This is a genomic window from Paenibacillus sp. F4 (genome assembly GCF_002894905.1).
GTDB classification, from domain to species: Bacteria; Bacillota; Bacilli; order Paenibacillales; family Paenibacillaceae; genus Paenibacillus; species Paenibacillus polymyxa_B.
Genome location: NZ_POVS01000019.1, coordinates 1 through 57671, shown reverse-complemented (window position 1 = coordinate 57671; position 57671 = coordinate 1). Strand labels below are relative to the sequence as shown.

Below are 57671 nucleotides of genomic sequence, written 5' to 3'. Positions count from 1 at the left end.
ACGCCGCTTCAAGCCGGCATTAGTCTAATGACGATAACAGCCCATGACGGCAAGGGAGGCACAGCCTCGCTTCAGTTTGCTGCTATGGTGAATGCGCCTCTGCCTGATCCGCAGCCTGAGAATCACATACCTGTGGCTTTGCCTCATTTACCTATCGTAGTTGCTAATGTGTTGCAGGACAAGCTGATGCTGTATCCGGGTTCGTTATTTATGGATCAGGATGGCGACACCTTGACGTATACCATCACTTCTTCCAATCCCCAAGTAGGCAGTGTGGTGGAGAACGGAGAAGATTCCTTTGTAACACTGCATAATGCTGGTATTACGATGATTGGAATTACGGCGAATGATGGCCGTGGGGGCGTTTCTTTCACTTCATTTATGCTGCAAGTTGAAGCTCCTCAACCAGTAAATCATCGTCCGGTAGTGACCCGTGTGCCTGAACCTCAATATTTGGACCCGGGAGATGGTCAGCAAATATTGCAGCTGAATGATATGTTCTCTGATGAGGATGGAGACACGCTGACCTATACTGTGGTGTCTTCTGATCCATTGGTGGCAGGAGGGCAGGTAGAAGGGAATGCACTTTTCATACAACCGTTGCGTAATGGTATGACGTTCCTTACGATTACGGCAAATGATAATCGTGGTGAAACGACATCTTTTACGATTCCAGTGATTGTTGAGAAAAGAGACTTGTTCATTTCCGAAGTCGTGTGGCAAGGCGAACCGGATTATCTGGACCAGGCGATTGAATTGTATAACCCTACAAACAGACCGTTGGAGAAAAATAGAATATGGATTGAGCGATCCGACCAACCAGACCCGATTATCATAAATGCCAATGACGGGGATGTGATTATGCCTGGGCAAACATTTGTTATTGCGGATGATCTGAGTTCGTTCGTATCGGAGGATTGGTATTTTACCTTCCTGCAGTTACAAAGTAACAATTCCGAACCTGTAACGCTTAAGCTGTACTACAACAACACGCTCATAGATATCGCAGTCATTGGTCAAGGGCAGGCTTTGGGACGGAACAGTGGTACGGTCATTGGTAATACAGAACCATATCAAGCTAGTGAATGGAATGTTGAGGGGACGAACTACCCTGTTAATTTAGGAGATTTTATCGGTCGTCCTCGGCCGTAAAACATACGTATCCTAAGATTTTGAATACATGATTACATTTATCGGTGGGGAGAGAATTGCACCATGAAAAATAAGAAGTTAACCGCTCAGCTGGCAGCTGCTTTGCTGCTGCTGACCCCCTCGTTTCCTGCCGGAGCAGAGCAAGCTACCGTGATAGATACGGCTTCCGTATCCAAGGGGTCCACAGGGAACAATACTGCCACCTGGACGGATGTACAGAAGCTTACAGCAGAGCAATTGGAACAACTACAAAAAGCCCGTGAACTCGGGATCATCCAAGGCGATCCCGCCGGAACGCTCAGACCTGAGCAGAAGCTCACACGTCAGGAGCTAGCCGTGCTGCTGGTCAAAGCGTTGCAGCTTCCGACAGGCAACTTGGACGGCGCTGCCTCCTTCACGGACGTGCCCGCCGATAGCTGGGGGCGCCCGGCTATAGAGGCAGCCCGTAAGGCCGGGCTGATGCAGGGCGACGCCGACGGACACTTCCGTCCGAATGACTTGATCAGCGCCCAAGAACTGGTCGCGCTGTTGGTCAGGTCCGCTGGGACGGGTACGTCTGCGGGCACGCCCGCCAGCACAACCGACTCGTCGTCGGCGCAGGAGCTGCCGACGGCGTGGAAGGACGCCAGCCCGTGGGCGACCCCGATGATTCGGGCGGCGCTGAATGACGGGCTGATGAGTGAATTTGGCGGAAATCTACAAGCCAAAGACTCGGTAAGCCGCGTAGATGCAGCCAGCCTGCTCGTATCTGCTTTGTTTCCACAGGAGCGTGCTTCGCAGCTCCAAGAAATGGACGGCAAGCAGATACGGATCAATGGCATCGCGTATGACGTGGCAGAGCCGCTGCGCGGCATTTTTCACGCGGATAATCAGACCGCGCTGCGCAACGCGGGCATTCGTTTCCATGCCACAGGCCGGACGGTGGACAAGGTCACTTGGTTGGAGCTTCGCAGCAGCGGGACTTCGGCTCGTGACGGCGAAGCGGAGTTCAGCGGCAACGTTGTGCTGGACGGACACGGCTCCACGCTGAACGGAGATTTGGTGATCGCCGGGGATTTTACATCGGTACTGCATTTGAAAGTGGAACAGCAGTTAACGGTAGATGCCCGGGTTCAGCAGGATTTTTATGCACAGGATGTGCAGGTGCAGGGACAGACCCACATTAACGGCGGAGATAACAATACAGTCGTATTTGATAGCTCAACGTTGACGCAAATAGATGTCACAAAGCCTGAAGTTCACGTTGTATTCAGTGGTACCGCAAGCGCGACAGTCATGAACGTGCAATCCAGTGCAAGCATTGAGGTTAGCGCGGATGCTTCCTTGCCGCAGCTGAATGTTAATGAAGGGGCGGACAAAGTCAATCTTCAGGGAACGGTTCAGACCGTTCAGATAACTGGCAGCCAGTCCGTCGAGATGTCAGGTAATAGCACGATCCAGCAGCTGACCGTCACAGGGACGGGTGCCTTGGAATTGAAAACGATAGGTAGTATTGAAAATATTCAAGTCAGCAACCCGGCAGCTAGGGTAAATGTGAGTGGAAATGTACAGGTATCTACGGTCACACTGGGTACCGGAATCGCTTCCAACGCTGTGTCGGGTCTAGCAGCGGCAAGTGCAACAGGGTCGTCTTCATCTTCTGGAAGCTCATCCGGTTCATCCAGCAGCGCGAACCGTTCACCGGAAGTCGTGAATACTTCTGTAGAGCGTGTCATTACTGAAGGCGCTGGTGAACAGTTGTATGATTTGCGCCAATTCTTTACCGATCCTGATGGGGATACCTTGACCTTTTCGGCAGCTTCTCTTCAATCCGGCATCGTACGGGCGTCTGTATCTGGCAATACCTTAAAGCTTACGCCAGTCAGTGTCGGAAAAGCATCCATCAGTGTATCGGCTAATGATGGACGGGGAAAAAGAGTATCGTCGACCTTTAAAATTATCGTAAACGGCCAGCCAGTATCTGCAGGTATACCCGATCAGGCGCTTACTGTGGGACAGCCCGACTTGGTACTGCATTTGAATGATTATGTTCAGGACCCGGAAAATGCTAGCTTAACGTATCAGGTTACTGTTGATGATCCTGCTGTAGCTTCGATGGTGCTTGCGGGAGATGAATTGCGTCTGAGTCCGCTTCGAGCGGGCAGTACGATCGTTCATGTCACTGCCAATGACGGACAGCAAGGAGAAGATGGCAGCACAGGCCAAAAGCAGATTGAATTCAAGCTAACGGTTCAAGGCGCTCCTAACCATGCCCCGCATGGACAAGCTCCTCAGCCATTAACCGTCACATTGGGTCAGCCGAATATGACACTGGATCTTTCAACGATATTTACGGATGCGGATGGCGACCCGCTGGTGTTCACAGCAACCAGTTCGGATACTTCCAGCGTGCAGACTGTCATAACGAGTGATCAGCTTTCTTTGCAGCCACTGCAAGCGGGGAGCGCAAGTATTATCTTGACGGCAGACGATAGCAAGGGTGGAACAGATACAGTTACCTTGATTGTAACGGTTTTGCCTATACCGAACAGTAGCCCGGTGGTAACCCGTGCACCAGACGCGGTACATCTGATTTTAGGCAAGGCTGACGGAACCGTGGATCTGTCCGCCATCTTTGCTGACCCGGATCATGATCCGATTCGTTATGAAATCAGTTCGTCTGATCCAGCCGTGGCAGATGCTACAGTTCAAAATGAACAGCTTGTCATTCATGGGCTGACTAGCGGCAATACCGTGATTACCATCACGGCTAAAGACGATAGAGGCGGAGAGATTAGCACAGACCTACAGGTTCATCTATTGGAAAATGCAGTTATTACAGCAATTCCTGAGCAGTTGCTTCAATGGGGAGATGCTGCATCAGAACTGGATCTCTCACCGTTCCTGTTGAACTGGGATCTAGCATCCCTGTCAGTGACAGCAGACACGTATGATCCAGGAATTGCTACGGCCCATATAAATGGTCAGAAACTACAGCTAAACCCAGTGAGTGTAGGGACCGCAAGTGTAACACTCAGTGTGTATGATCAGTACGGACGTGCAGAGGGAGCGACGTTCCCGGTTACCGTCAGCATGCCTCAGCTAAATCAAGCTCCTCAAGTCATAGCGGCTATAAACGAGCAGGTATTGACTCCCGGAGTTACACAGCAAAGAGATTATGATTTGCAGCAGCTGTTCAGCGATGAGGATGGAGATGTGCTTCAGTTTACGGTCAGCTCCAGTGATCCGACATTGGTGAGTGCATCAATTAATGGCAGTATCTTAACGGTGGCTTCTGGAACAGGTAGCGGTCTTGCCGCTGTTACCATTACAGCCACGGATGGTCGGGGAGGTTCTGTGCAATACACGTTGAATACACGCAATGCCGAACTGGTTTCCGGCGGGATCACTCCGATAGGGGTTAAATACGGCTTGCCGCACAGAAACGTGGATCTGTCCAGTTATTTCCCAGGACAATCTAAATTCCTGGTATATAGAGGAACGCCATCATCGACATTCCTCGGTCCTGTAGAACTCATGAGCACCTCCATTCCCCTTTCCCCCGAACCTTTACTGGTATGGGTGGTAGGAGCGGATGGAAGAGCTGTCGTATTTCAGGTCCAACAGGAACCACAGCAAGCGCCTGCTGTATATTTCTCGCAATATGTGGATGGTGGAGATGGAAGAATTGTTTTGCAATTGCATTATAACGGGAATGGAGATCCTTCCCATCGGGCAGACGGTTACTCACTGGAGTTTCATCAATGGATGAAGAAAACAAACCAAATGAAAGTTACCACTCTACCGATTAATCCGGTTTATCCTGCCATGCCATATATAATCATCGACACTATCTTTTATGATTTCATGGATATTACGAATGCTTGGTATTTCAATGATGAGGGCGATTTCTACAACCCGAACGAATTTAACACTGTTGCATACGTTTTAAAATACCAAGGACAAGTGGTGGATGTATTAGGAAATCCAAATTCACATGAACAGTTTACTCCACAAGGAGGAACGTTCGTCCGCAAACCAGGAATATCCTACGGATCGTCTGCCTATAATCAGCTAGATGAGTGGAATGTGTTTCCTAAAGGGACCTATCAATATGTCGGCATTTATACACCATAAACGGTATGCTTTGCAGCATCAAGGAGACTCCTGTCCCCTCGAGAATTTTTGACTTTTTAAGAGTCCAGCTTCAGTAGGTCGTAGGAGTTGCTGGCAGAGCGACTATATTTCAGGTTCATCAGGAACCACAGGAGGCATTTCTTTTGTTTTTTTCACAATATGTCGATGGTGGAGACGGTCGCATCGTGCTGCAATTGTTTTACAACCGAGAATGTGACTTCTCTCATAAAATAGAAGGATATGAGCTGGAGGTTCACCAATTCATGAAAAACACGAACCGCATGAACGTATCCAGCATAGCGCTATATCCGGTTAATCCAGTAATTCCGTATCTGATCATAAACAGCATCTTTTACGATTTCATGGATGTCACGAATGTTGCCTATTTTAATCAAGAGGGTCATTTCTATAACCCAAGTGAATTTAATACGGTCGCATATGTACTGAAATATCATGAAACTGTGGTAGATGTGATTGGAGAGCCTCATTCGCAGAATCAATTGTTTCCTCAAGGTGGGACATTTGTTCGTAGACAAGGTATATCATGTGGCTCGCCCATTTTTAATCAGCGGGATGAGTGGATTGCATACCCGAAAGGTACTTATCAATATGTAGGCAGGCATATACCTTAATCGGTATGTTTGTCCGCGATCGCTGTCTGTTGAAGACAGGTCATAAATTCTTATAAAGGTGTAACCCAACAACTATGGAGGGTTACACCTTTTTGTATACTGAGCATTTTGTATTCATCCAAGCCTTTACTGTACAAGGAGATTTTCAACATGAAACTAGAGGCATGGGGAGTTCTTCCACAGCAGTATCAATATGCTTGAACAATGTACTCAACTGAATTACAATACAATTGATAATGATTTTTAATATCAATTAGGATGAGAAGGGGGAGTTGGACTACATGTTTGGATTGACAAAAAAGCTACATATTTATATAGCACTTATTCTGATGATATCGGTGCTGGCTGGTTGTGCCTCGGGTGGAACTACAGGGACAACAGACCCTTCAAGCAAGTCTGCAAGTGGTAATGAGAGCAATGCAGCAGGCAGTGGTGCGGACGAGCAGACCAGAGTTATCAAACATGCCATGGGTGAAACGACAGTTAAGGGAACTCCGAAAAGGATTGTAACCTTGTTCCAGGGTGCCAATGATGTTGTTGTTGCACTTGGTGTTAAGCCAACGGGTGTTGTGGAATCCTGGGTTCAGCAACCCGTATATAAATATTTGAGAGATGATCTGGATGGCGTGACGCAAGTAGGTCAGGAATCACAGCCGAATCTGGAAGAGATCAACAAGTTGAAGCCGGATCTAATCATTGCCACCAAAACAAGACATGAGGATATCTATGATCAACTGTCCCAGATTGCCCCAACGGTAGTTACCGAGACGTTGTTTGACTGGAAAGAGACGGTAAAGACGGCTGGTGAAGCGATGAATATGAAGGAACAGTCGGACAAGTTGCTTGCCAATTGGGATGCAAGGGTAGCGGATTTCAAAGACAAAATGGGTGACCGTCTTCCCATTGAAGCGACTATTACGAATTTCAGAGCCGATCAGGTTCGCATTTTCTATATGGGATACGCCGGGAAAATTTTGAAAGAGCTTGGATTTACCAGACCGCCTGGACATGATGAAGATACCTGGGGTGTGGAGCTGACTTCGAAAGAGAACATCCCAGATATGAACGCAGATATGATCTTCAACTTCAATTCAGGTACGGAAACAGAAGCTATTGAGAAAAATTATAAGGATTGGACCAGCAGTCCGCTCTGGAAAAATCTCGATGCAGTGAGGAATAACCAGCTGGTACAGGTTGATGAAGTGGCCTGGAACATGGGGGGCGGATACACATCGGCCAACATGATGCTGGACGACCTATACAAGCAGTTCAATCTGAATTAATGGGAGCAAGACCTGCCATGCACCAGGACATTCGTATACGAAGTGTATGGGCAGGCAGGTCTTTTTGCATTTCACGAATGAAAGAGTGAGAATATGTTTCCCCTTTTTACGAAGGCAAGTACGAAGATGTATGGACTATCCGGCTTATTCATTTTACTATTACTCGCCTGTGTAGCCAGCATGATACTGGGACGTACACACATAACATTTCAAATAGCAGTGGATGCTCTACAACACTATGACGAAAGCTCAGTGGAGCATGTCGTACTTCTGACGGAACGTTTGCCACGCACAATTATAGCCGCTGTTGTTGGTGCAAGTTTGGCGGTGGCGGGAGGACTCATGCAAGCGCTAACTCGTAATCCGCTCGCTTCACCAAGTGTGTTTGGGATCAATGCGGGCGCCATCTTTTTTATTGTTATTGCCATCGTGGCGCTGTCGGTGTCCTCGCTTAGTACGATGATGTGGTTTGGTTTTGCCGGGGCAACCATTGCAACAGTGATTGTGTACGCGCTTGGGTCCATCGGTCGTGATGGTCTGACTCCCATCAAGATTGTGCTGGCGGGTACCGCTATCTCTGCACTTTTTGCTTCGTTCACACAGGCAATCCTGGTGCTGGATGGAACGGGATTACAGGACGTGTTGTTCTGGCTTGCAGGTTCAGTGAGCGGTCGAACACTCGACATGCTGTATCCTGTACTGCCATATATGACGGTTGCCGCTGTGATATCCCTGTTTATGGGCCGGGCGATCAATCTGCTCTTGACCGGTGATGATATCGCCAAGGGCATGGGACAGAACGTGCTACTGGTCAAGGTACTTATGGGAGCCGTTACAGTATTGCTGGCCGGTGGTTCTGTTGCGGTGGCCGGTTCGATTGGTCTGGTAGGATTAGTCGTACCACATATCATGCGGGTGTTTGTTGGCAACGACTACCGCTGGCTTGTTCCCTACTGTATTTTGGGCGGCGCTATTTTGTTATTGGCGGCGGATGTCGTTGCACGACTGATCATCATGCCGCAGGAGGTTCCGCTTGGCGTTATGACAGCGCTCATTGGTGGTCCCTTCTTCGTCTATATTGCCCGCAAGGGGGGGACGAAGATATGAGGAAGATGATTACTTTTCGCAATAAAAAAGATACGTTATCCTTGCAAATGGAGCGCAAATCGCTGCTCATTATCGGAATCTGTATGGTTTTGATATTGATTGCATCCATTGCAGGAACCAGTGTGGGTAATGATTTCATATCTCCGCTGAATGTGCTACAGACGATTTTCGGTCTGGGCGCAGGTGATCATGACTTTGTCGTGTTGACGCTAAGGCTGCCGCGTGTGCTGTTATCGTTGCTTGTTGGTGCAGCACTAGGCATGTCCGGTGCCCTCTTGCAGGGGATTATCCGTAATCCGCTCGCTTCACCGGATGTGATCGGGATAACGGGAGGAGCTGCCGTTGCCGCTGTAGGTTTTGTCACCCTGCTGGGTGGAACCATCAGTATCAAGCTGTTGCCGTTGTTTGCCATTATGGGGGCGATGATTACCGCAATCATCATTTATCTTCTTGCCTGGAAAAAAGGAGTTAGCCCGATTCGACTGGTGTTGATCGGAATCGGAGTGTCAGCCATTACGGGGGCCGGGACGACCTTCATGCTGATCCTTAGTCCATTCTATACGGCTGGTCAGGCGTATATCTGGCTGACGGGGAGTGTGTATGGCGCATCGTGGACCGATGTTAGAACGATCATCCCGGTGATTGTAATCGTGCTTCCGTTGGCGATCTGGTTTGCCCGCAGTCTGAACGCACAGGAATTCGGGGATGATCTGGCCACCGGGCTTGGGGTCACTGTACAGCGTCATCGTTCGGTACTGCTACTGTGCAGTGTATTGCTGGCAGGGGGAGCTGTTGCTGTCGCAGGGACGATTGGTTTTGTCGGTCTGATTGCGCCGCATATTGCCCGGAAGCTGGTAGGGCGCATGTTTGGCAGTATGCTCATTGTTTCGGGACTGGTCGGTGCCCTGCTTGTATTTGCTGCTGATCTGATTGCCCGTACGGTATTTCTGCCGCTCGATGTTCCGGCAGGGGTATTTACCGCCGGGGTAGGAGCACCGTTTTTCCTGTATCTGTTGTTCAAGAATCGAAATCAGTTTTGAGGAGGAGAATGCTGTGAGTATTCTGGAAGCCAAGGACCTTACGATCGCCTATGGCGCAGAGCCTATTATTGAGAATCTGAACCTGACTATTCCCAAGGGGAAAACTACTGTCCTGATTGGCAGCAACGGTTGCGGGAAGTCCACCTTGCTGCGAACGATGGCGCGACTGCTGAAGTCCAGTTCAGGCTCGGTGCTGCTGGATGGCGAGGAGATTGCGAAGTTGCCTACCAAGGAAATTTCAAGACGTATGTCCATTCTGCCGCAAGGTCCTTCTGCTCCAGAGGGACTGACGGTAAACCAACTGGTTCGGCAAGGGCGGTACCCACACCAGACATGGCTGAAACAGTGGTCCTGTGAGGACGAACGCATGGTCAGGCTCGCGCTGGAATCCACACATCTGACTGCTCTGGCTGATCGGCCCGTGGACGCATTATCTGGCGGACAACGCCAGCGCGCCTGGATTGCGATGACACTCGCACAGGGAACAGAAACCCTGCTGCTGGATGAACCAACGACTTATCTGGATATGACCCATCAGATTGATATTCTGGATCTGCTGTTCGATTTGAATGAACAGGAGGGGCGCACCATAGTGATGGTGCTTCATGATCTGAATCTTGCGTGTCGCTATGCTCACCATATTGTGGCTGTCCACAACAAGTCCATCTACGCGGAAGGAAAACCGGAAGATATTGTTACGCAGGACATGGTCCGCGCGGTCTTCCAGATGGAGTGCGACATTGCGGTTGATCCGCTGTTTGGCACACCAATGTGCATTCCACACGGGAAGGGAAGGAAGTTAAATGAAACCACACGCTACAGCCACTTGGCTTGATGATCAAGAGATGCAGGCCTTGGCTGCCGAATACCGTCTGACCTGGGAGCCTTCGACAGATCGCACATTTTCGATGCCATTTACGGACTTGCTGGACCCGTCCAAAAGCCTGAACTATTTGCAAGGGGTGAGTGGCATCTTTGAGACGGACTCCGAAACGGCTACTGTATCTCTCTTTGCTAAACGGTATGCTTACTTGATCACAGCTTCGGGTCTCTATGCCATGTCACGCTTCAACAAAGGCCTGAATTATGAGATTGCCAACGGCACGATTGAATCCAGTTATCAGGGAGAGGCATGGCTTCCCAAGGCTCGTCTGACCGATTGGCAGACGACCTCACCAGAGGCGGATCAGCGTGGCGTATGGAGAGATCAGGTGATTGAACAGATGTTCGCCGGCAATCTGGCCAAGGTATGGCAATCGCTGTCCAAGGCAACCCGGATTTCCCGTTCAGTCCTGTGGGAGAACACGGCCATTTACGTATACTGGCTCTATGAGAACAAGTTTGCCGAAGGAGCCACGCCTGAAGAAAAGCAGCGTGTCGAAGAGGACTTCCATTATCTAATTCGTGATGCACCTGCGCATCTCTTTGGTGAATCCCGTAACCCGCTCAAGCAGTTTAACACGCCCAAGCGGGCAACAGCTGTCTCAGATACACCTATTCGTGTACGCAAAACTTGTTGTTTCTATTATCTCGCCGCAGATGATCCAGAAGATTACTGCCCAACCTGCCCCAAATTAAAGCATTAATACCGATGATTATCATCCACATCCCCAGCCTATACTTCATTGCATCTCAATACAGCGAATAGCACAGGCAAGCTTATGATATAACGAAATTCAGAGCTTGCCTTATTTGTTGTGCCCATTGTTCCATGAACATTCCTTCATTTGGGGATTCTCTCTCTGCAAAAAACATCTTATTTTTCCTTAAAAGCTTATTATTGACAAGGTTACTGAAATTGCCATAAAATAGATTTTGTTTGAAACTGATAATCATTATCAATATTGTTTCCATCAAATCAATCCGATGAAAGCACAACCAGGAGCGAACGCCTTCATTCGGTCGGGGAGGATTTCCATTGTTTCCGAAAGGAATTCATAATCTGCAAAACCGACTCATCATAAGCAAAGCAAGAGAAATGGGAATAACCTGCGAGCCACTTCTCGCAGAATGTGAAGATTTTCTGGAATTGTCCTATGGGGACAAGCGCAGAGTCATTAATAAAACCAGATCGCATCGTCTGCCCTTGATCGCTGGACTGCTCGCCAAGAACAAGCAGGTATGTAATATGCTACTGCATGAGCGGGGAATGCCTGTGCCGCCGTTTATCGTTATCGAGGCAATGGGTGACAAGGCAACGCAGTTTCTGAAACTGCATCGTTCCGTTGTAGTGAAGCCGCTGGACGCAAGCGGCAGTGTAGGTGTGACACTGGACGTTCGAACAAACGAGGAACTGGAAGTGGCTATTGCCCGGGCGGGTCTCCATAGTAACAGCATCATGCTGCAGCAATTCGTAACGGGTGTGGATTACAGGGTACTGGTCATTAACGGGGAAGTGGCGGCAGTAAATGAGTATCGACCTGTCTATGCAGAAGGAGACGGCACCTCAACCATCCGGGCGTTGATTCGAATGTTGAATCAGCAGCGAATCCAGCAGACCAGTATAGGGGAGTTTGCGGCCTTTCCCAAGATTGATGAAGACGCAGAGCCTTTGCGAGAGGTTCTGCTAGGACAGGGAGTCACGCTGGAGGAGGTACCTGCGGCAGGAAGAGAAATTGAGCTATATGATCTTCGCAATTCGGCCGCCGGAAACATCAGTGAGTTTTATGTGGACTGTACGGAAGCGATTTTTCCTGACAATGCACAAATGGCAATTAAAGCCGCAGGAGCTCTCCAAATTGATGTGGCTGGCATTGATATTCGTTGTGAGGATATCCGCCAGCCGCTGACAGCAGATCAGGGAGGCATTCTGGAAGTCAACGCATTGCCGGACCTGACACACCATGTCTTTCCCTTTGGGGGGACCACACGTGATGTCGTCCGATTGTACCTGGAGTATCTTTTTCAGATGGAACATCATTTCGAAAAGTCAATTGCAGAATAAGGGCAATTCATTGCCTGTTGTGGCTCAATGTCCCGCTTACTTTGTTCTCCCTCCTATGGTGTGGTCGGTATATACGGATGTGCGTGCCCACCCACCACAAGCGGTGGCATCCATCCAGCATTCTGCTGCTGGTCAGCAGTGTAGGTACTCTGGATGATTAGTCTGCTAATGGTTCAACGGGTCAGAACACCAGCAGATACGGCCAGATGGGCGGCACTGAAAGAGATTAGTATGGGTCTCGGCTGTGCCATCCTGTTGACCTTGTCCCTCGTTTTATTTATAACCCGAAAGAAGGTTGGCAACATTGTTCGAGATGGAAAACAGGCTCATGTCTGAAGCAGAGCAGCAGGCGAATATACACTCTTGCAAACTGCTGCTCAATTGTTATATCCGGGAGCTTGCGGTGGAGAAGGAGGGCGACATTCAGATTGATCCGAATGCGATGACGTACGCAGTTGCTTTTCAGGCCAGCGGGGTGATGATAACCGGACAATTAGCGTATTACTCGGCTATGGGTGAGCATGAGTACCGAAGCATACAACAGCGCGGGCAAGCGGTGCATTATCAGGACCTGGTTCGCTGGATCACACGGGAGCTGAGTGAAGACACGGCGTATAGAAACAGCCGGCATGAGCAAGGCAGATTGACCCATGCGGCTGATGTGCGTGATTTTGCGGAAAAGGTAGATAACAGCGTGAATAATCTTGCGCTGTATATCGAGCAGGCTGCTGGACTTGGCATATATGATTACTGTACTTCCGAACAGTCTCTGGTATATGGGCATCCCTTTCACCCGTTTCCGAAAAACTCCAAAGGCTTCACCGAACACGACGTACGGATGTACAGCCCAGAACTGCGTACCTCGTTCCAACTCTGTTACGTTGCTGTGAGGAAGGATGTGTACATGCAGGAATGGGTGGATGATCACACTAGGATCAATCTGCATGCCAGCCTGCACGGGCATGTGGAACAAGCTTGGGAAGCAGAGTGCGGTGAGCATGGGGATGAGTATGAACTACTGCCTATCCATCCCTGGCAGTATGCGTACGTGTTGGGCTTGTCCGAGGTCCAGCAGTATATTCTGGACAAGAAACTCATTCCGATGGGCAGCGGCGGGCCGAAGGCCTACCCGACCTCCTCGGTACGCACCGTCTATATTCCAGAGCTGAATTGCAATATCAAGCTGTCGCTGAACATGCAGATTACCAACATGATTCGCACCAATAGTGCGGAGCAGATGCGAAGGACGCTGGACGCCTCCAGGTACGTCAGGCAGCAGAATTGCTTCGGTGCAGATCAGCATACGCAGATTGCCTATGAGACAGGTGTAGCCACTTGTGACTTTCAGGAGGGAGAATTAACGAGTCTGTTTACCGTCGCATACAGACCGATTGAGTTTGACCCGGAATGTACATATGTCCTGTCGAGTCTGGTAGAAGCCCCCTTGCCGGGAATGCGATCACGACTTATGACGATGCTGGGTGGCGTACATGCTGAAGCCGAACGCTGGTTTGCACGTTATCTGACCTTGTCTTTGCTGCCCATTGTACGAGCGGCCGGAGAGCGCGGCATTCACTTTGAAGCTCACTTGCAAAATACTCTCGTGACGCTAAGGGACGGAATGCCTGAGGCATTTATCGTGCGTGACTTGGAAGGAGTCAGTGTCGATGCGGAGTTGATCCATGAGGAGGATACCGATCCCTCCAGATTGCTGTTTTATCCACGGGACAAGGCTTGGGCGAGGACATCCTATTACTTTATCATCAATCATCTGGGTTCCCTCATTCATGCGATGGCAAGGGATGTGAACGTACCGGAGGAGCATTTCTGGGCAGAGGTCCGTGAGGTGCTGGTGAAGGAACTAGATCGAACTGGAAACGTGTATGTGCAGCATTTGCTGACCGCGGACAGTTTTCTGGCGAAACAAAATCTGGTGAGCTGTCTCAGGGGGATCAGTCAGACCCCGGCGTATGTGCCGGTGAGCAATATAATGAACCGAATAGGGAGTGAAGTGGCGTGGGGTTCATAGGGTACAGGGCTGAGAAAGGTCACAAGACGGCAGTATACACGGATGTACAGGAACGGATCATGCGGCAAACGCTGGAAGCCATGTGGTTCGAGGGTATCCTTGACTGTAAGGTGGATGGGAACGAATGGCGCGCTGTGGGGCGGAATACGTCAGGGCAGGCTGTGACATACAGCTGTGAGGCGGAGCAGAAATTTTCATTTGGCCGAGTGAAGGTGGCGAAGGGCTCGATTCGAAGAGAGGGCGTGCCCTGCACCGATCTGGATCTGTTTCTGGAGGAAATGGTACTGAACCTTCTGGAGGGTGTGAATGTGACGGCCTTCATTCAGGAATTGCTGGAGACGATGGCGAAGGACAGCCAGTGCCGGGCTTTGCTGCCTGAGAAGATTCCGGATAAAGACCGGCACTATGATGCCCTCGAAAGCCATATGAGCGATGGTCATCTTTACCATCCAAGCTACAAGTCGAGGCTTGGCTTCACCCTAAAAGACAATCTTGCCTATGGTCCAGAGTTTAACTCGGATGTGACCGTATTCTGGATTGCCGTGAAAGAAGGACTTGTGCAAACGGCTCTCTCCACAGGCTACACGTCAGAACAGTTGGTGAGACAACATCTCACAGAGGCGGATATCAGCCGGTTTAATCGGATGCTTCAGTCGGAAGACACGGAGGGTAATCGCTATATATTCATTCCTGTTCATCCATGGCAATGGGAACACCAGCTGGAATCGGTGTTTGCCCGGCAACGAATGGACAGAGATATCGTTTTTCTAGGCCCTTCGGCATCAGCTTATCGCGCCCAGCAGTCCATTCGTTCCCTGTCGAACCGAATGAATCCAGAAGCGTCTTATCTCAAGCTGGCACTGAGTATTACCAATACGTCCAGTACACGTATTCTCGCACAACACACGACCCAGAATGCACCGCTAATCAGCGACTGGCTGGAAGCACTCATTCGAGAGGATGAGTTGTTGCAACGGGAAGAGTTTGCCATTCTGAAAGAGATCATGGGACTCTCGCTCCGGTACGAGAATTTGCCTGCAATCCAGTATGGACGGGCGTATGGCACAATAGGGGCGATCTGGCGTGAAAATGTATCTGTTCATCTGCAAGAAGGCGAGACAGCCTGGCCCTTAAATGCACTTATGCTGGTACAGTCGAACGGGGTACCGTTTATCCAGGGTGCGGTTGAGCATCATGGTATTCAGAAGTGGAGTGAAGCCCTCGTTCGAACGGTATCGCTGCCCATTATTCATCTGCTCTATGCACACGGCATCGCGCTGGAATCGCATGCCCAGAATATCATCCTGGTGCTGGAAAATGATCTGCCGAAACGGATCATCATCAAGGACCTTCATGATGGTGTCCGCTATGTACCCGAGAAGCTGCTGAATCCAGAACGAGCCCCGAAGCTGCACCCCGAACCGGAGACCCATCGCAAATTCAATCGGTATTCCTTTATCTACGCGGGTGATGTGTCGGAAGTCCGGGACTACACGTATGATGCGTTCTTTTTTATCTGCATGACGGATATTGCGCTGACGCTGGAGAATTTCGGTCTGACGGAAGAAGCGTTCTGGCAGCTGTGCGCGGCCACGATTGTGGACTATCAGCAGGAGCACCCGGAGTACGAGGAGCGGTTCGACTGGTTTGATCTTTTTGCCGAGGATGCGCTGATTGAAGAGATGACCAAGCGCCGCCTGTATGGGGATGGGGAGCTGTATTTCCGTAAGGTCAGCAATCCGCTGAAGTTGGCGAAGGATGTTCTCGGATGAGAACCAACACGCTGAAGGAGAAAATTGAACGTAAACAGCCGGTGTTTGGTCTTTTTGTCTCCATTCCGCATCCGGTCATCATCGAGATGATTGGACATGCGGAGTATGATTTTGTAATTATCGACCTGGAACATGCCGCAACGAATATGGAATCGGTGGAAGAGCTGGTTCGTGCTGCGGAGCTGGCAGGGATGACCCCGCTGGTACGCATCTCGAAGGTAGAGCGAGCAGAGATTCTAAAGGTATTGGACTGCGGCGCACAAGGCATCGTCATACCTCATGTGGAACAGCGGGAGCAGGTGGAGGAAGCGGTTCGTCATGCGTATTATCATCCGCTTGGCATGCGGAGTCTGAACAGTGGGCGTCCGGGGGTATTCGGCAAGTATCCACTCACCGGGTATATTCAGGAAGCGAATGAACAGGTGATGGTTGTACCGATGATCGAAAGTGTGGAGGGCGTCCGGCAAAGTGCGAGTATTCTGTCTCATCCCCAGGTGAGCTGGGTACTAGAGGGGGCGGCAGACCTGTCGCAATCACTTGGCGTACCGTGGCAGACGGAACATCCAGACGTGCAGCGTGCGCTAGGCGCATTATACGAAGCCGCGAAGCAGTGCCAGGTACCGTATGCAACGGTGACCAGAAGCAAGGAAGGCATGGCGTTGTGGGCCGAACGGGGGGTATACATATACGTGTTGGGCGATGACCGGAATACGGCTTTTCGGGCGTACGAACAGAAACGGAATGACTATGGAAATGCGGGTGGACTGATATGAAATCAAGCGTATGGAATATGATTCATGAACTGCAAAGGGATAGTGAAGACCCGGTATGTGCTTATGTCTACGATCTGGCTGGTATTCAGAAGCAGGTCCGTCACATGCTGCACACGCTGTCCAGTGGCACGCGGCTATTCTATGCCATAAAGGCCAATCCAGATCCCCGAATTATTGAGGCTTTGCTACCCTGGGTTCACGGGTTCGAGGTAGCTTCCATTGGTGAGTTGCTCAAGGTGAGGAGTGTAAGTAGCGAGGTTCCAATCCTGTTTGGCGGTCCGGGGAAAAAGGAGAATGAGTTGAAGCAGGCTATCGAGCATCAGGTGAGTTTTATTCATGTGGAGAGTCTGCTGGAACTGCGGCGTGTCATCGCCATTGCTACAAGAAGAGAGAAGGAAGTCCGCATTCTGCTGCGGATCAATCTGAGAAGCAGCACATTGCCACGGACCCGGATTGTAATGGGCGGTGGTCCGAGTCCATTCGGCATGGATGAGGAGAGCGTGGAGGAAGCAGTCCGGGTCATTCGTGAGGAAGGCGCGGGTTCGGTGCATTTATGCGGATTTCATTTTCACTCGTTATCGAACAATGTGGACGCAAGACTGCATGCCGAGATGATCGAGCTGTATTTGCAAAAGGTGGAGATGTGGCAGCAGGCATATGACCTGCATCTTGAAGTAATTAACGCTGGAGGCGGGTTTGGTGTCACATATGATGGTAGCCCCGGGTTCGACTGGTCCCTGTTCACATCCCTGATTGAGCGAAGTGAAGCTAGAGGGCACCTTGCTTCACGCGGCATACAGTTGTATTTCGAGCCGGGTCGCATGCTTGTCGCTGACCACGGTTATTATGCGGCAGAGGTTACGGATATCAAAACATCGCATGGTCAGCATTTTGCCGTGTTGAGAGGAGGCACACATCATAATCGTTTGCCCGCATCATGGGGACACAACCATCCGTTTCACATTATGTCTACGGACCGTTGGGGGCATTCGTTTGCAAGACCAGAGGTACGGGACAACAAAGTTCACGTGGTCGGAGAACTGTGCACACCCAAGGATCGTATGCATTCAGATGCGGAAGTAGAGCGGCTACGTGTAGGCGATATTGTTGTGTTCGAGAAGTCGGGAGCCTATTGCTGGACCATCTCGCATCATGATTTTCTGGGTCATCCGCACCCTGTATTCTATTATTTGACGGAGGACAACAACTATGTCAACAGTGATGAAGCGTGCCAGTCTGCAAGACGCTGAGCGCCGGATTATGGAGGATCTGATCAATGCATTTCTGGCCGAGCAATTGCTTCCGCTGGAAGGGCATCCGTTCATTGAACTCTCTACTTCCCCAGAACCGTTCCGCCGAATGTTTCTGGGGGATGAGAATGGAACAGGTAGGCATAGTGGACAGCTTATGCTGCATCTGAAAGGGATTTTGTTTCTGGTGGAAGCAGGCAAAAGGCAGGGATATCAATGGGTACAAGGTTCACCTGTCTATGGAGAGACACCGGATGGAGGCTGGAAGCTTCTTGAATCTCCAGCAGTCGTAGGACAGGCTGTGCTTCGGATGACGCTTTCCGATGAAGCATATGCGCATCCCGGGGTTGCGGAATTCTTGGCAGGCGTGGAAATAGCCACCGAGCAATTGACACTGGGACTCCAGCAGGTGCAAGGACTGGGAGAACAAGTTCCGTTCAATGCATACGATTGGTTTATCAAGGGAGAGCAGGTTGCAGCGCTGCGAGATCGTCCATTTCACCCCAGCTCCAAGGCCAAGGTGGGATTCACGGAAGCGGATGTGACCCGGTATGCAGCGGAATTCAGGAAGGAGATTCCGCTGCGATGGGTGGCGGTGCGTTGGGATGCCGTACAACAGGGATGTGAGGAAGGACTGTCCACACTGGATATACTGGATGAAGAACAGCGGAGCAGGCTGGAAGCAGAATTGGCCCGGAAGGGCCTGAATCTGCAAGAATACATGCCCATGCCAGTACATCCGTGGCAGATGGAGCATATCATCTTGCCGCGTTTTACCGGAGAGATCGCGGACGGTACCATCGTTGTACTGGATATTGAATTGGGAGAGGTTCAGGCGACATCGTCCCTGCGCTCGATGGCCCCGATGGAGGAATCCACACAGATGCTCAAGCTTCCGGTCAGTGTGTTGTCTCTCGGGGCCGCCCGCTATCTCCCGGTGGTGAAGCTGCTAAATGGTCTGGCTGGGGAGAAGATGTTACGACAGGCGGTGGCCTGCGATGAATCGCTCACAGCTAAAGTGTGGCTCTGCGAGGAACGGAACTGGTGGGGATACATGCCTGAATCCATGGGATTGTTCGATGATCATCCTCGCCATTTGGCCGCCCAGATTCGCATCTATCCGCCAAAGTTGCTGGAAGAAGGTGTGCAGGTCATTCCCATGGCTGCGCTTGGGGTGACGCTGGAAGGTCGCCATATGTTATCCGACCTGCTGGGCAGAGAGTTAACCAGTGAAGAGGTTATAGGATTCTACACCGATCTGACGGCGTTATTCTATGATGTGGTGATGCGGCTGTTCAAGGTAGGCGTTGTACCCGAAATTCACGGTCAGAACTGCTGCGTGGTCCTGCAGGACGGACAGGTGAACGGCCTGTTATTCCGTGACCACGACTCCGTACGTTTGCATCAGCCGTATCTGGACAAACACGGCATTGCAGACCCGGGTTATCATATCCGGCCAGGATACTCGAACAGCTTGTATAATGAGACGATCCGCAAGCTGATCTTCTACGTGCAGTCGCTGGGCACGCAGGTGAACCTAGCTGCGATTATGGAAGCGCTAAGCGAGGTGTATCCTATCCCTGAAGCGAAGTTATGGGATATCACCGAGCAGGCGTGGAAGGAAGCGCTACGGGTGGTGCCGCTTCCCGAAGCTGACCGGGCCGAGCTGCTCCAAGCGGTATTCGAGAGCAGGGATTGGCCGGTGAAGCTCATTGTCCGTCCGCTGCTTGAAGCGGACGGGGTGCCTGGGGCGATGCCATCGGGCAAAGGCACAGGTCATAATCCTTTTTACAAAGGATAGAAGTTGTGACTAGAATGTTGGTTTAGATAAGATGAGAGATGACGGAGGTGACCCGGTGTAATCGGGTTGCCTTTTTATGTAAGAGTTCATTGATAGCAGTGAGTGCAGTCACATAGACACATACGAAAACATGACTATAATGAACACATAGTTAAAATTTAGTCTTTATGGAGCTGACGGCTCCAAACATCTCACTTACAAAGGAGAGAATTCATCTCATGAGCATACATTTAGAATTGGATTCCTTGTCCGTTGAAAGGCTGGAATTGGCCCTTTCAGGACGACCAGGAATGTTCAAGTTGTTTTATGACACCGAGGATTGTGGATGCAATGGCGTACTCGTCATCTTGGTTGTCACTACACCGAATGCAACTGATAAAGTAGTTCAGTCTGAGCCTTATTCTTTTTGGGTAGATCAGCAGCAGGAGCAGCAGTTCGATAGCAGAATGCGGCTTGAGGCAGACCCTAGTTACCCGTCATTCAAGCTAAGTAGTGATGCCGGTATATTTAGTAGCAACATTAGAATTAAAGATGTCCGCATAAAATCGTCTGAGGAGTGATATGGAATGGAAAAGGATAATAGCGATGGGTAAACCATCCATTCAGAACTAGTACCAAACTCTAAAAGACGAACCTGATCCAGCCCAATTGGAAGAGGTTCGTTTTTTGCGTTATATTCACTTCGTTCTTCCAAAAAACGAAGTTTAGTGGCCTGCTCTGAAGTGGTACAATAACCTTTATGATAATCGGAGAAGGACGTTGAGAAGATGAAAAACTTGCTCGTTTCGGGCTATCGTGCCCATGAGCTGAATATTTTCAGTCAGAAGCACGAAGGCATTCCATACATTAAAAAGGCGATTGCAGGCAGGCTTATTCCCCTGATCGAAGAAGGGCTGGAATGGGTGATTACCCCCGGTCAATACGGGGTGGACTTGTGGGCCTGTGAGGTCGTTACTGCACTAAAACAGCAATATCCCCACCTAAAATGCTCTATTATGATGGCTTATCAAAATATGGAAGAAAAATGGAAAGAGAACAAAAAGGAATATTTTCAGCAGATTTGTGCCGAAGTTGACTATGTGGGAGTAGTCAGCCGCCAGCCTTATCAGGGAATATGGCAACTCAAGGCACGGGATGAACTTCTTTTCCGCAAAACAGACGGTTTATTACTTGTTTACGATGAGGATGCGGGAGAGGGCAGCCCACGTTTTATGAAGGAACTTGCATTGAAAAAACAACAGGCAGAGGGCTATCAGTATATCAGCATCAGTTCGGAGGATATCCAGGGCATTGCGGATGAAGAACGATTATTCATGGACCTCTGATTTTTAAAGCATTAGCCCGGATTTTTGAACAAAAAGGACGTATTCGTCCCTTTACATTAATGTAAGCGCTATCATAAAATTTAAACAACAATAACTTATCAGTCACATAAAATAAATTTATTGAAAATACAAACCATGAAAGGAGCTAATGATTCAGATGAACAAAAGGTTTCGGTATACTGCGTTGCTCTGTCTCGGTGTAATGTTGAGTGGAGTGGTCACCCCGATGGATAGTCAGGTCTCTGCTGCCTCTACGAGGCAAATGGAAAAGCTGAACCGGGGAGCCGTCGCCGTTAAGGTGCCTGAGGGTGTACTGGTGAGCTGGCGCTTGCTGGGCACGGAAGCGGATTCGGTCGGCTTTAATTTGTACAGAGGGACAAGCAAGGTGAACGATGCGCCGATTACATCGAGAACCAACTTTTTGGACAAGGCAGGTACGACCTCATCTTCGTATACCGTTCGTGCCGTGGTCAATGGAGCGGAGCAGGCCGCTTCTCCTGCGGTGAAGGTATGGAACAACAACTACCTGGATGTTCCGATCCAGCAGCCCGCGGGAGACACAACTCCGGATAATGTGAATTACACGTACCATGCCAATGATGCCAGCGTAGGGGATCTCGATGGAGATGGCGAGTATGAGATTGTGTTAAAATGGGACCCTTCCAATGCCAAGGATAATTCGCAATCCGGTTATACGGGAAATGTATTTTTGGATGGCTACGAGCTGGATGGAACACGCAAATGGCGGATCGACCTGGGACGGAACATACGGGCTGGAGCCCACTACACGCAATTTCTCGTCTACGATTTTGATGGAGATGGCAAAGCAGAGATCGTATGTAAAACAGCAGACGGCACGGTAGATGGTGCAGGTGTAAAGATTGGGGACGCTTCGGCTGATCATCGAAACACGAGCGGATATATTTTGCAAGGTCCCGAGTTTTTAACTGTGTTCTCAGGTGATACAGGCAAGGCTCTTAGTACGATTGACTATGTGCCACCGCGCGGAACGGTATCGAGCTGGGGAGATAATTATGGTAACCGTGTGGATCGTTTTCTCGCCGGGGTTGCTTATCTGGATGGCGTGAGACCCAGCATTGTGATGGCACGTGGTTATTACACCCGTTCCGTTCTGGTCGCATATGATTGGCGGAACGGGAACCTGAGCCGACGCTGGACCTTTGACAGCAACAGCTCCACCAATGCTGGAACGGCTGGACAGGGGAACCACAGTTTGAGCGTGGCGGATGTGGATGGAGATGATAAGGATGAGATCGTGTATGGCTCGCTGGTTGTAGACGATAACGGAGCGAAGCTGGCTAACACGGGGATGGGACATGGAGATGCACTTCATGTTGGCGATCTGGACCCCGACCGTTCAGGTTATGAAGTGTTCAAGGTGAACGAGGACAAAAATGCTACCTACGGAGCTGCCATGTACGACCCGCGTAATGGAAATATTTTATGGGGCGTAAATACAGGCAAGGATACCGGAAGAGGCATGTCAGCAGACATTGACCCGCGGACCAAAGGGAACGAGCAGTGGGCACCGGGTATTGGGTTGCGTTCAGCCAAGGGACAGCTCATCACCAACACGCTACCGTCTTCCATTAATTTTGGCATCTGGTGGGATGGGGATCTCCTCCGTGAACTGCTGGATCATACCTCATCAAGCGCTGGAAAGATAGACAAGTGGAACTATACGAACTCGACTACTTCCAACTTGCTTACGGCAACAGGAACGAGTTCCAATAACGGAACCAAAGGAACGCCGTCCTTGCAGGTCGATCTGTTCGGTGACTGGCGTGAGGAAGTCATTTGGCGTAAAAGTGATAATTCGGCGCTGCGTATCTACACAACACCATACGAGTCAGAACATCGATTCTATACGCTTATGCATGATCCAGTGTATCGCCTGAGTGTTGCCTGGCAGAACGTAGCTTATAATCAGCCGCCGCACACCGGGTTTTATCTCGGAGAAGGGATGTCCAAGCCCCAGCAGCCGAATATATATACTCCTTGAGATGTCGTTCGACAGTAGTCTGAAAGCAGGTAGAATGAACAAAAACAGAGAGGGCTCCTGGCTAATTGGAGCTCTTTTTGTCATGAGAGCCCAAAAGATAACGTATGATTTTCATAAAAATGGGAACATTAGTTCTTATTGATGGAACATATGTATGAAAAAGGAGGCGGAATCTGTGAGTTCTTTAACGACTGAAGGCATGATCGAGCTCGTAACTAATGTCGGATTCCCTGCTGCATTAAGTCTGATTCTGTTAAAATACATCCTCTTCACTTTGAGTCGCAGATTGGAGGAGCTGGACCGATCTGTTAAGCAACTGTCGCTATCCTTGGAAGAGATGGAGGCAAAGCAGTTGAAACAGTCAGAACAACCGTCCCCGGCAAATACGGACAAACTTCGTGCAGAATGAATAAAAAAAGGCAAATAGAAACAATTTAGCAACCCAATCGAGAAGCGAAATTCTTATAATAGAAACGTGTGCAGTTTATGCAGACATATGATTATGGAGGTGTATATAAGTATGAAAATAAATACGAAGCTATCCGCACTGTGCATTGCGGCCACACTTATGAGCGTGGCACAGGCCGCTGCAGCCGCGCCCGCTGTGACCGCTCCAGCGGAAGCGACGCAACCGAGCGTTGCCAATCCGGCTGCATCCGCTCCGGCCCAGGTGCCAGCACCAGCAGCGTCTGCACCGGCTGCGATGCCAGCCCCGGCGCAAGCGCCGTCGGTTCCAGCAGCCTCGACCCCGGCTGCAGCTGCAGGTTCTGCCAAAGCCGCTACACCAGTAGCTCCGTCTGCACCAGCACAGCGTCCATCTACATCGGTAGCACCAGCGGCTGCTCCGTCCGTACCGTCGACTGTGAAGCCGTCTAAGCCACAACAGCCGTCCACTTCGGCGCCAGCAGCCGCGGCTACCAGTGTGAAACCGACGCAGCTGGACAAGCTGAACCACGAGAGTGCGGTTCCGCTTGTGCTGGAGGCGCAGTCTCGCTATCAATATGCGATCAGTGGAGGCAGCCCGGTGGGTGAGGCGTTCCAGTTGAATGGTAAAAGCTACCGCTATCTGTCCGAGGACATCGGCACGAAGACCAAGCTGATCAGCTATCTAACGCAGGCCTACACAAAGCAAGCGAGTGAGCAATTTGTCGGTAAATTTTTCGTTGAAGTTAACGGCAGATTAGCTCAGTTGAACGCAGATGGTGGCAATTTGCTCGAGTTCAGCCGGGCTACGGCGAAAATGGTAACCATGACTCCGGTGAAGCGCAGCTACCTGCTGACCGTGCCTTATCCGGCAGAAACCAAGCAGGCGAATGCGAAAATCACCGTGAACTTTGAAAAGGTCGGTAGCTACTGGAAAATTAGCTCCGCGCCGCATGTCATTTTCTAAATTAAGATTTTGCAACAGGCTTCATATGGGGTAAAGTGATGTTAAGGCTTGTTTTGTAAGCCCCAATTCAATGCAGGGAGTGCTATGCAATGATGACACCCATCAAGGTAAAAGACGTTAAGGATATTGAAAAAATCAATCAAATCGTTTCGAATTATACCTATGATATCTGGATTCATGGCAAAAGCGGCATGGCAGATGCCAAATCCATTTTAGGCATGTATGTGCTGAAGCTGGATGAGCCGCTAACTCTGGTTGTACCTGACAATGTTAATCCCAAGAAGCTGTTCAAGGAGTTGGAGGAGTTTATCCATTTTCCTGCTCAAGAAGGATAAAAGGCAAGAAACTTGTAAACACTGGATGATCTATTACTAAAATAACGCAAAGAAGCCGTGGAACCTAAGTTCCACGGCTTCTTTTTTTAGTGTTCTTTCTCGTCCAAAAACGGGAGATTCACCGAATAGTACATAACCCCCATAAGCAGCACGCCACCAACCAGATTTCCGAGCGTAACCGGAACGAGATTATGGATCACGCCGGCGACAGAAACCGTACCCGGATGGTCCAGCACGAGCGCAATGGCGAAAGTACACATATTAGCCACACTATGCTCATATCCCGAAATGAAAAAGCAGAACACAAACAGCATCATGGCAAACATCTTTGCACCATTTTCCTTCATAAACATGGGAACAAAAAAGGCAAGACAGACCAGCCAATTACACAAAATAGCACGGAAGAATAGCTGCATTGCAGGCGCTTCCATTTTATGCTCAACCACGCTCAGTAGAAAGCTGTTCACGCTGGAGGAGTCAAACAGCCCGGTCAAGTAAATAAGGAGTGCAAATATCCCCGCACCCAGCAAATTACCGCCATAGCTGGCAGCCCATAATCGAAGCACCTGCCCCCAGCGTAGCTTTTTACGGAGCGCAGCATAAGTGTAATAGAAGGTGTTACCTGTAAACAAATCCCCGCCGCCGTAAGCGATCAGAATGATGGCAGCTCCGAACGTAAGTGCCGCCATGGGATAAGTGAATGGAGAATGCTCCATGTAAAAAAAGTTGCCCGTCTTGAAGGCTACAATAACGCCGAACCCGATGAACATACTCGCCAGCATGGAACGTGCCAAATACCGGAGTAGGCTCTGCTTGTAAATTTTGTACTTCTTCATGGCTAGCTGTTCGACATTGCGTAAGCCTTCCGTCTCCATATTTAAGGACAACCTCCTATTTTCTCATATGTAAGTCTTTAAACAGACTTTATTTTTCCCGAAACATGTCCAGTCTATCAGCAATTCTGTTAGCTTAACAAACCAAGCTTTTGCAGTCCGTACAAAATACCGTCTTCATCTGCGCGTTTTGTGACCATTTTAGCTGCGGCTTTGGCTTCATCACAGCCGTTGCCCATCGCGACGCTGTTATGTATAGCTGTCAGCATCTCCACATCATTTAAGCCATCGCCAAAGGCGTATTGATTTTCATCAGCAATGCCCAGTCTGGACGTAATTTCGCGGATGCCCTTCGCTTTGGAGCCAGCATGAGGAACAACGTCCACAGAACTCGGATGCCAGCGCACAAAGTCAAACGCCTTGAATACCGCTTCATAGAAAGGCTCTTCTTCTGCTGTACACATCAACAGCGTCTGATAAATATCTCTTCCCTGGAAATAGAGCGGATCGTATCCAACTGAAATCTTGGCCTTAAGCGTTTGGACCGATTTCTCCACAAGCTCATCGTTAGGAATATTGGCCTTCATGTCCATATGATCCATATAGACGAGAGCATGATTATGTGTGAGGGCCAGATCGGTCATCGCTTGCAAGGCTTCTCTGTTCAACGGATTGGTAGCGACCACTTCCCCGCGAAGCACGACATATTGCCCATTAAAGCTGACGTAGGAGTCAATTTCCAACTGCTCGCGGATATCTTTGAACATAAAAGGCGCACGGCCTGTTGCGATGGCCACCTCATGTCCCAGCTCTTTCAAAGCAAAGACGGCCTTTTCTGCCGTTAACGGCATTTTCTTGTCATCGTCCAGTAACGTACCGTCGATATCAAAAAAGATAATTTTTTTGTCTGACATGTCCATACACCTGACTTTCAATAATGTATTGTCGAAATGAACTCATATGGATTCATTATATCAAAGGAACTGCTTCTGAATACACAAATACGTATAAATCCTCATGAATGTCCGACCTCTATAGCTTACAATATGAAATAAGGATTACTGTAAAATATAATTTCTATCTCCTATTTTCTTAGATGGGATGTGATCACCATGACAAAAATCCAAGTCACACCGGAGCAGCTGGACAGCGTGGCCTCCCAATTTGCCCATGCCCACGGCACACTGTATAACCAGTTAAACGGCCTGGATAGCACAATGAACAGCCTTCACAGCCAGTGGGATGGTATGGAGAGGAACCGTTTTTATAATGACTATCGTACGGCTAAATATACACTTTCTTCTGTATTAAATAAGGTTCAATCCATTGAAATTGAGCTGAAAAGCATCGCTTCGAAGTTTAGAAATGCGGATGGTGAAAGCACACGTGGCTTCTGGACAGCCCTAGCAGCGGCAATGAACGCTAGCGCAGCGCTGGCAGGCAGTGGAGAGGCTAGAGATGCTGGTGGAGAAATTGCCAAGCAGCCCAAAAACATAGACGAATGGGATCAGGCAGACGCGGATAAATATCATCAATATGAGGAGCTACTGAAAAACGCCGAGGCCATCGGCGACAAGCAGGTTATGCAGAAAATTCACGACCAGATGAATGTCCTGCGTCTGCAATATGAGGACTCAGTTCCCCGTACAGATTACAATACAGGAGAGACCTCCAAGATCACGTCCGATTCCCTTGTCGCCGTCACCGAACTGACAGGTAAAGACGGAAGCAAAACGGATATATCTATCGATAAAAAAGGGAATGTTGTGAGTTATGAGCAAAATACGGATAAATACGATTACTGGGTCCAAAAGCATACCCAATCAGCCGGAGAACACGCTCTAGGTAAAACGGCCCAGACCGTCACCGGATATGGAATAGGTCTTATTTTGTCGCGCGGGGCTGGAGTTAGTGGGGCAGGTTCGGGCATCGGTTCTGGCGCAGCCTCCGGGTGGGGGGAACACGTCGTCGGCATTGGCGGCGGCATGCTCAGTGACAAAGTACTCTTCTCTGTACCCGATGAGGGCGAAACCCGTACCATGATCTACCGAACGAATAAAGAAACCGGACATATTGAAAATATGATTATCGTCACCAAAGGTGAGAATGAAATGGAGTATCGCTATTGGGAGGATTATAATTAGGTCTTGAGCTGTGAACGATAATAACGTGAATAAGGAGTATCTATAAAATCTACAGTCTTTTTTCTGAAACAGGTGAGCGGCAGGTGGAAACTGTAAACTCGCTAGCTGGAGAAGTCTGTAGATTTTTTTGTTTACCATTTTTTTCTGAATTCCGATATATTAAATAGATAGAATACATATCCAAGGTAATTTAATTGAATATTCGAAAAAGATTAAAGTACTAGTTTTAGAGGGAGAAATAGTAAATGAAAAAAATCAGAGTCGGCATAATGGGAATAGCTAGTTTAATAATGCTTGCAGGGTGTAACGTACCATCTCAAATTGATATTAATATTAATGACACTAAGGAGCAGTCGAAGCCAAATAAGGTACAAGAAGTCCCCAATTCAGCCCCTTCAGCTTCTGACAATCAAAGTATTACTGGCAGTGCAGCTGCATCTAAGGTTAAAACGACAACTGACAGTACAACTATCACCTCAGAAACATTACAAAAGAAATCAGTAAAATCCAGTTATCCAGTTAAGGAAAACGCGATTGAAGAAGATACGTGGTATTGGCGTATAACAGAGGCACAGGTGAATCTCCGAAAAGGACCCGACATTCACTCTCAATCAATGGCAGTACTTGAGCGTGACGAGGAGCTTGAATATCTTCACCACAAGTACATAGATCCTAATGATGAACGTATCTGGTATGAGGTGCAGACATGGGAAGGAAAAATTGGCTGGGTGAGCAGTCGGGTTATTATCAAGTCTGATGGACGATATTACAGTGGTTATGCGGATACGGAGGAGATCGATTACTGGCAGGTGACCGTGAACCAGGCTAATTTACGAGCAGAGCCATCCATTAGTAGCAAATCTGTTGGTATTGTTCACAATCAAGACTATTTAGAATTTCTACAAGATACAGTGTTGGACCCTAGTGACGGGCGAACTTGGTATCGTGTTGAAACTTCTGATGGTCTAATAGGTTGGATTAGTAGTCGTGTTGTTTTGAGAGGGTAGGGAGAGGAGTTACTATATGCAACAATCAGAGACATTACTGTACAAGTACAGGCTAACATTGAAAGATATCATGTTATTTAATTTTTGTTTGAAGTATCAGAAGTCTACTGGGCTTAAGTTGATGGCATCAATCCAGTTTCTGTTGGTCATTATGGCTACATACAAGCTTATAGTAGATAATGAAGTAGATCCTAATACGATAGCGATGTTCTTCTTTCCATTCTTAGTTTTTGTAATTATTCCTTTCTTTACTATTAAAGAAGTGAAAGCTAACTACCTAAATCATCCACAATGGCCTATTGAGAAAGATTATGAGTTTTCAAAGGAGGGTCTTCATTTTACGTACTCTGCGGGTTACAACTGGGATGAAGTAAAGGGGGTAATTAATACTCTGACTGCCTTTTATATATTGTTGCCTGATCATAAGTTTATATTGATTCCCAAACGGGTTTTTTCTAGTAGACTGGAGGGCCGACAATTCAAAGAAATGTTGAAAACCCAGATCGGATCAGAGAGATGGGATTATAAATTTATAGACAAAATGAGCAAATTAAATAGAAAATGATTGTATTTCTAGTAAATTTAATTGATGCCTAATACGGTTGTTAAAAGGAGGAACTCATATGTATCTTCTATTTTGTAGCGATCCTCTGAATTCTAAAAATGTGGATATGGATTACCGTGAAGAGTGCGAGGTTGCACGGAGTCTTGGTTTTGATACAGGGTTGGTCAATTTCGATAATCTGATTGAGGATGAACGGGAAGAATCAGGGTCTAACCCATATATTGTTTCTAAGAATATACGAGAGTATGTTGCTAAACAGGGAAACGAGTACGTGAACGCGCTATACCGAGGATGGATGTTAAGGCCCAAAGTGTATGATGCTTGGACTGTAGCCTTGGAGGCCGATCGAATCAGGATGCTGACAAGTGCTGAGAGTTATAGGAACTGTCATTATTTTCCTGATTCATACTCGTTAATTCAAAACTTTACGCCTCGAAGTGTATGGCTGGAGCGGGACCAATTGGATGCGGAGTATATTCGAAAGGCGGTCATGCCTTTTGGAAAGACAGCAATAATGGTCAAGGATTTCGTTAAATCACGGAAACATGATTGGCTGGACGCTTGTTATATCCCAGATGCGTCAGATCAGGTGCATGTGGAACGTGTGATTCGTCGTTTTGTTGAACTTCAGGGAAAGGAATTGAATGGAGGAATTGTGTTAAGGGAGTTCGTACCTTTAGAATTTCTTACCCTTCATCCCAAAAGTGGTATGCCCTTGTCTAAAGAATATCGTCTTTTCTTTATGTTCGGAGAGCCTGTTTTTACGGTTAATTACTGGGATGAGGCCGCATATGAGACAGTTCCTACAGATCTGAATGAATTTATTCAGATTGCACGTCAAATCCAAAGTCCGTTTTTCACAATGGATATTGCTCGTACACAAGCAGGGCAATGGATTATTATAGAATTAGGAGATGGACAAGTTTCGGGGCTACCTGAGCACACCGATCTTGAAGCGTTCTATACAAATTTAAAAAAAGCGGTGGTGAACCGTGGATTATGGTAAAAGGCACAGTGCTTCTGTTGAATTGGAAGGCTGTGCCTTTCTATCAACTCTACCATTTCACAGACTTGCAATTGGGGTACCAAATGATGGATGATAGAAGAGGGGCTTTTATGTAGAAAATAGGGCTAAAGATAGAGAGGATACCAATAATAAATAGATCGTATTTACCGTATTTTTGTATATTATTGTAGAAAAAGATCGTAATTCAGGTTATAGTAAAGGAAGAAATTAACTAGGATGCATTTTACTCAAATACGTAATTGTGGAGGTAACCATGAGTACATTTAAAAATTGGTTGAATACAACTAAAAAAGGACTTGGAGACCAAGTTAAGAAGTTTAAGAATAAAGATTTTATGGAAGCTGTTGTTGCAGGCTGTGCATTAGTAGCATTTGCTGACGGTACGATTAGTCCGGATGAGAAAACAAAAATGGCCGGATACATAAATATTAGTGAAGAATTGAAAGTGTTTGATATGGGTGAGGTCATTAACCGTTTCAATCACTATGTAGCGAACTTTGAATTTTCACCTCAAATCGGTAAACAGGAAGCACTGAAGGCGATTGGTAAATTGAATGGCAAGCCCGAAGTAGGCCGACTCGTCGTTGGCGTATGTAGTGCCATTGGTGCAGCTGACGGTGACTTTGATGCCAATGAACAGCGAATTGTGGCTGAAATTTGTGGCGCGCTTGGTTTGAATCCGTCTGAATTTAGTCTGTAAATTTTACGGAAGGGAGGTGTGTTAATCAGTGGCTGTAATTAATCTGGTCAAGGGCCAGAAAATTGATTTGACCAAAGGCAACACAGGACTAACCAAGGTTATAGCTGGATTGGGATGGGACCCAGTGCAGTCCAAAGGATTTTTTGGCATCAAGAAGCAACCGAACATTGATTGTGATGCTTCTGCCATTTTGCTGGACGCAAACGGGAAACTGACTCAGTCGGACAATGTAGTATGTTTCCATAATAAAAAAAGCCCATGCGGCTCAGTCGTTCATTCCGGTGATAATCTGACCGGACAAGGCGACGGTGATGATGAACAAATTGCGATTGACCTGGCACGTATTCCTGCCAATGTCGACAAAGTGCTTGTTGTTGTGAATATATATGATTGCGTAAACCGGAAACAGGATTTCGGCATGATCGAGAAGGCGTATATCCGCATTCTGGACGGTGCTAATTCCAAGGAGCTGGTGACGTTTAATTTATCTGATAATTATGAAGGGCTGACCGCACTGGTATGTGGAGAACTCTATCGTCATAACAACGAATGGAAGTTTGCTGCAATCGGTGAAGGAACCCATGCCGTACATATTGATGTGCTGGCTCAGCGTTATATGTAATTTTAGTTACTCATACAAAACTTAATGTGAAAAGGGGTTCTTACTCATGGCAATTAACTTATCCAAAGGTCAAAAAATTGATTTGACGAAAACAAATCCAGGTTTGTCCAAAATTATGGTTGGTCTCGGTTGGGACACAAACAAATACGATGGCGGTAAAGATTTTGACCTGGACGTATCCGTATTTTTGGCTAATGCGGAAGGTAAAGTAGAATCCGATAAGAACTTTGTCTTTTTTAATAACCCACAAAATGAGAACGGTTCTGTCGTTCATACAGGGGATAACCGCACAGGTGATGGCGACGGAGATGACGAGCAAATTAAAATTGATCTGGGCAGCGTGCCAGCTAACGTTGAAAAGATCGCTTTTACGATTACAATCTATGAAGCACAAGAACGCAGCCAAAACTTTGGACAAGTGTCCCGTGCTTATGCTCGTATCGTAAACGAAGCAAATAATGAAGAATTGGTCCGCTTTGATCTGGGAGAAGATTTCTCGATCGAAACAGGCGTTGTTGTAGGCGAACTGTATCGTCATAGCGGTGAGTGGAAGTTCAATGCCATTGGTAGCGGCTACCAAGATGGTCTTGCAGGACTGACACGCGATTACGGTTTGGCGTAAAAAATCTATACAAAGAAAGCGGGTATGCGGAATGACCATTAGCCTTTCCAAAGGACAACGTATTGATCTGACCAAAACGAACCCTGGCTTGACTCGTGTCGTCGTAGGTCTTGGATGGGATACGAATAAATATAGTGGTGGCGCAGACTTTGACCTGGATGCTTCGGCTTTCCTACTTTATGAAGACGGTAAAGCCAAAGCAGCGGATGATTTTGTATTTTACAACAACCCGACAGGCGGAGCAGGATCGGTTACTCATACGGGCGATAACCGCACAGGTGAGGGCGATGGGGATGACGAGCAAATCATCGTTGATTTCTCGAAGATTCCTGCGAACATCCACCGTATCGGGATCACGGTTACCATTTATGATTACGAGGCACGCGCGCAAAACTTTGGGCAAGTATCCAATGCTTTTGTACGTGTGGTAGATGCGGCAACAGATCGTGAAGTGCTACGCTACGATTTGGGAGAAGATTTCTCCACCGAAACGGCCGTCGTATTCTGTGAATTTTACCGTCAGAATGCGGACTGGAAATTCCAGGCTATCGGTAGTGGCTTTGCTGGTGGATTGGGTGCGCTCGCTAAAAACTATGGCTTGGACGCTCAATAATATCCACTTGGGGTGGTGTCCATAGGGCGCTGCCCTTTCTTTTTAAGCTATTACATTAGCGTACGCTGACACATGACAAACGGACAGAAAGGTGACACAATCATGGCTGTTATCGTAGTAAAGGGACAGAAGGCGGATTTGACGAAAACAAATCCGGGCCTGACCCATGTCAACGTAGGGATTGGCTGGGAGTCCCCAGCGTCTCTGGAGCTGGATACTTCGGCATTTTTGCTGGGTCCTGGAGGAAAAGTATCGGGCGATGAGGACTTAATTTTTTATAACAATCCGACCACGCCCTTTATCACCTATTCAGACGGACAACAGTCCGGTGACAAAAAGCAATTTGCCCTTGATCTGACACGAATTCCTGCAAACATCGAGAAGATTGCGTTTACGCTGACGATTTATGATGCGGATCAGAAACGGCAAAATTTTGGACAGGTTCAAGGTGGGTTCATTCGTTTTGCTCATCCGGTTAGCGGAGAGGTTTTGCGGTTTAATTTGGACAGTGGATTTACAGTGGAAACGGCGATTGTCATTGGTGAGCTGTACCGCCATAACGGGGAATGGAAATTCAATGCGATTGGCGCAGGCTTTTCCGGTGGATTGGATGCGTTGTGCGTTAATTTTGGGATTGAAGTGGAAAATAATCCGGCTCCTCCCACGCCAGTGCCTACACCACCACCAGCGCCTCGACCAGCACCAACACCACCACCAGTACCACCTGCTCCGAAGCCAGAGCCATCTGCAACACCGGTGAATCTGAATCTGCGGAAAATTGAGCTGAAGAAGAAGGGCGACACTATCAACCTGAAAAAAGGCTCAGGCGGATTGGGTGAAATCCTGATCAATCTAAACTGGAATCAGGTGCAGCAAAGCAAGGGCTTTTTCAATCGCGGTTCCAAGGGTGTCGATCTGGATCTGGGCTGCTTGTATGAGATGAAGAACGGAGATAAAGGCGTTGTGCAGGCGCTCGGGGAAGTTTTCGGTTCTCTAAATCGCTTCCCGTACATTGCTCTGGATGGCGACGATCGTACAGGCTCTGTGAAAACAGGAGAAAATCTTCGCATTAATGGTGCTAAAATTTCTGAAATTAAGCGAATTTTGGTGTTCACCTTCATCTATGAAGGAGTCACGAACTGGTCACAAGCGGACGGGGTAGTCACGCTGTACCAGAAGGATGGGCCTGACATTATCGTTCACATGAATGAACATGACAATCGCAAAGGGATGTGTGCGATTGCTATGATCCAAAATGTAAACGATGAAACGTTCAGCATTGAAAGACTCGTGCAGTTCTATGGCGGTCATCGTGAGTTGGATCGGGCCTATAACTGGGGCATGCGCTGGTCGCAGGGTAGCAAATAAATTGAATTATCGGAGGCACTCTTTTCATGTTGAATGATTTGTTTAAAAATATCAGCGAAAACTACGGCCATTTCTTTTCATGGAGTGATGTTGTAGCTACGCTTACTGATCCAGTGAGTTGGGGGATTATAGGAACTCTCATTTTGCTGGAAGGACTTTTATCGGCGGATAACGCCTTGGTTCTCGCAGTTATGGTTAAACACTTACCTAAGGAACAACAGAAGAGAGCCTTATTTTACGGGATTTTGGGTGCGTATATATTCAGGTTTCTGGCTATCGGCTTGGGTACATTCCTGATTAAGTTCACCCTGATTAAGGTACTGGGTGCGGCTTATCTGCTCTATATCGCTTATAAGGGCTTATTCAAGTCCGAAGGTGATGGAGAAGTGAAAAACAAACCTACTTCTTTTTGGAAAACCGTATTAATGGTCGAACTGATGGATATTGCCTTCAGTATTGACAGCGTCATTGCCGCTTTCGGTGTGAGCGAGAAAGTGTGGGTTCTATTCCTGGGTGGTATTCTCGGCGTTCTGATGATGCGTGGTGTTGCTCAAGTGTTCCTCAAGCTCATTGATAAATTTCCGGAACTGGAACAGACAGCCTTTATTATGATCGCCATTATCGGGGGTAAAATGCTGGCTGCTGCTTTTGGCTTTCATATGTCGCAGGTTTTATTCTTCGGCATTTTGATTGCTGTCTTTGTAGGCACAATGGTTATCAGCTCGGCGAAAAGAAAGAAAAAGGCCGACAAAGAGGCTTAATGTACAAAGTATAGCGAAATCCCTCCTGAAACTAAGGGGGGATTTCTTTTATACCCGAAGCACAGGGCTTCAGTCAGGCAAGAAAGAGTAAGAGGAGGGGAAGAGCCCTGAAATATTTTAATGATTTAACCTCTGAGGAAGTAGAAGCGATCTTTTATACTCCACCATCGGAGTTTCATAACCGTTCTCCCAAAAGTATATTGGCTTATGCGATAGGAGCGGCTTTGTATATGCCAGCGACCCGCTCGGAAGTAGCGGAAGAGATCAAAAATGGAAAACATGAAGGGCTAACAACGGTCATTTTAGATTTGGAGGATGCTATAGGGGATCAGCAGGTCGGGCAGGCGGAACAATCGCTGGCGCAGCAGCTGTTTCAACTATTGTCCTATGTACGGACGGGGATGATGAGTGAACAGCAATTACCTTTGTTATTTGTGCGTGTGCGCTCTGTGGAGCAGTTGGAACGACTACTGAACGGTTTGGGTGAATCTTTGTCGCTGCTCACGGGCTTTGTCTTACCCAAGTTCTCTTCTGATAATGGACGAGCGTATTTTGCACTCATTGCAGAATATAACCGGAGTATGCATACAGGGGCAGGAAACGAAAACAACATGCCTGTGCTGTACGGGTTACCGATTCTTGAAAGCTCCAAAATCATTTATCGGGAATCCCGCTGGAAAGAGCTACTGTCGATTAAAGAAATTTTAGACGAGTACCAGGAATATGTGCTCAATGTACGAATTGGGGCAACTGATTTCTCCAGCCTATATGGACTGAGACGCAGCCCGGATATTACGATTTATGAAATTGCCGTCATTCGGGATTGCATCGCAGATATTATTAACTTGTTTGGACGCGTGGGCTCAAATTATGTCATTTCCGGTCCTGTATGGGAATATTTCTCTCACCGAGAACGTGTCTTTAAACCTCAATTAAGAGTGTCTCCTTTCGAAGATACACTTGGAAAGCCGGGACGACACTTGCGGATGGACTTCATCTCAGATGCCGTAGATGGACTGATTCGAGAAGTCATGATGGACAAAGAGAATGGGATTATTGGCAAAACAATTATTCATCCCTCCCATATTAAACCGGTACAAGCCATGTATGCGGTGACACATGAAGAGTATATGGATGCACTTGAAATTGTTGAGCGTAACGACGGTAGTCTGGGTGTATTCAAAAGTACCTATGCCAACAAAATGAATGAAATTAAGCCGCATTTGAATTGGGCTTATCGTATTATCAATAGATCAAAAGTATACGGGGTGTTACATGAACAACAACATTTTGTCAGTCTCTTACCCAACCACGAAAACACATCTGCTGCCAATCCTGGAGCAGTTCAGCGTTAAAATTACGGAGACACATAATCCATTCCGCCTTCCTGTGGACAAGCTGTTTGCGATGGCGGCACGGGTCAATAAAAAGCGTTCGTTTTTATTTGTCAGTAAAGTGCTGGGCAAGCATATTCCGGTAAACCCATACACTTCTCTACTCAGTGGTGCGGCGCTGGCGATTCTACTATATAAGGAGCTTGTCCCACAAGCGGGACAACAGATGGACGAACTGATAGGAGAGGCCGTGAGAGGACTTCTTGACCCGGACTATGCGAAAGAGGCCTACCGAAAGCTGATGGATGAACGTTTAGCTTTTGCATTTACGGAGCCGATCAAGTTTGTTGGTTTTGCCGAGACGGCTACAGCACTGGGACACAGCATGTATCGGCTGTTTGACGACGGAGCCTCGTATATTCATACGACGCGCGAGGATATTCCGGGCCTTCGGCCTATTATTCGGTTTGAAGAAGAGCATTCGCACGCTGTTGATCATCGTTGCTATGCACTGGATGAAGGTGCTTTTGCGGGTGATGGCCCGATTGTGCTGGTAGATGATGAAATTACGACGGGGAAAACAACGCTTAATATCATACGGGATATTCAGGAGCATTTTCCGCGTAAACAGTATGTGATTGCTTCGTTATTAGATTGGCGAACAGACAGCGATGAGCAGGCTTTCACTGATCTGGAGGCAGAGCTAGGCATTACGATTACGCCTTTAAGCTTGCTCAAAGGAAAGATTGAGGTACAGGGAGTACCGATCCTGGATCACGCAGAATATGCCGGACAGGCTGGGCACTCAGAACATGCAGCCACTAGCATGGCAGAGGTTAATAAAGACGCTTCTGGAATAATTGACCACCGTTTTGAAAAGGATACTTCCGGTTTTGAGCGGGTAGTACACAGTTCCATGTCCACGGACGGGTACGCCAATACAGCTCCTTATCTGAAATATACAGGCCGTTTTGGTCTACAATCCGCTGACAATTTAGCCTTGGATGCAGAAATCACGCGTACAGCTGAACGACTGAACCAACTTCGTTCTGGGCAACGCACGCTGGTGATGGGCACGGGAGAATTCATGTACATTCCAATGCGGATTGCAGCAGAGTTAGGCCCGGATGTGTATTTTCAATCGACGACACGCAGCCCGGTGTATCCCCACCGAGAAGAAGGGTATGGCGTCGCTTGTGGCGTGACATATCCTTCGCCTGAGGACAGTACGGTACGCAATTTTATTTATAATGTAGACCCCGGTCAGTATGACGAAATATTCGTTTTGATGGAAAGGGAGTCGGACCCAGAGCGGATGAACCCCATGCTGGAGGCTTTGACCCGTCTGGGCTGCGATAAAGTGCATGTCGTTTATTTTAACGGTTTAACTAGACAGGAGAGTAAAGGAGCGCGGATATGAAGCAAGCACTCATGGAGCAAATACAGCAGAAGAACATTCATCCGCCCGAACCGCTGGGCAGTTATCCTGCCTCGGATGTCACTTTTTTATTGAAGGATTTGAGCCGGGTTACGTTGGAAAAAGGGACGGAGGATCGTGAAGAGGCGATTCAGTCGGGAGTCCATTATTCAGAAATGCTGCCAGTAGAATACGAGCCTACAGCAGAGTATATTGCATTGTTTCACGAAACGCTTGCCCAATCTGCCAAAAAGGTTGCATTAGCGGCAGCTTCTGTGGCTGAGATGATTGTGAGAAAAAGAGGCCTGAACACGGCGATTGTTTCTCTTGCCAGAGCAGGAACGCCCATTGGTATCCTGATCAAGCGTTATATTGACTGGAAGTATGGCGTATCCTTGCCGCATTACAGCATTTCTATTATTCGTGGCAAAGGTATTGACCGGAATGCGATTTTATACATTTTACAGCAGCATGGCCTGGGAATTGAACTTCAGTTTGTCGATGGCTGGACGGGGAAAGGAGCGATTCGCCAGGTGTTGATCGAGGCCTGCCGTGAGATGAACGCGGATTATGGGTTGCGTCTAAATGATGATCTGGCGGTGCTGGCCGATCCGGGCAGATGTTCAGAAACCTTTGGTACACGAGAAGATTATTTGATTCCAAGTGCTTGTCTGAATTCGACTGTATCAGGTTTGATGAGTCGGACGGTATTACGCGACGATCTCATAGGCCCTGACGATTTCCATGGGGCCAAATTTTATGAATCCTGGCGGTCAGTGGATCAGTCCAATACGTTTGTGGATACGGTATCCGGGTACTTTCAAGACGTGGCTGAAACGGCCGTTGCATATGCAGAACAAATGACATTGAACCCGTCTGCGGTGACATGGCAAGGCTTACGGGATATAGAGGCGATTCAGCAGGCATTTGGTATTCGGGATATCAATCTGGTCAAGCCCGGAGTGGGGGAGACGACTCGTGTACTGCTGCGCAGGGTGCCGTGGAAAATTCTGATTGACCGCGAAGATAATCCGAATCTTCAGCATATTATGCTGCTGGCCAAGGATCGTGGAGTGCCTGTAGAGGTATTTGAAGGATTGACTTATTCCTGCTGTGGAATTATCAAGCCGCTCAAGGGGGGACAAGAATGATCTACGCAAGTGATCTAGATCAGACACTGATTTACTCCATGCGTTCGCTTGGCGTACCACTGGAGTCCCCTGGTCTGTTGCCTGCGGAACAGATAGACGGGGCGACGTCGGCTTTTATTTCTGAACAAGCCCTGCAATTGCTAAAGACACTGCCTGAAGATGTGATGTTTATGCCCGTGACGACTCGGACGATAGAACAGTATAGACGAATCACCGTGTTTCAGACGGAGTTGGTTCCCGCATATGCCGTGACGAGTAATGGTGGAAACATCATCGTCGGAGGCGAGGTGGATCGAGAGTGGAATCGGCGTATTCATGAACAAGTACGCCGTGATGGTGCTCATGCGGAAGAAGCACGTCAGGTGTTCGGACAGGTGCTGCATGAAGACTGGGTGGTAAACGAACGCTTTTGCGACGAGTTATTCTATGCTTTCATGATTGAACGGGATCGTATGCCGCTGGAACAGGTGCTGGAGAAGGCACGAATCATGCGTGAAATGGGCTGGGAGGTATCCATTCAAGGTCGTAAGGTGTATTTGGTACCTGCGGCCGTGAATAAACAGGCAGCCGTGGAGCACATCCGCAATCTCACGAATGGAGGGGCCGTGGTTGCGTCCGGTGACTCTTTGCTGGACCGTTGTCTGCTGGACTATGCCGATTATGCGATTGCTCCGCGTCATGGTGAATTGTATCGGGAACAGCTGCGGGATAAGCTGGAGGTCAATTACCGTTTTACAGAAGTGTCGGGGGTTTATGCAGCGGACGAAATCATGGCGTATGTTCATGAAATACACCGGAGTGTGTTCGCAGCTCAAACTTCATTTTCAGAATAGATAGGGGACGTGGCTCTGTGAAGAAGGTTAAATTGTATTTTAACCGCTGGTTTTCAGTGGCGTATCATTATATGAATGCTATTCGTAACAATGAGGACGGTATTCCGTTCGAGATCTATGCGACACACTCAGATCCGCAGCACATGGCGCTACAGGCCAGTGATATAGCTGAAGTAGAACCTCGCACAAGTGGTGTGGAGTACGCACGGTTTTGCGCTGATTTTTGCAGGCGGCACGGAATTGATGTCTTTATCCCAAGGTGGAATATGCTCGATATTAGCAAGCATCTTTATTTGTTCGATGATATTGGGACAAAAGTAATGGTATGCCAAGATACCGAACTGCTGGAGCAACTGATGGAAAAGGATCTGTTTTATGAATCCATTCGTCAAAAGGACATTGTCACGATTCCCGATTATGCCATTGCCAGCAATGCCGAGCAGTTTAAACAGGCTTATGAGTCGTTAATAGCACTTGGGCATAAGGTATGCTTCAAGCCATGTAATGCAGAAGGCGGGATGGGCTTTCGTATCATTAACAATGAACGTAATCCGCTGGAGGAGCTGTTCGGCCATGCGCTGAATCATATTTCGTTCGAGGAGGCACATCGCGTATTGTCATCCACAGAATCATTTTCCAATCTGATGGTGATGGAGCTGCTGGAGGGATACGAATACAGTATTGACTGCCTGGCCGACCGGAACGGAAAGCTGCTAGCGGCAGTTCCGCGTAGGAAGGCAGGAGGACGATTACGGCTGCTGGAGCAGCATCCCGAGCTGTTGGAGGTGGCACAGAAGGTCGCTGAGGCGTATCACATTCCGTACAATTATAACATTCAGGTAAAATATAACGGCGAGCATGCCAAGCTGCTAGAGATCAATCCGAGGATGTCCGGAGGACTTCATGTATCATGTTTGTCGGGTATCAATTTTCCTTATCTAGCGGTGAAGTCGGCTTTGGGTCATGAGATCGGTTCACTTCATCCGCAATACGACATTTTAGCCAGTCATATCGAGCAGCCAATCACCATACGTAAATCCGTACATTGACACACACAAATATTGTTTTCTACAATATGGTAAGGGTTTACGTCAGGAGGTACAAGCTATGACGTCAAAAATGTGGGGTGCCACGATTGCTGTGGTTAGCTACCTGATTGCGCTTTTACTAAGTTTTTGGTTGCCACTGTTTGTGTGTTTGGCGATTCCGATCATTGGTTTGGGAGGATACAGTGCCATCATGGCTATTCGCCATCCTCGCCCCAATCTGACCGGTTCCGTGATTCCGGTGGTGCAGGAGCAGGTCGCTGAGACACATCAGCATGAAAAGGAAGCTGCCGTTCGACCGGAGTCTATGACAGGACAAGTACGTCAACCAGATCAGGTGAGTAGTGAATTTGCTCAGGTGATGGAGTATTTAGAGGTACTGGAGGATATGGTGATCTCCGAGGGACAGAAGGATGCGCTTGATAACGAGATTGTCGAGAAGGCGCTGGCTCTATTTGCACGTTTGCAGCGGGTCATTCCGCTTTTGCATGAACTGAACAACAACGAAGTGAATCATACGGTTCGGAGATTGATTTTGAAGGATTTGAACGGACTGATTAATCCGTTTCTTCGGCTCAGCGGCGATGCGAAGCGGACCAACCGGAGGACGTTATTAAACGGATTACGGGATGTGGACAGCAAAATATCGGTAATTGTATCTACGGTGGAGCATAAGGACCTGCTGGAATTACAGAGCAAAGCGGAGCTTATTCACCAGCGATATAGCAGTTCCGAATTGTAGGCGATTTTTTGAGAAAATAAAAAAGTAGCAGAATAGCTACTCTGAATAACAACGATTAGACTTGGGTAACAGTTGTTTTCAGAATAGGAGGTAGCGTATGGCGACCCCATGGGCTGAATTGAAAAAAGAAGATGAACAAAAGGTGACTGAGGAGGCTTCACAGCTGATTCAGAAGGTATCACAAAGCGATGTCATGAGCCTGGATACCTTAATGGATGATATCGGTAAGCTGGGGGTTAAAACGCAGGAACGTGCGGGGCAGACCCTTAAAATGCTAGATCGTCCGGTAAACGACCTCATGTCCGGTGATCGGGCTGAGGTATCCAATATGATCTTAAAGCTGCGTGATGAATGCGAAACGCTCCAGCAGAGCAAAAATGTGAGCTTTTTTGGCAAGCTCCTGCGTAAAAGCCCGTTAAAAAACTACATTTACAAGTATCAGTCGGTGAAGACGAACATCGAGAAAATCATTACTGCCTTGAGAGATGGTAAGGATAATCTGGAAGAAAACATCGTCAGCATGAGACAGTTGAAGAAGGCTTCCATTGAAGAAATCTACAATTTACAGACGAAGATTGCCTTTGGTAATCGCTTGAAAGAACTGTTTGAGACCGAGATTGCCAAGCCGGAAAACGAAAACCGTAAGCCTCATCTGGAGCGGGGATTGCGCAAGGTGGTTACTCGTACACAGTCGATGACTGAAATGATTTTGTTATACAATCAGGCGATTGCAGCAACGGATATTATTAATGATAACAATGATAAACTGATTGATTCTGTAAATAATGCGATTGATAAAACATCGAATCTGATCACTGTATCGGCTATGATCGCAATGGCGCTCGCGGATCAGGATAAAATTATTTCAGCCGTCGATGCGACCAACCGTACGATTGAAGATCAATTCAAGGAAAATGCGAAGCTTCTCAAAACGACGACCGAGAGAACGACAGATCTGCTTAGCAAACCTTCTATGTCACTGGAGGCTGTGAATCAGGCGATTGGGGATTTGGTATCTGCTTTGGATCTGTCTGAAAAATCAAACCGTCGGATTATTGAAAGCTGCCATGATTATACAAGTAAAATGACAGCAATCAATGCCAACCTAAGCCAACGTTTGGGGATCGAAGGGAAAGAATCATCCAAACCGCTGAAGGATAGCAATTCTTCTGAGGGTTTAAGCTCGTTTTTGAACTAATGACAATGTAGAATAATAGACCCAATCTATGAAAAAGACGCCGGGATGACTCCGAAAGGCGTCTTTTTTTGGTTTGGCAGCAGCCAATAAAGGACATGATGAACATACATAGCATTCTCGTGCATAAACTCTTAAAAAGCGAATGACAAAAGGAGAGAGCGAGCGTATGATGTCCTTTATTTTAGGGTGTGTGATTGTCTATTTACTCGTGGCTGCCAGTAGCGAAAAAGCAGATTCAATTTTGGAGTTAAATGATTCTGTGAAATAAAATTTTTTATTGAAAATCATGCATTTTCTGATAGGATAGAGTTAAATATTGGAATCCCAAAGGAGAATGCATGCTGGAATTTTCATTTGAAATCATCGACGAATCGAAAATTAACATTGTATATCAGTATGGAAGCAGCAGCTTCAATTTTAATTTATTTTTTAACTACGGTGTGTGGACGCTGCATCCTTTTGACGGGATTCTGCTGCAGAACAAGGAAATGTGCCGTCTGATCGTTACGGATCTGTTTAAGAACAAAGATTTTCATGTCATGCTGGCACGCGAAAATATTTTATTATCAACCCTGCGTACCTCTATTGATCTCAATCCCGAAACGCGGGGAGATCGATATCAGGAACAGGAATTTGATGAGCTGTCTGATTTTGCCGAGACACACAGCTTTGAAGAGGTACTGCAAATCGAGCAGGATTCCGTCCGCGAGCGTATGGATTTCTTCCAAAACATTATTCAAAAGATGTATATGGAAGGATTCGGCCCGGAAGACAATGATTTTAACAAGGTACAAGCTATTCTTCGCATTTATAAGGCTGCACATGACCAACTCGGAGAATTGAGCGACTTTCCCCTGAGAGGCGACGAGCGACGCAGATGGTAGATTTATTGAAACAAAAAAAGAGAGAGTCCCCGAATTAACTCCGCGGAACTCTCTCTTTTCTTTACACACCTCTAAAACGTATAGAAGTTCTACGGCGGTTGCCAGGGAGCGGGCAGTATTGTTCTGAAGAAGCGAAGCGTTCGCTTTTGTCCTCGGATTTTAACCTTTACTGGTTGTGTACAATAATAAAAATCCGAGGGCGGTGGCGATCGGAAGAACAATCTGCACGCGCAGCGCCCATCAACCGCAAGAAAGCTTCTCATACCACCCTAACTTATCCCCATTAATATCATCGAGCAAAGGATAAGCCCCGCCCCGCACCCCGAAGTATATACCTTGAGGTGGCGGAACATGGATGTTTTCCATGATGACAGAGATTCATCGGAACGCAAACGTTCATTTTCCTCCCGTAATGCCTTGGATTGACGAATGAACAACTGTCTGATGTCGGCAAATCCCCGCAGGAAGAGGGTTAGAAAACCGCTTTGCAGAACGTGGAAGATTGCACCGATCACCAAGCCCAGCAACCCCAACAGGAATAGCAGATTTGCAGTAGCCAGGTTTTCACGACCATACAAGAGATGGGGGATGGCGTACAGAAATCCTAAAGTACCGACAATCAGTGCAGTGAGCCCGAAACGTAAAATCATTATTTTTCGACCCGTTTCGCAAAGCGCAGGTCTGGGTTCGAACGAGCATCAAATACGATACCTTGAATCTTAGGGCTGATTAATGCAGTGTCCGCAGAGAACTGGATCGGAATAATCGGCAGATCTTCCATCAATACGTCTTCTGCCTGATGGAGCTGTTCAAAGCGTTTTGCCGGATCAAGCTCAAAGGTTGAGGATTCGATCAGTTTGTCATACTCCGGGTTGCTCCAGTTGGTAAAGTTGTTCGAATTTTTGGAAGTATAATGCCCCAATACGCCGAGTGGATCCAGGAAGTTTCCTTCCCAGCCCATACGGGCGATCTGGAAGTTCTTCTGTTTAAAGGTATCAATGTACGTTTTCCATTCCTGATTCTCCAGTGTCACTGCAACGCCCAGGTTCGTTTTCAGCATTTCCTGAATCGCTTCAGCTACTTTTTTATGCTTGTCCGAAGTGTTGTATTTAAAGGTGATCGGTGGCAGCTGTGTCAAACCTTCTTCTTTCAGACCTTCGGCCAGCAATTGTTTCGCTTTCGCAGCGTCAAACTCATAGTATTTTTTCGGCGCTTCATCACGGAAGTCCTTGCCGGATGGCGTTGTTGTTCCGTATGGAACATAACCGTAAGCCGGAGTTTCGCCCCCTTTGGTTACGCTGGTAGCCAGTGCTTCGCGGTCAATCGCGTAGGCGATGGCCTGTCTGATTTTTTTATTGTCAAACGGCTTTTGTTTTACGTTAAAAGAATAGGTATACACACTGAAAGATGGATGCGACAGGAATTCCTTGTTGCTCTTTTCCTGATCCAGTGTATCTACGGGAAGGCTCAAAATCAGATCCAGATCGCCCGTTTTATACATTTGATAATACGTTGTGGAGTCTTGAACCATTTTAAAATTAATCGTTGCCATTGTAATGGCATCTTTGTTCCAGAATTGATCATTTTTCGCCAGCGTAATCTGCTCGTTATGTTTCCATTCCTTGGCTACATACGCACCGTTGCCGACCATTGTGCCCGCTTCTGCTGCCCATTTGTCATTTTTCTCAACAACCGATTGGTTTACTGGCAGATAGGCATGACCCACTGCGATCGTTGGGAAGAAGCTCAGCGGTGATTTCAGCTCAACTACCAGAGTTTTATCATCTTTGGCTGTAACACCCACGTCTTCAATTTTACCTTTGCCTGTGTTGTACGCTTCGGCACCTTTGATGTAGTAGAGGGCAGAAGGATCGTAGGCAGCTGTTTTCGGATTCAGTACCCGTTTCCAGGAGTATTCAAAATCCTTAGCTGTCAGCGGGTCACCATTCGACCATTTTGCACCGTCACGGATAGTAAAGGTGTAGGTTTTGCCGTCAGGAGATACGTTTACTTTGCTGGCAGCGCCTTCTACGATTTTACCGGCCTTATCGTATGTATACAGCCCTTCGTACAAGTTATCAATTACAAAGTAGGACGTTGTATCTGATGCGAAAGCAGGGTCTAGCGTATAAGGCTCTCCACCTGCCAGATTGGCAGTAATTTCTTGCGGGATATCCGCTTGAGGCGCAGCGGACGGATCGTTGCTTGCTGTTTTGTCCGTAGTACCAGAGCATCCAGCCAAAGCCGTTACGGCCAAAAGTAGGATGATCGTCATCCAATGCATTTTTTTCATCGTGGTTTTCCTCCATTACTGTGATTAGTTATGCCAAAAATAAGGTACACCGTACCGGGATTTATTCATCCTCCTTTCCCGCAGGTATGCCGCGTGTGCGCACTTCGATAAAGGAACTGCCGTTTTTCCTGTGGTTAGGCGAGAAGCTGCGGATCATGGTGACACCCCTCCTTGTCCAATTTGGATCTCTCTGTTGTTAATGTTGTGAGCGCGGGTCAAGTGCATCCTGAAGCCCGTCTCCAAGTGTATTGAACGCCAGCATGGTGAGCGATATCATCAGCCCTGGGAAGAATAGGCGCCACCATTGACCGCTTAAAATAACGCCAAGTGAATCGTTAGCCATCGTCCCCCAGCTGGCCGAAGGAGACTGAATCCCCAGACCAAGAAAGCTCAGGAACGATTCGGCAAAAATAGCGGACGGAATAGTAAACGTCAAATTCACGATAATGATTGCCGCTGCGTTTGGTAGCAAATGTCTGAAGATAATACGCGAATGAGATGTCCCCAAGCTCCGGGCTGCTAACACATATTCCTGCTGCTTCAGCTGTAAGATTTGTCCACGTACTACACGGGCCATACCGACCCAGCCAGTAATGGATAATGCAATAATCATTGTGAGCAGTCCCGGCTTCATAATGACCAGCAGCAGAATGATGACCAGAAGATAAGGAATGCTATACAAAATTTCAATAATACGCATGAGGATGCTGTCGATCCGGTCGCCCGTTTTGCCGTGCCCAGCACAATAGCCAGCAACACAGCCGACGAGAATGCCAAGTACCAAATCAATGGCGGCAGCGGCAAAGCCGATCATGAGTGAAATTCTAGCTCCGGCCCATGTCCGTGCCCATACGTCCCTCCCCAGATCATCCGTACCAAACCAATGCTCTTTCGAAGGAGAGAGATTCGTTTTCAAAAGGGATTGATCACTGGGTGCATAGGGAACCATGGAAGGTCCAACAATCGCCAGCACAATAATCATGATTAGTAGGGAAAGCCCCAACAGAGCAAGCTTGTTGTTAAAAAGTCTGCGTAGCCGATCCCGCCAGGGTGATTCTTTGGGTCTGGTCAACGTGGGGGTGGGGATATGGCTACGATCTACAAGACTGAACAGGCTGTCCTTTTCGACAGTAGGTGCTGCTTTCATGTTAATCTCCTTTGCTGACTAATTTGATTCGTGGATCGACAAGGCGATAGGATATATCAATTAAAAATAAAGTAACGACCAGAATGGCACTGTAGAAAATGGTCGTCCCCATAATCACTGGATAATCCCGGTTAAAGATACTGTCTACGAAGTATTTACCGATGCCGGGAATGGCGAATATTTTTTCAACGACAAAGGTACCTGTAATAACGGAAGCGAATAACGGCCCGATAAAGGACAGCACCGGAATCAACGCGTTGCGTAATCCGTGACGAATGACTACTGCCCAAGAGGACAACCCTTTTGCTTTGGCAGTGCGTATGTACTCCTCATGCATAACTTCCAGCATACTCGTCCGCATAAAGCGGGCGATAACGGCAAGAGGTGAAACAGCGAGAGCCAGCGACGGGAGCACCGTATGCTGCCAGGTTCCCCATGAGGCGACCGGAAGCAGGTGCCATTGGACGGCAACATACTTGATTAACAGCGGTGCCAATATGAAGCTGGGTACGGAAATACCAACAATGGCGATAAACATTGAGATATAATCCAGTGGTCGATTATGGTGCAGAGCAGCTAGTGTTCCGAGCGAAATACCGGCAATAATCGCGACTACGATGGATTGAATACCGAGCAATGCAGAAGGTGGAAAACCTCGGGCGATGAGCATATTGACGTCCGTCGTTTTCGATTGAATAGACGGGCCCATATCCAGCACTAGCAGATTTTTGAGATACAGCACATACTGCACAGCGAGCGGCTTGTCCAGATTGTACCTGGCACGCATGTTTTGCAATACTGCTTCCGGAATGGTTTTGGAATCGTTCGAGAATGGGTCACCCGGAATGATGTGCATGATGATAAACGTTAAAGTGACGATAATCCACAGTGTAATGAACATCGTAAAAAGACGCTTTAAAATGTACATGGGGCTTAATTTCTCCTGTCTATCAAGCTGATTTACATACTATTGCTGCTAAAAATTTAATATAAGTAAAAGTATATAAGAATACTAGGAAATAATAAGACGATTTAGGTGACATGTCAAGGTAAGGTTTTACATTATAGAACACAGGTCAAATTTTCGTCACAGGTTTTCCATTTATATAAGGCTAAGATTCCGCTCATTCCTCTCGACGAGTATCCTGCGGTGTGTTATGATGATACTCTGATAACGTGTTAACGAACTAAAGCGTTTGCCGCCTGTTCTTGGATACGGGGGTCACCATTTTTGGAGGGGAATAAGATGAGAAAAGCAGCCATGTTTACGATGTTAATTGGATTGATGATGATCGTGTTGGCCGGATGTTCCGGCGGTAAGGACGACAGTAAATTGATTATTGGCATTGATGATAAATTCGCCCCGATGGGCTTTAGAGATGAAAATAACGAGCTGACCGGCTTTGATATTGATTATGCGAAAGCGGCCGGGGAACAAATGGGTAAACAGGTGGAATTTCAGCCGATTGACTGGTCTGCCAAAGAATCCGAGCTGAACAGCGGACGTATTGATCTCATTTGGAATGGATACACCATTACGGATGAGCGTAAGGAAAAAGTGCTGTTTACGAAGCCATATCTGAAAAACAGTCAGGTAATTGTCATACCGGCTACTTCCAGTCTTTCCAAGCTGGCTGATCTGGCGGGCAAAACGGTGGGACTCCAGACGCTGTCTTCAGCAGCCGATGCATTGGATGCGAATCCGATCAAAAGCCAGTTGAAGCCTGTGTCCGAGTACCCAGATAATGTTCTCGCTTTGACGGACTTGAAGACCGGGCGTCTGGATGCGGTTGTCATTGATGAAGTCGTTGCCAAGTATTATATGTCGAAGGAACAAGGGACGTATAAGCTGCTTGATGAATCATTGGCCCCTGAGGAATACGGCATCGGTGTGAAAAAAGGAAATGAAGAGCTGTTGACGCAGTTGCAATCCGCTTTGGATGAGTTGCACAAGAACGGAAAAGCTGCTGAAATTTCGAAAAAGTGGTTTGGTGAAGATAAAGTATTAAATTAATACGCAGTGTATTGAACTAAGGGTTTAGGAGTCGAAGGTTATGAGTATGGAATATATTTTACGAATTATGAAGCCTATGCTTGAAGGGGCACAGATGACGGTTATTTTATTTTTCATCACGCTCATCTTGTCTATTCCATTGGGTTTTATCGTTACGTTACTGGCCAAAAGCCGGATTAAGCCAATCGCCTGGCTGATGCATACGTACATTTATGTTATACGCGGCACGCCGCTATTGCTGCAATTATTGTTCTTTTGTTTTGGTCTGCCGATGTTGCCTGTTATTGGGGAGTATCTGGTAATGGACCGGACAACGGCTGCGGTACTGGCATTTGTACTGAATTATGCGGCTTATTTTGCAGAAATTTTTAGAGGCGGGATGTTGTCGATTGATAAAGGGCAATACGAGGCTTCGCAAGTGCTGGGCTTGAGCAAGTCGCAGACGCTGATAAGAGTCATTGTGCCGCAAATGGTACGGATTGCTTTGCCTGCGGTAACCAATGAGGCGACAACACTAGTAAAAGATACGGCACTCCTGTATGCAGTAGCGGTACCGGAACTGCTGCATTTTGCCAATACGGCTGTAAACCGTGATTTTTCGATTGTACCTTATGTTGTAGCGGCGGTTATTTATTTGTTGTTAGCTTTGGTGCTGACGCTATTCTTCAGGGCGCTGGAAAAACGTTTTAAATTCGAGTAAAAGGAATGTCGGGATATGAATACTAATGCAATAGAAGTTACCGATTTGAAAAAATCGTTCGGCAAGCTCGACGTTCTGAAAAGAGTGAGCTTTAACGTTAAAGCGGGCGAGGTTGTAGCCGTCATCGGTCCTTCAGGCTCAGGAAAAAGTACCATGCTCCGTAGTTTGGTACACCTGGAAGATGTGACGGGCGGAACGATCCGCATTCATGATAAAGCACTGGTGGAAAACGGTCAGTACGCTCCGGCAGGTGACATTAAGGGCATTACCACCGGTATGGGCATGGTGTTCCAGCATTTTAATCTGTTCCCTCACTTGACGGTGCAGGATAATCTGGAGCTGGCTCCGAAGCTGGTGAAAAAGGTGAGCAAGGCTGAACTGCGTCGCCAAAGCGCTGAGTTGCTGGCTAAAGTCGGATTGGCAGATAAAGCAGATGCGTATCCATCCCGACTGTCGGGAGGACAGAAGCAGCGTGTGGCGATTGCCCGGGCAATGATGATGAACCCTGATATTTTACTGTTTGACGAACCGACCTCGGCCCTTGATCCCGAACTGACGGGTGAGGTGCTGCGAGTTATCAAAAAGCTGGCTGAGGAACATATGACGATGGTCATCGTGACCCACGAGATGAACTTTGCGAGAGATGTGGCGGATCGTGTCATTTTTATGGATAATGGAGAAATTGCAGAATCCGGTACACCAGAGCAGATTTTCAACAATCCGCAGCTGGAGCGGACGAAGGTGTTTTTGAATCGGGTGGGGGATTAAAAATAATTACTGGTGGTGCGGGGAGGCGCTGCGCGTGCAGATTGTTCTTTCGATCGCACACGCTTCTTCAGAACAATTTTGCCTGCTCTGCTCACCGACTACCTGTGCCGCAACAAGTTTTTAAGCAGGAAGTGTGGGGGAAGAATAAAAGCAAGGGAGATGGCAAGCCGCCATCTCCCTTTTTGTAGTTGTAGGGTATGCGAAACTTGTAGCAACATGAGGAAATATAGAGAGAATGTAAGCTCTCAAAAAGCTGGTTTAACAAGGAGTAAAAAACCTTAATGATTCTTATATAAAAAGTCATGACGTCAGGTATTATTGTTTTTTAATCTTTACATACCTACCGAAGGTATGTAAAATAAAAGATACCTACCGAAGGTAGGTTTTGAACGATGAGAGGATGAATCGACCATGAATAAATCTCGCAACGAAATCATCTTTACGTTAATCATCAATATTTTACTGCCTTATCTGGCTTACCGTTTGTTAATTCCGCACACAAGCAGTCTGATCGCTCTGTCCATCGCTGCCCTCGTACCGCTATGCGACTCGCTCTACAGCCTTATACGGACGCGCAAGGCGGATGCGTTCTCCGGTTTCATCTTTCTCGGCCTGATTCTTGGCGTCGTGGCCGTTCTCTTGGGCGGCGATGAACGCTTCATTTTGCTGCGTGAGTCTTATGTAACTGGTATTATGGGAATGGTGTTTCTAGGCTCGCTGTTTTTTGGCCGACCATTGATTTATTATTTTGCCGAGAGATTTACAGGCCATGATCCTCAGATGAACGATAAATGGGAGGGACTTCCGCGCTATCGGTTTAACTTTCGCCTGATAACGGCGGTGTGGGGATTTAGCCTGCTGTTGGAAGCCTTCATCAAAGTAGTGCTGGTGTATTCCCTGTCGATATCGACCTTTCTGGTCGTATCGCCGTTCTTCACCTATGGGCTTATTGGATTGACGATTTGGTGGAATATGAGCTTCATTAGACGAATAAAAAGACAGACAAACGGGAGGTAAAAGATCATGCAAGACAAAGCGATGAACGATAGTCTTAAAAAGCTGCTTGAGATTGCCGAAGGGATGATCATGGAGAAAGGATGCCGGGCGACGACGCTACAGGATATCGCGGATCGCAGCGGACTGACTAAAGGAGCCATTTACCATTATGTCAAAAGCAAAGATGAATTGTTCGGTATGATTCTGGAGGCGGGAATGGAGAAAACCAATCAGCGTTTTTTTGAATCTGTCGCCCGGACTCCCGCAGGACCAGAAGGAATCAAGTCCCCGCTTAACACCTTAACTGAACGGCTTCGTAACATTGGTAGTGGGGACAGTGCTGCCAGCCTGATTTTTATTTATCTACTCAGCCAACAGGATAAGCCCGCCGTGGCTGGCATTCTGAAACGTTATCATGAAGCATCTATCCTCACTGCCAAAACGTGGATCGAAGTCGGACAGCAGAATGGAGCTATCCCTGTTTCAATCGATGCGGACAGGACAGCTCGGATGTTCACCGTGTTCAAGAACGGACTGCAAGTTCAGCATAATATAGTGACCGATGGCGATAAAATCAACGAACTGGAAATTTACGAGTTCTTGATGAATGCGTTGGGCGCAGGCAGAGGCTAGGGAGCCCCTCCATTCGTTTTGTTATCCCCGGATTTTACCTTTAAGTTTATATTCTACTGAGGAGAAATCTAGGGATAACAGCGATCGGAAGAACAATCTGCATGCGTAACGGACTCACTACCATAACTCACCCATCATCTATCTATTACGATCAGCAATTTCTTTGTCCCCGTTAAATACTTCAATCATCGTTAATGCCCCCGTCCGATACCCGTGAATGAATGCTGCTGCGGAGTGCAGGGAAGTTGACTCGCTTAATAAATCAAACATGACTTCAATTGACTCAAAATCGACTGCTGGTAATTTGCTTTTCAACATCTCCATGAGATCACTAATTTTTTGATTCACTTTTTGAGATTCAGGGTCGGTTGAATTTATCTGTTCACTAGGACGCCATTTCCCATAATACATATCCTCTAAAATCATTTTCATCATGCCTCCCTATGAAAAGTTAAGTGTTTGTCCCCACGTGAATCAGGAATTCCCTTAAGCGTTTGCTAATCACCCAAGCACATTTTACAGCATGTGATAGATGCATATTGATATTTATGCGTTATTTGCATAAAGTTTTTTTAGTATATAAGCTGAGTTAAAAATGTACATGAGGCGCCACTACGTTGTCGGGTGGTGCTTCCCATCGCTGTAATACTGAAATTATTCTATAAAATTCAAAGAAAGCTAAACATAATAGAGTTAAAGCTTTAATTTGCTAGGTTTTTATGCAAACGCTATCATTTTATAATTTACACAGAAAGGAGGTAAAAGTAAAAAACGGGATATGGCACGTATAAGAGATGTGCTGTAAAGAGAATCAACTAACAAGCAGGTGTATGGGACAAACACAAAAATTTTAGGAGGGAAAGTATGTTTAAGTTTAGTAAGAAAATGATGACGGTAGTTCTTGCAGCTTCCATGAGTTTTGGGTTATTTGCAACAACCTCAAGTGCAGCGACAGACTATTGGCAAAATTGGACCGATGGCGGTGGGACGGTCAATGCTGTTAATGGATCAGGCGGTAATTACAGCGTAACATGGAAGGATACCGGGAATTTTGTTGTCGGCAAAGGCTGGACTACTGGATCGCCAAACAGAACGATTAACTACAATGCCGGTGTCTGGGCGCCGTCCGGTAATGGATATTTGGCTCTCTACGGGTGGACGAGAAACTCACTCATCGAATATTACGTCGTTGATAGCTGGGGTACTTATCGACCTACCGGAACGTATAAAGGTACGGTGACCAGTGATGGGGGCACATATGACATCTACACAACAATGCGATACGACGCACCTTCCATTGAAGGCCAAAAAACGACGTTTATTCAGTACTGGAGTGTTCGACAGTCGAAGAGACCGACCGGGGGCAACTCCACGATCACTTTCAGCAACCACGTGAAAGCATGGGCGAGCAAAGGAATGAATCTGGGAAGTAACTGGTCTTACCAGGTGTTGGCGACAGAGGGGTATCAGAGTAGCGGGAGCTCTAACGTAACGGTATGGTAACCACTCAACTGCAAGCTGTTCAACGAACAGGCGCGGTTGGGACTGTCTCACGGGATAAGCGGGTTTTGAGAGCTGTCTGATAGATAGGGTTTAAATGAATCGATCATGGAGGACTCACCGAGCCCTAAGTATTGTAGACAGGCCGATGACCGTTCCCCTCCAGTCTATCCGTCAGTGCGGATGCGTTGAAGGCCGTTTCCTGCCAGGCGAACGGCCTTCGACGCTACTGGAGGCGAGTTGCAGGCCATCACGGCCTACTATTTTTCCTATCAGCTTAAAGGAGATCTATCCATGAGAAAGCTATTAATGCTTATTTTAATAGCAACAATGGTTGTGTCAGCGCTTGTTAACAAGATAAGCCTGAAAAAAAGGATGGCCTTGTATACGTGGAAGGTGGAACCTTTCAGAACAACAAGTCCAACAACTCTGGAATAAGCGTGACCCTATCGAACTTTTATATCGGCAAATACGAGGTACTCAAAAAGAGTGGGTTGAAGTCATGGGAAGTAACTCCTCGGTATTTGCAGGCGACAATATGCCGGTAGAAAACCGTATTACAACATAAACAAGAATAAAAAAGACCCGAATAATAAGAATGATAACGATAATATAAAATGGACAGTAACGATTAATGAGGGAGCTAACGGTTACCGATTGCCTACAGAAGTGGAGTGGGAATATGCTGCAGGCGGAGGTCAGGCGAGCAAGGGCTACACATACAGCGGAAGCAATAATGCCGACGAGGTCGCATGGTATTGGAAAAATGCCGGAGACAAATACTTATCTGGTGACTGGAACTGCCTATCATAGAGAGCAACAATAATAAAACAAAATCGATCGGTACCCGGAAACCCAACGAGTTAGGAATTTACGATATGTCCGGCAACGTCAGCAACAACGAGATATCTTTCCGAGGTAAGTTCGATGCGAATGGCTTTGGTCCCGATCAAGGGTTTCGTATAGCTCGTAGAGAATAGTCGGAACAAGGCACAACAAATGAAGGTTAAACTAACGGGCAGTTTAGGTTAATACAGTTCTACCCCACCGAGAAGACAGGGTCAGGGAGTGTCCTTATCCTGCCTTCTTGCGTGTTATATGTTTTCTACTGTACTAAATTATCCAAATCCGGCTGCAATTTGGTCCGCAGAACATACAGCATGATGGCACCAACAAGGAACGCGACGGCATCCGAAATGACAAGCGACCAGACTACCCCGTGGAATCCGTTCATTCGATTAGCAATATACAACACAGGAATCAGAGTAACTCCTTGAATAACTGACATAATAAACGCGGCGGTTCCTTGCGCTGTTGCTTGAAAGATACCCGTAAACAGCGAGGTCATTCCTGTAATGAACAAGGATAAGAACGTCACATGTAGAATGTAGCTACCCATTTCAATTAATTGCGGGTCACTCGTAAATAAACCAATTAAGTGGTCGGAAATCAGATAGACGATAACACCGAACACGATTGCTAACGCCACAATAGCTTTGATTGTAAATCCAATGGTATGCTTCATGCGTAATTTATTCGCTGTAAAAGAGAAGGCAATCAACGGCACGACTCCCTCGCATAAGCCCATCAGAACAAACTCAGGAAATTGCAATAAGCGTGATGAAATTCCGTAAGCCGCTACGGCCTGATCCCCATAATCGACAAGAAAATGGTTAAAGATGAGCGACATTGCACCCAAGAAGATACTCATAACAAAGACGGGAACTCCGATTTTGAATACATTACTCAGAATATCCGTGGTAGCCTTAAACCATTTTACGGAGACAGTTAAGAATTGGCTCTTATATCCCATATGGAAGGCGTAGAATGCACTCGCAACCAAGTTAGAGATGACCGTAGCAGACGCAACGCCGATCACGCCCCAATGGAAGACGAAGATGACTAGCGCATCGAGAATAATATTCACGACAACACTGAGAATCATACCGATCATCGACGTGATTGCTGCACCCTCGGAGCGCACGATATTCTCCAGCGTAAAGAATAATACGACGAATGGTGAACCAATAAGCATAATCGTGACATAGTCCTTCGTGAATCCGAAGGAGTCAGTTGTTGCCCCGAGGCCATGAACGATTGGATCGATCAACGGGAGACCGACCGCCATTACGATAAGACCGAGAACTAAACTGCTGTAAAAGGCGAATGAAGACACATGCTTCACATCGTCATATTTTTTCTCTCCCAGCAAACGGGAGATGAATGTGCCACTACCCATGCCTATCAAGTTGCCTAGTGCCATAATGATCGCGAATAACGGCAAGGTTAGTGCGAGTGCGGTTAACATAGCAGTATTGCCCAGTGTACCAAGGAAATAGGCATTTAAGATGGAATAGATGACATTCATTGACGTGCCTAGCATCATCGGTACAGCGAAGTGAGCTACGGCTTTTGCGACCGGTGCTTTTTCAAAGTAATGGAGGTTTTCTGCATCCATGTGGGTCACTACTTTCTTTATTTATTTTGTCCTTCAGTCTAACACTGTTAGGTTGTGCCTTACAGTGTTAGATGATATCATGAACCTATGAACCTGTAAAGCATAAACTTACACTGTTAGATAAAAGGGTGGATACCGATGAAAAAAAAGCAGCCTCAAATTTCGGAGGATAAGATTTTGGAAACCTCGTGGGAGCTTCTTGGAGAGGAGGGTATCGAGAAATTCAGTATGAGACGATTGGCCGATCGGCTGGGGATTCAGGCTCCCTCTTTGTACTGGTACTTCAAGAGCAAGCAGAATCTCTATCAGCGCTTGGCCAACCAGGTATCGAAAATGATTCTGGAGGAGTTTCATTCCGAGGGGGATTGGAAGGAGCAGCTGACGGGGCTTGCGGTAACGATGCGGAGTGTGCTCTACCGGTACCCCTGCTCCACGCAGCTCATGATGATGACGCTGCCCCACGAACCGGACATCATCCGGTTCACCAACCGTATGTTGCTCTGCGTGGAGTCGACACCGCTTGAGCAAGAGCAGAAAATGCAAGTGGTTACTACGCTTGTGAACTATGTCTCCTACTTCGTCCTAGACGATTATCAGCATGAGCGTAATGTCACCGCTATCCTCAAGGACCAGGGAGCACTTCCGGGTGAGGAGATGGTTCACCTTCTGAATTCCATGAGCGAGACAGAAGTGGGACTATTCCGGAGGATGTTCACGAACGGGCTGTTCGAGCTGATGGGGACCGACGGAGCGTTTGAGTTCGGATTGAAGTTGATTCTGTTGGGGGTTGAGCAGGTGATAAAGGAGCAGGAAAGTAGTATGTAAAAACCGCCCATCCGGTTATTGGATGGGCGGTTTCAATTAGGTTACGTTTACCCTAAATTGTTAGTACAAGAGCAAGATGCCCAAAAAGTCGTCGCAAGATATCTAACCGCTATTCATGAAAAGCATTTATCGGATGCAGTAGATCTGGTCAAAGATTCACGGTACCTTTAATGAAGAAAAACAAATTTGAAAGTATGAGCAGTACAGTAATAGAACTGATTTTGATAACTTGGTTATTAATTGGTGTAATTTATATGTAGTAATCAGCAAACTTAAATGATATATTATGTATCCGGCCGTAAGATAGGCTGTGATGTAATAGTTAGATGGACTTCCAAAATTCAAAGGATTACCTATGAGGTATTATTTACCAGTAGCATGAATCGCCGAAGTATGATATATTATTATTCCCGGTGTTGATATGGCCGGGGATGATTGATCTTTGAAAACTGAACAACGAGTGAGTAAAACGATTTTGTTCGCAAAATCAAACAAGAG

54 protein-coding genes and 1 pseudogene (1 of these 55 running past the window's edge) are annotated in these 57671 nt (G+C 47.3%); 47 read left to right on the top strand and 8 right to left on the bottom strand.

The genetic code is table 11. The annotated features are described in order from the left end of the window. From C1T21_RS22230 to C1T21_RS22130, 21 genes are all read left to right on the top strand, one after another. A protein-coding gene (locus tag C1T21_RS22230; protein WP_103049775.1) for an S-layer homology domain-containing protein crosses the window boundary here: on the top strand, window positions 1-1152 show its 3' end. It extends 1767 nt beyond the left edge of the window; only the last 1152 of its 2919 coding nucleotides appear in the window; its start codon lies off the left edge, out of view; the stop codon is at window positions 1150-1152. A 63-nt stretch (window positions 1153-1215) separates the two neighbouring features. Then, window positions 1216-5268 carry an S-layer homology domain-containing protein gene (locus tag C1T21_RS22225; protein ID WP_103049774.1) on the top strand — a complete coding sequence of 1351 codons (4053 nt, stop codon included), beginning with the start codon at window positions 1216-1218 and terminating at the stop codon, window positions 5266-5268. Between the two features lie 143 nt (window positions 5269-5411). Further along, window positions 5412-5900, top strand: coding sequence for an RTX toxin (locus tag C1T21_RS22220; RefSeq protein WP_103049773.1), 489 nt, complete (start codon window positions 5412-5414; stop codon window positions 5898-5900). A 281-nt stretch (window positions 5901-6181) separates the two neighbouring features. Beyond that, window positions 6182-7183, top strand: a complete 1002-nt coding sequence (locus C1T21_RS22215; RefSeq protein WP_103049772.1) for an ABC transporter substrate-binding protein — start codon at window positions 6182-6184, stop codon at window positions 7181-7183. 93 nt (window positions 7184-7276) lie between these two features. Then, on the top strand, window positions 7277-8290 hold the full coding sequence (locus C1T21_RS22210) for a FecCD family ABC transporter permease (protein WP_103049771.1): 1014 nt from the start codon (window positions 7277-7279) through the stop codon (window positions 8288-8290). Then, window positions 8287-9330: a FecCD family ABC transporter permease gene (locus C1T21_RS22205; protein WP_103049770.1), complete on the top strand. Its 1044-nt coding sequence runs from the start codon at window positions 8287-8289 to the stop codon at window positions 9328-9330. The genes C1T21_RS22210 and C1T21_RS22205 overlap by 4 nt, the downstream gene beginning before the upstream one ends. A gap of 13 nt (window positions 9331-9343) precedes the next feature. Beyond that, window positions 9344-10165 (top strand): ABC transporter ATP-binding protein, encoded by an 822-nt coding sequence (locus C1T21_RS22200; RefSeq protein ID WP_025722914.1) that lies wholly within the window; start codon window positions 9344-9346, stop codon window positions 10163-10165. Then, complete coding sequence (locus C1T21_RS22195) at window positions 10134-10916, top strand: IucA/IucC family C-terminal-domain containing protein (protein WP_258012594.1); 783 nt, start codon at window positions 10134-10136, stop codon at window positions 10914-10916. The genes C1T21_RS22200 and C1T21_RS22195 overlap by 32 nt, the downstream gene beginning before the upstream one ends. A gap of 332 nt (window positions 10917-11248) precedes the next feature. After that, window positions 11249-12274, top strand: a complete 1026-nt coding sequence (locus C1T21_RS22190) for an ATP-grasp domain-containing protein (RefSeq protein WP_103049769.1) — start codon at window positions 11249-11251, stop codon at window positions 12272-12274. 153 nt (window positions 12275-12427) lie between these two features. After that, window positions 12428-12610, top strand: a complete 183-nt coding sequence (locus C1T21_RS22185) for a hypothetical protein (RefSeq protein ID WP_180984634.1) — start codon at window positions 12428-12430, stop codon at window positions 12608-12610. After that, window positions 12603-14303 (top strand): IucA/IucC family protein, encoded by a 1701-nt coding sequence (locus tag C1T21_RS22180; protein WP_258012592.1) that lies wholly within the window; start codon window positions 12603-12605, stop codon window positions 14301-14303. Before C1T21_RS22185 ends, C1T21_RS22180 begins: the two co-directional genes overlap by 8 nt. Further along, a complete protein-coding gene (locus C1T21_RS22175; RefSeq protein ID WP_103049767.1) occupies window positions 14291-16075 on the top strand; it encodes an IucA/IucC family protein in 1785 nt (594 codons plus the stop codon). The genes C1T21_RS22180 and C1T21_RS22175 overlap by 13 nt, the downstream gene beginning before the upstream one ends. Next, complete coding sequence (locus C1T21_RS22170) at window positions 16072-16848, top strand: HpcH/HpaI aldolase family protein (protein WP_103049766.1); 777 nt, start codon at window positions 16072-16074, stop codon at window positions 16846-16848. Before C1T21_RS22175 ends, C1T21_RS22170 begins: the two co-directional genes overlap by 4 nt. Further along, entirely contained in the window at window positions 16845-18098 is a 1254-nt protein-coding gene (locus C1T21_RS22165; RefSeq protein ID WP_103049765.1) for a type III PLP-dependent enzyme, read from the top strand. The genes C1T21_RS22170 and C1T21_RS22165 overlap by 4 nt, the downstream gene beginning before the upstream one ends. Continuing rightward, on the top strand, window positions 18058-19899 hold the full coding sequence (locus tag C1T21_RS22160; protein ID WP_103049764.1) for an IucA/IucC family protein: 1842 nt from the start codon (window positions 18058-18060) through the stop codon (window positions 19897-19899). Before C1T21_RS22165 ends, C1T21_RS22160 begins: the two co-directional genes overlap by 41 nt. 218 nt (window positions 19900-20117) lie before the next feature. After that, the gene (locus C1T21_RS22155; protein ID WP_103049763.1) at window positions 20118-20459 is read left to right on the top strand and encodes an iron-sulfur cluster biosynthesis family protein; all 342 of its coding nucleotides are present in this window, start codon (window positions 20118-20120) and stop codon (window positions 20457-20459) included. A gap of 207 nt (window positions 20460-20666) precedes the next feature. Continuing rightward, entirely contained in the window at window positions 20667-21224 is a 558-nt protein-coding gene (locus tag C1T21_RS22150) for an SLOG family protein (protein WP_103049762.1), read from the top strand. Window positions 21225-21381: 157 nt separating this feature from the next. Continuing rightward, a complete protein-coding gene (locus tag C1T21_RS22145) occupies window positions 21382-23247 on the top strand; it encodes a rhamnogalacturonan lyase (protein ID WP_374703732.1) in 1866 nt (621 codons plus the stop codon). Between the two features lie 175 nt (window positions 23248-23422). After that, the gene (locus C1T21_RS22140) at window positions 23423-23656 is read left to right on the top strand and encodes a hypothetical protein (protein ID WP_025722924.1); all 234 of its coding nucleotides are present in this window, start codon (window positions 23423-23425) and stop codon (window positions 23654-23656) included. A 111-nt stretch (window positions 23657-23767) separates the two neighbouring features. Continuing rightward, the gene (locus tag C1T21_RS22135) at window positions 23768-24637 is read left to right on the top strand and encodes a DL-endopeptidase inhibitor IseA family protein (RefSeq protein WP_103049760.1); all 870 of its coding nucleotides are present in this window, start codon (window positions 23768-23770) and stop codon (window positions 24635-24637) included. An 89-nt stretch (window positions 24638-24726) separates the two neighbouring features. Next, window positions 24727-24972: an HPr family phosphocarrier protein gene (locus C1T21_RS22130; protein ID WP_023987189.1), complete on the top strand. Its 246-nt coding sequence runs from the start codon at window positions 24727-24729 to the stop codon at window positions 24970-24972. A gap of 86 nt (window positions 24973-25058) precedes the next feature. Here the strand turns inward: C1T21_RS22130 and C1T21_RS22125 are convergent, their stop codons facing one another. Further along, a complete protein-coding gene (locus C1T21_RS22125) occupies window positions 25059-25847 on the bottom strand; it encodes a formate/nitrite transporter family protein (protein WP_103049759.1) in 789 nt (262 codons plus the stop codon). 89 nt (window positions 25848-25936) lie between these two features. Then, window positions 25937-26719 (bottom strand): Cof-type HAD-IIB family hydrolase, encoded by a 783-nt coding sequence (locus C1T21_RS22120; protein WP_103049758.1) that lies wholly within the window; start codon window positions 26717-26719, stop codon window positions 25937-25939. Window positions 26720-26917: 198 nt separating this feature from the next. On the opposite strand from C1T21_RS22120, the gene C1T21_RS22115 reads away from it, so the two are divergent. The 18 genes from C1T21_RS22115 to C1T21_RS22030 all read left to right on the top strand — a co-directional run bounded on the left by C1T21_RS22115 (window position 26918) and on the right by C1T21_RS22030 (window position 43839). Then, window positions 26918-27949, top strand: coding sequence for a WXG100 family type VII secretion target (locus C1T21_RS22115; RefSeq protein WP_103049757.1), 1032 nt, complete (start codon window positions 26918-26920; stop codon window positions 27947-27949). 245 nt (window positions 27950-28194) lie between these two features. Continuing rightward, complete coding sequence (locus C1T21_RS22110; protein WP_103049756.1) at window positions 28195-28956, top strand: SH3 domain-containing protein; 762 nt, start codon at window positions 28195-28197, stop codon at window positions 28954-28956. A gap of 16 nt (window positions 28957-28972) precedes the next feature. Continuing rightward, window positions 28973-29521 carry a YcxB family protein gene (locus C1T21_RS22105; protein ID WP_103049755.1) on the top strand — a complete coding sequence of 183 codons (549 nt, stop codon included), beginning with the start codon at window positions 28973-28975 and terminating at the stop codon, window positions 29519-29521. A 58-nt stretch (window positions 29522-29579) separates the two neighbouring features. Further along, a complete protein-coding gene (locus C1T21_RS22100; protein WP_103049754.1) occupies window positions 29580-30527 on the top strand; it encodes an ATP-grasp domain-containing protein in 948 nt (315 codons plus the stop codon). 274 nt (window positions 30528-30801) lie between these two features. Further along, entirely contained in the window at window positions 30802-31248 is a 447-nt protein-coding gene (locus C1T21_RS22095) for a tellurite resistance TerB family protein (RefSeq protein WP_103049753.1), read from the top strand. A gap of 28 nt (window positions 31249-31276) precedes the next feature. Next, window positions 31277-31870 (top strand): TerD family protein, encoded by a 594-nt coding sequence (locus tag C1T21_RS22090; RefSeq protein WP_103049752.1) that lies wholly within the window; start codon window positions 31277-31279, stop codon window positions 31868-31870. Between the two features lie 46 nt (window positions 31871-31916). Then, window positions 31917-32492 (top strand): TerD family protein, encoded by a 576-nt coding sequence (locus C1T21_RS22085; protein WP_025720839.1) that lies wholly within the window; start codon window positions 31917-31919, stop codon window positions 32490-32492. Between the two features lie 31 nt (window positions 32493-32523). Beyond that, a complete protein-coding gene (locus C1T21_RS22080; protein ID WP_023987194.1) occupies window positions 32524-33105 on the top strand; it encodes a TerD family protein in 582 nt (193 codons plus the stop codon). 102 nt (window positions 33106-33207) lie between these two features. Beyond that, a complete protein-coding gene (locus C1T21_RS22075; protein WP_103049751.1) occupies window positions 33208-34473 on the top strand; it encodes a TerD family protein in 1266 nt (421 codons plus the stop codon). Window positions 34474-34499: 26 nt separating this feature from the next. Then, a complete protein-coding gene (locus C1T21_RS22070; RefSeq protein WP_023987196.1) occupies window positions 34500-35234 on the top strand; it encodes a TerC family protein in 735 nt (244 codons plus the stop codon). A 197-nt stretch (window positions 35235-35431) separates the two neighbouring features. Beyond that, on the top strand, window positions 35432-36589 hold the full coding sequence (locus C1T21_RS22065; RefSeq protein WP_258012602.1) for an HpcH/HpaI aldolase/citrate lyase family protein: 1158 nt from the start codon (window positions 35432-35434) through the stop codon (window positions 36587-36589). A 52-nt stretch (window positions 36590-36641) separates the two neighbouring features. After that, window positions 36642-37988: a phosphoribosyltransferase family protein gene (locus C1T21_RS22060; RefSeq protein ID WP_103049937.1), complete on the top strand. Its 1347-nt coding sequence runs from the start codon at window positions 36642-36644 to the stop codon at window positions 37986-37988. Then, window positions 37985-39136, top strand: coding sequence for a cysteine protease StiP family protein (locus C1T21_RS22055; protein ID WP_103049749.1), 1152 nt, complete (start codon window positions 37985-37987; stop codon window positions 39134-39136). The genes C1T21_RS22060 and C1T21_RS22055 overlap by 4 nt, the downstream gene beginning before the upstream one ends. Continuing rightward, window positions 39133-39969 carry an HAD family hydrolase gene (locus tag C1T21_RS22050; protein ID WP_103049748.1) on the top strand — a complete coding sequence of 279 codons (837 nt, stop codon included), beginning with the start codon at window positions 39133-39135 and terminating at the stop codon, window positions 39967-39969. The genes C1T21_RS22055 and C1T21_RS22050 overlap by 4 nt, the downstream gene beginning before the upstream one ends. 17 nt (window positions 39970-39986) lie before the next feature. Then, entirely contained in the window at window positions 39987-41018 is a 1032-nt protein-coding gene (locus tag C1T21_RS22045) for an ATP-grasp domain-containing protein (protein ID WP_103049747.1), read from the top strand. 58 nt (window positions 41019-41076) lie between these two features. After that, entirely contained in the window at window positions 41077-41757 is a 681-nt protein-coding gene (locus C1T21_RS22040) for a hypothetical protein (protein WP_103049746.1), read from the top strand. 97 nt (window positions 41758-41854) lie between these two features. Beyond that, window positions 41855-42955, top strand: coding sequence for a toxic anion resistance protein (locus C1T21_RS22035; protein ID WP_103049745.1), 1101 nt, complete (start codon window positions 41855-41857; stop codon window positions 42953-42955). Between the two features lie 338 nt (window positions 42956-43293). Continuing rightward, on the top strand, window positions 43294-43839 hold the full coding sequence (locus C1T21_RS22030; protein ID WP_029517557.1) for a hypothetical protein: 546 nt from the start codon (window positions 43294-43296) through the stop codon (window positions 43837-43839). Between the two features lie 269 nt (window positions 43840-44108). Here C1T21_RS22030 and C1T21_RS22025 read toward each other — a convergent pair whose 3' ends face one another. The 4 genes from C1T21_RS22025 to C1T21_RS22010 all read right to left on the bottom strand — a co-directional run bounded on the left by C1T21_RS22025 (window position 44109) and on the right by C1T21_RS22010 (window position 48207). Beyond that, window positions 44109-44489 (bottom strand): DUF3899 domain-containing protein, encoded by a 381-nt coding sequence (locus C1T21_RS22025; RefSeq protein ID WP_103049744.1) that lies wholly within the window; start codon window positions 44487-44489, stop codon window positions 44109-44111. Then, a complete protein-coding gene (locus tag C1T21_RS22020; RefSeq protein WP_103049743.1) occupies window positions 44489-46132 on the bottom strand; it encodes a peptide ABC transporter substrate-binding protein in 1644 nt (547 codons plus the stop codon). The genes C1T21_RS22025 and C1T21_RS22020 overlap by 1 nt, the downstream gene beginning before the upstream one ends. Window positions 46133-46328: 196 nt before the next feature. Next, window positions 46329-47279, bottom strand: a complete 951-nt coding sequence (locus C1T21_RS22015; RefSeq protein ID WP_103049742.1) for an ABC transporter permease — start codon at window positions 47277-47279, stop codon at window positions 46329-46331. 1 nt (window position 47280) lies between these two features. Continuing rightward, the gene (locus C1T21_RS22010; protein WP_103049741.1) at window positions 47281-48207 is read right to left on the bottom strand and encodes an ABC transporter permease; all 927 of its coding nucleotides are present in this window, start codon (window positions 48205-48207) and stop codon (window positions 47281-47283) included. 318 nt (window positions 48208-48525) lie between these two features. Between C1T21_RS22010 and C1T21_RS22005 the strand changes: the two genes are divergently transcribed. The 5 genes from C1T21_RS22005 to C1T21_RS21985 all read left to right on the top strand — a co-directional run bounded on the left by C1T21_RS22005 (window position 48526) and on the right by C1T21_RS21985 (window position 52390). After that, window positions 48526-49293: an amino acid ABC transporter substrate-binding protein gene (locus C1T21_RS22005; RefSeq protein ID WP_103049740.1), complete on the top strand. Its 768-nt coding sequence runs from the start codon at window positions 48526-48528 to the stop codon at window positions 49291-49293. A 40-nt stretch (window positions 49294-49333) separates the two neighbouring features. Then, window positions 49334-49993: an amino acid ABC transporter permease gene (locus C1T21_RS22000; protein ID WP_013308988.1), complete on the top strand. Its 660-nt coding sequence runs from the start codon at window positions 49334-49336 to the stop codon at window positions 49991-49993. 15 nt (window positions 49994-50008) lie between these two features. Then, window positions 50009-50761 (top strand): amino acid ABC transporter ATP-binding protein, encoded by a 753-nt coding sequence (locus C1T21_RS21995; RefSeq protein WP_028542079.1) that lies wholly within the window; start codon window positions 50009-50011, stop codon window positions 50759-50761. Between the two features lie 411 nt (window positions 50762-51172). Then, complete coding sequence (locus tag C1T21_RS21990) at window positions 51173-51778, top strand: VC0807 family protein (protein WP_061831743.1); 606 nt, start codon at window positions 51173-51175, stop codon at window positions 51776-51778. A 6-nt stretch (window positions 51779-51784) separates the two neighbouring features. Further along, entirely contained in the window at window positions 51785-52390 is a 606-nt protein-coding gene (locus C1T21_RS21985) for a TetR/AcrR family transcriptional regulator (RefSeq protein WP_103049739.1), read from the top strand. Window positions 52391-52528: 138 nt separating this feature from the next. Here the strand turns inward: C1T21_RS21985 and C1T21_RS21980 are convergent, their stop codons facing one another. Then, window positions 52529-52816: a DUF6809 family protein gene (locus C1T21_RS21980; RefSeq protein WP_103049738.1), complete on the bottom strand. Its 288-nt coding sequence runs from the start codon at window positions 52814-52816 to the stop codon at window positions 52529-52531. Between the two features lie 438 nt (window positions 52817-53254). On the opposite strand from C1T21_RS21980, the gene C1T21_RS21975 reads away from it, so the two are divergent. Together C1T21_RS21975 and C1T21_RS21970 are read left to right on the top strand one after the other, a co-directional pair. Then, on the top strand, window positions 53255-53893 hold the full coding sequence (locus C1T21_RS21975; RefSeq protein ID WP_025720875.1) for a glycoside hydrolase family 11 protein: 639 nt from the start codon (window positions 53255-53257) through the stop codon (window positions 53891-53893). A gap of 291 nt (window positions 53894-54184) precedes the next feature. After that, a pseudogene (locus tag C1T21_RS21970) lies at window positions 54185-54870 on the top strand (formylglycine-generating enzyme family protein). 125 nt (window positions 54871-54995) lie between these two features. On the opposite strand, the gene C1T21_RS21965 reads toward C1T21_RS21970, so the two are convergent. Then, on the bottom strand, window positions 54996-56348 hold the full coding sequence (locus C1T21_RS21965; protein WP_103049737.1) for an MATE family efflux transporter: 1353 nt from the start codon (window positions 56346-56348) through the stop codon (window positions 54996-54998). A 138-nt stretch (window positions 56349-56486) separates the two neighbouring features. Between C1T21_RS21965 and C1T21_RS21960 the strand changes: the two genes are divergently transcribed. Further along, on the top strand, window positions 56487-57173 hold the full coding sequence (locus C1T21_RS21960) for a TetR/AcrR family transcriptional regulator (RefSeq protein ID WP_103049736.1): 687 nt from the start codon (window positions 56487-56489) through the stop codon (window positions 57171-57173). Window positions 57174-57671: the final 498 nt, after the last annotated feature.

What these genes read in the sequence shown, in the direction of transcription:
- C1T21_RS22060 (WP_103049937.1), top strand. Translation starts at nt 36,642, where the DNA reads ATGGCGGCACGGGTCAATAAAAAGCGTTCGTTTTTATTTGTCAGTAAA.
- C1T21_RS22185 (WP_180984634.1), top strand. Translation starts at nt 12,428, where the DNA reads ATGATTAGTCTGCTAATGGTTCAACGGGTCAGAACACCAGCAGATACG.
- C1T21_RS22115 (WP_103049757.1), top strand. Translation starts at nt 26,918, where the DNA reads ATGACAAAAATCCAAGTCACACCGGAGCAGCTGGACAGCGTGGCCTCC.
- C1T21_RS22125 (WP_103049759.1), bottom strand. Translation starts at nt 25,847, where the DNA reads ATGGAGACGGAAGGCTTACGCAATGTCGAACAGCTAGCCATGAAGAAG.
- C1T21_RS22170 (WP_103049766.1), top strand. Translation starts at nt 16,072, where the DNA reads ATGAGAACCAACACGCTGAAGGAGAAAATTGAACGTAAACAGCCGGTG.
- C1T21_RS22035 (WP_103049745.1), top strand. Translation starts at nt 41,855, where the DNA reads ATGGCGACCCCATGGGCTGAATTGAAAAAAGAAGATGAACAAAAGGTG.
- C1T21_RS21975 (WP_025720875.1), top strand. Translation starts at nt 53,255, where the DNA reads ATGTTTAAGTTTAGTAAGAAAATGATGACGGTAGTTCTTGCAGCTTCC.
- C1T21_RS22215 (WP_103049772.1), top strand. Translation starts at nt 6,182, where the DNA reads ATGTTTGGATTGACAAAAAAGCTACATATTTATATAGCACTTATTCTG.
- C1T21_RS22050 (WP_103049748.1), top strand. Translation starts at nt 39,133, where the DNA reads ATGATCTACGCAAGTGATCTAGATCAGACACTGATTTACTCCATGCGT.
- C1T21_RS22055 (WP_103049749.1), top strand. Translation starts at nt 37,985, where the DNA reads ATGAAGCAAGCACTCATGGAGCAAATACAGCAGAAGAACATTCATCCG.
- C1T21_RS22100 (WP_103049754.1), top strand. Translation starts at nt 29,580, where the DNA reads ATGTATCTTCTATTTTGTAGCGATCCTCTGAATTCTAAAAATGTGGAT.
- C1T21_RS22135 (WP_103049760.1), top strand. Translation starts at nt 23,768, where the DNA reads ATGAAAATAAATACGAAGCTATCCGCACTGTGCATTGCGGCCACACTT.
- C1T21_RS22155 (WP_103049763.1), top strand. Translation starts at nt 20,118, where the DNA reads ATGAGCATACATTTAGAATTGGATTCCTTGTCCGTTGAAAGGCTGGAA.
- C1T21_RS21985 (WP_103049739.1), top strand. Translation starts at nt 51,785, where the DNA reads ATGCAAGACAAAGCGATGAACGATAGTCTTAAAAAGCTGCTTGAGATT.
- C1T21_RS22205 (WP_103049770.1), top strand. Translation starts at nt 8,287, where the DNA reads ATGAGGAAGATGATTACTTTTCGCAATAAAAAAGATACGTTATCCTTG.
- C1T21_RS22020 (WP_103049743.1), bottom strand. Translation starts at nt 46,132, where the DNA reads ATGAAAAAAATGCATTGGATGACGATCATCCTACTTTTGGCCGTAACG.
- C1T21_RS22105 (WP_103049755.1), top strand. Translation starts at nt 28,973, where the DNA reads ATGCAACAATCAGAGACATTACTGTACAAGTACAGGCTAACATTGAAA.
- C1T21_RS22030 (WP_029517557.1), top strand. Translation starts at nt 43,294, where the DNA reads ATGCTGGAATTTTCATTTGAAATCATCGACGAATCGAAAATTAACATT.
- C1T21_RS22010 (WP_103049741.1), bottom strand. Translation starts at nt 48,207, where the DNA reads ATGTACATTTTAAAGCGTCTTTTTACGATGTTCATTACACTGTGGATT.
- C1T21_RS22225 (WP_103049774.1), top strand. Translation starts at nt 1,216, where the DNA reads ATGAAAAATAAGAAGTTAACCGCTCAGCTGGCAGCTGCTTTGCTGCTG.
- C1T21_RS21960 (WP_103049736.1), top strand. Translation starts at nt 56,487, where the DNA reads ATGAAAAAAAAGCAGCCTCAAATTTCGGAGGATAAGATTTTGGAAACC.
- C1T21_RS22160 (WP_103049764.1), top strand. Translation starts at nt 18,058, where the DNA reads ATGTCAACAGTGATGAAGCGTGCCAGTCTGCAAGACGCTGAGCGCCGG.
- C1T21_RS22145 (WP_374703732.1), top strand. Translation starts at nt 21,382, where the DNA reads ATGAACAAAAGGTTTCGGTATACTGCGTTGCTCTGTCTCGGTGTAATG.
- C1T21_RS21965 (WP_103049737.1), bottom strand. Translation starts at nt 56,348, where the DNA reads ATGGATGCAGAAAACCTCCATTACTTTGAAAAAGCACCGGTCGCAAAA.
- C1T21_RS22210 (WP_103049771.1), top strand. Translation starts at nt 7,277, where the DNA reads ATGTTTCCCCTTTTTACGAAGGCAAGTACGAAGATGTATGGACTATCC.
- C1T21_RS22085 (WP_025720839.1), top strand. Translation starts at nt 31,917, where the DNA reads ATGGCAATTAACTTATCCAAAGGTCAAAAAATTGATTTGACGAAAACA.
- C1T21_RS22040 (WP_103049746.1), top strand. Translation starts at nt 41,077, where the DNA reads ATGACGTCAAAAATGTGGGGTGCCACGATTGCTGTGGTTAGCTACCTG.
- C1T21_RS22070 (WP_023987196.1), top strand. Translation starts at nt 34,500, where the DNA reads ATGTTGAATGATTTGTTTAAAAATATCAGCGAAAACTACGGCCATTTC.
- C1T21_RS22195 (WP_258012594.1), top strand. Translation starts at nt 10,134, where the DNA reads ATGAAACCACACGCTACAGCCACTTGGCTTGATGATCAAGAGATGCAG.
- C1T21_RS22025 (WP_103049744.1), bottom strand. Translation starts at nt 44,489, where the DNA reads ATGATTTTACGTTTCGGGCTCACTGCACTGATTGTCGGTACTTTAGGA.
- C1T21_RS22150 (WP_103049762.1), top strand. Translation starts at nt 20,667, where the DNA reads ATGAAAAACTTGCTCGTTTCGGGCTATCGTGCCCATGAGCTGAATATT.
- C1T21_RS22075 (WP_103049751.1), top strand. Translation starts at nt 33,208, where the DNA reads ATGGCTGTTATCGTAGTAAAGGGACAGAAGGCGGATTTGACGAAAACA.
- C1T21_RS22005 (WP_103049740.1), top strand. Translation starts at nt 48,526, where the DNA reads ATGAGAAAAGCAGCCATGTTTACGATGTTAATTGGATTGATGATGATC.
- C1T21_RS22180 (WP_258012592.1), top strand. Translation starts at nt 12,603, where the DNA reads ATGTCTGAAGCAGAGCAGCAGGCGAATATACACTCTTGCAAACTGCTG.
- C1T21_RS21995 (WP_028542079.1), top strand. Translation starts at nt 50,009, where the DNA reads ATGAATACTAATGCAATAGAAGTTACCGATTTGAAAAAATCGTTCGGC.
- C1T21_RS22110 (WP_103049756.1), top strand. Translation starts at nt 28,195, where the DNA reads ATGAAAAAAATCAGAGTCGGCATAATGGGAATAGCTAGTTTAATAATG.
- C1T21_RS22120 (WP_103049758.1), bottom strand. Translation starts at nt 26,719, where the DNA reads ATGTCAGACAAAAAAATTATCTTTTTTGATATCGACGGTACGTTACTG.
- C1T21_RS22165 (WP_103049765.1), top strand. Translation starts at nt 16,845, where the DNA reads ATGAAATCAAGCGTATGGAATATGATTCATGAACTGCAAAGGGATAGT.
- C1T21_RS22095 (WP_103049753.1), top strand. Translation starts at nt 30,802, where the DNA reads ATGAGTACATTTAAAAATTGGTTGAATACAACTAAAAAAGGACTTGGA.
- C1T21_RS21990 (WP_061831743.1), top strand. Translation starts at nt 51,173, where the DNA reads ATGAATAAATCTCGCAACGAAATCATCTTTACGTTAATCATCAATATT.
- C1T21_RS22080 (WP_023987194.1), top strand. Translation starts at nt 32,524, where the DNA reads ATGACCATTAGCCTTTCCAAAGGACAACGTATTGATCTGACCAAAACG.
- C1T21_RS22000 (WP_013308988.1), top strand. Translation starts at nt 49,334, where the DNA reads ATGAGTATGGAATATATTTTACGAATTATGAAGCCTATGCTTGAAGGG.
- C1T21_RS22015 (WP_103049742.1), bottom strand. Translation starts at nt 47,279, where the DNA reads ATGAAAGCAGCACCTACTGTCGAAAAGGACAGCCTGTTCAGTCTTGTA.
- C1T21_RS21980 (WP_103049738.1), bottom strand. Translation starts at nt 52,816, where the DNA reads ATGATTTTAGAGGATATGTATTATGGGAAATGGCGTCCTAGTGAACAG.
- C1T21_RS22130 (WP_023987189.1), top strand. Translation starts at nt 24,727, where the DNA reads ATGATGACACCCATCAAGGTAAAAGACGTTAAGGATATTGAAAAAATC.